The organism is Rhizobium sp. 007, assembly GCF_015353075.1.
Lineage (GTDB): Bacteria > Pseudomonadota > Alphaproteobacteria > Rhizobiales > Rhizobiaceae > Rhizobium.
Window position 1 is genome coordinate 4146577 of sequence record NZ_CP064187.1, and the last position, 55337, is coordinate 4201913.

The 55337-nt window shown below is 60.1% G+C and carries 58 protein-coding genes, 2 tRNA genes and 2 pseudogenes (2 of these 62 only partly in view); 37 read left to right on the forward strand and 25 right to left on the reverse strand.

The features are described from left to right. Positions 1–1163, forward strand: partial view of a DUF763 domain-containing protein gene (locus ISN39_RS20170; protein ID WP_194728648.1) — the 3' portion only. Its footprint begins 82 nt before the window's first position; the window shows 1163 of its 1245 coding nt (coding positions 83–1245); the start codon falls outside the window, past its left edge; the stop codon is at positions 1161–1163. A gap of 41 nt (positions 1164–1204) precedes the next feature. Here the strand turns inward: ISN39_RS20170 and ISN39_RS20175 are convergent. Then, a tRNA-Ser gene (locus ISN39_RS20175) sits at positions 1205–1294 on the reverse strand. A 223-nt stretch (positions 1295–1517) separates the two neighbouring features. Between ISN39_RS20175 and ISN39_RS20180 the strand changes: the two genes are divergently transcribed. The 10 genes and pseudogenes from ISN39_RS20180 to deoA all read left to right on the forward strand — a co-directional run bounded on the left by ISN39_RS20180 (position 1518) and on the right by deoA (position 10253). Then, positions 1518–1835 carry a hypothetical protein gene (locus ISN39_RS20180; protein ID WP_194730265.1) on the forward strand — a complete coding sequence of 106 codons (318 nt, stop codon included), beginning with the start codon at positions 1518–1520 and terminating at the stop codon, positions 1833–1835. Positions 1836–1932: 97 nt separating this feature from the next. Next, positions 1933–2079, forward strand: a pseudogene (locus ISN39_RS36495) (peptide-methionine (S)-S-oxide reductase); the annotation flags it as partial. Between the two features lie 227 nt (positions 2080–2306). After that, a complete protein-coding gene (locus ISN39_RS20185) occupies positions 2307–3299 on the forward strand; it encodes a BMP family ABC transporter substrate-binding protein (protein ID WP_022713296.1) in 993 nt (330 codons plus the stop codon). Positions 3300–3370: 71 nt separating this feature from the next. Next, positions 3371–4882 carry an ABC transporter ATP-binding protein gene (locus ISN39_RS20190; RefSeq protein WP_074070113.1) on the forward strand — a complete coding sequence of 504 codons (1512 nt, stop codon included), beginning with the start codon at positions 3371–3373 and terminating at the stop codon, positions 4880–4882. A 7-nt stretch (positions 4883–4889) separates the two neighbouring features. Then, positions 4890–5993: an ABC transporter permease gene (locus ISN39_RS20195; RefSeq protein WP_074066263.1), complete on the forward strand. Its 1104-nt coding sequence runs from the start codon at positions 4890–4892 to the stop codon at positions 5991–5993. A 10-nt stretch (positions 5994–6003) separates the two neighbouring features. Beyond that, a complete protein-coding gene (locus ISN39_RS20200; RefSeq protein ID WP_074066264.1) occupies positions 6004–6975 on the forward strand; it encodes an ABC transporter permease in 972 nt (323 codons plus the stop codon). 3 nt (positions 6976–6978) lie between these two features. Further along, the gene (locus ISN39_RS20205; protein ID WP_074066265.1) at positions 6979–7368 is read left to right on the forward strand and encodes a cytidine deaminase; all 390 of its coding nucleotides are present in this window, start codon (positions 6979–6981) and stop codon (positions 7366–7368) included. Then, positions 7365–8174, forward strand: coding sequence for a purine-nucleoside phosphorylase (locus tag ISN39_RS20210; protein WP_194728649.1), 810 nt, complete (start codon positions 7365–7367; stop codon positions 8172–8174). The genes ISN39_RS20205 and ISN39_RS20210 overlap by 4 nt, the downstream gene beginning before the upstream one ends. Then, the gene (gene deoC, locus ISN39_RS20215) at positions 8167–8943 is read left to right on the forward strand and encodes a deoxyribose-phosphate aldolase (RefSeq protein ID WP_074066267.1); all 777 of its coding nucleotides are present in this window, start codon (positions 8167–8169) and stop codon (positions 8941–8943) included. The genes ISN39_RS20210 and deoC overlap by 8 nt, the downstream gene beginning before the upstream one ends. A 2-nt stretch (positions 8944–8945) precedes the next feature. Further along, entirely contained in the window at positions 8946–10253 is a 1308-nt protein-coding gene (gene deoA, locus ISN39_RS20220; RefSeq protein WP_194728650.1) for a thymidine phosphorylase, read from the forward strand. Here the strand turns inward: deoA and ISN39_RS20225 are convergent, their stop codons facing one another. The 7 genes from ISN39_RS20225 to ISN39_RS20255 all read right to left on the reverse strand — a co-directional run bounded on the left by ISN39_RS20225 (position 10254) and on the right by ISN39_RS20255 (position 15679). Beyond that, positions 10254–10790 carry a TIGR02281 family clan AA aspartic protease gene (locus ISN39_RS20225; RefSeq protein WP_194728651.1) on the reverse strand — a complete coding sequence of 179 codons (537 nt, stop codon included), beginning with the start codon at positions 10788–10790 and terminating at the stop codon, positions 10254–10256. A gap of 162 nt (positions 10791–10952) precedes the next feature. Further along, positions 10953–11582: a uracil phosphoribosyltransferase gene (gene upp / locus ISN39_RS20230; protein WP_022713305.1), complete on the reverse strand. Its 630-nt coding sequence runs from the start codon at positions 11580–11582 to the stop codon at positions 10953–10955. A 109-nt stretch (positions 11583–11691) separates the two neighbouring features. Further along, positions 11692–12660: an adenosine deaminase gene (locus ISN39_RS20235; RefSeq protein WP_194728652.1), complete on the reverse strand. Its 969-nt coding sequence runs from the start codon at positions 12658–12660 to the stop codon at positions 11692–11694. Beyond that, entirely contained in the window at positions 12657–13877 is a 1221-nt protein-coding gene (locus ISN39_RS20240; RefSeq protein WP_194728653.1) for a phosphopentomutase, read from the reverse strand. The genes ISN39_RS20235 and ISN39_RS20240 overlap by 4 nt, the downstream gene beginning before the upstream one ends. A gap of 91 nt (positions 13878–13968) precedes the next feature. Continuing rightward, positions 13969–14553, reverse strand: coding sequence for a TadE/TadG family type IV pilus assembly protein (locus ISN39_RS20245; protein WP_194728654.1), 585 nt, complete (start codon positions 14551–14553; stop codon positions 13969–13971). Beyond that, the gene (locus tag ISN39_RS20250; protein WP_194730266.1) at positions 14553–15134 is read right to left on the reverse strand and encodes a TadE/TadG family type IV pilus assembly protein; all 582 of its coding nucleotides are present in this window, start codon (positions 15132–15134) and stop codon (positions 14553–14555) included. The genes ISN39_RS20245 and ISN39_RS20250 overlap by 1 nt, the downstream gene beginning before the upstream one ends. 131 nt (positions 15135–15265) lie before the next feature. Further along, on the reverse strand, positions 15266–15679 hold the full coding sequence (locus ISN39_RS20255) for a pilus assembly protein N-terminal domain-containing protein (protein WP_194728655.1): 414 nt from the start codon (positions 15677–15679) through the stop codon (positions 15266–15268). Positions 15680–16092: 413 nt separating this feature from the next. On the opposite strand from ISN39_RS20255, the gene ISN39_RS20260 reads away from it, so the two are divergent. The 10 genes from ISN39_RS20260 to ISN39_RS20305 all read left to right on the forward strand — a co-directional run bounded on the left by ISN39_RS20260 (position 16093) and on the right by ISN39_RS20305 (position 25640). Then, positions 16093–16290, forward strand: a complete 198-nt coding sequence (locus ISN39_RS20260) for a Flp family type IVb pilin (protein ID WP_194728656.1) — start codon at positions 16093–16095, stop codon at positions 16288–16290. 83 nt (positions 16291–16373) lie between these two features. Then, entirely contained in the window at positions 16374–16883 is a 510-nt protein-coding gene (locus ISN39_RS20265; RefSeq protein ID WP_194728657.1) for a prepilin peptidase, read from the forward strand. A gap of 113 nt (positions 16884–16996) precedes the next feature. Continuing rightward, entirely contained in the window at positions 16997–17809 is an 813-nt protein-coding gene (cpaB, locus tag ISN39_RS20270; protein WP_039843569.1) for a Flp pilus assembly protein CpaB, read from the forward strand. Positions 17810–17819: 10 nt separating this feature from the next. Beyond that, a complete protein-coding gene (locus ISN39_RS20275; protein WP_194728658.1) occupies positions 17820–19325 on the forward strand; it encodes a type II and III secretion system protein family protein in 1506 nt (501 codons plus the stop codon). Then, complete coding sequence (locus ISN39_RS20280) at positions 19322–20059, forward strand: CpaD family pilus assembly protein (RefSeq protein ID WP_194728659.1); 738 nt, start codon at positions 19322–19324, stop codon at positions 20057–20059. Before ISN39_RS20275 ends, ISN39_RS20280 begins: the two co-directional genes overlap by 4 nt. A gap of 19 nt (positions 20060–20078) precedes the next feature. Then, positions 20079–21359 (forward strand): CpaE family protein, encoded by a 1281-nt coding sequence (locus ISN39_RS20285; protein WP_194728660.1) that lies wholly within the window; start codon positions 20079–20081, stop codon positions 21357–21359. 32 nt (positions 21360–21391) lie between these two features. Further along, positions 21392–22867, forward strand: coding sequence for a CpaF family protein (locus tag ISN39_RS20290; protein ID WP_183925853.1), 1476 nt, complete (start codon positions 21392–21394; stop codon positions 22865–22867). Further along, positions 22867–23874 carry a type II secretion system F family protein gene (locus ISN39_RS20295; protein WP_194730267.1) on the forward strand — a complete coding sequence of 336 codons (1008 nt, stop codon included), beginning with the start codon at positions 22867–22869 and terminating at the stop codon, positions 23872–23874. The genes ISN39_RS20290 and ISN39_RS20295 overlap by 1 nt, the downstream gene beginning before the upstream one ends. Before the next feature lie 15 nt (positions 23875–23889). Further along, positions 23890–24873: a type II secretion system F family protein gene (locus ISN39_RS20300; RefSeq protein ID WP_194728661.1), complete on the forward strand. Its 984-nt coding sequence runs from the start codon at positions 23890–23892 to the stop codon at positions 24871–24873. 134 nt (positions 24874–25007) lie between these two features. Further along, positions 25008–25640 (forward strand): LysE family transporter, encoded by a 633-nt coding sequence (locus ISN39_RS20305; protein ID WP_074066282.1) that lies wholly within the window; start codon positions 25008–25010, stop codon positions 25638–25640. A 6-nt stretch (positions 25641–25646) separates the two neighbouring features. Here the strand turns inward: ISN39_RS20305 and ISN39_RS20310 are convergent, their stop codons facing one another. Then, a complete protein-coding gene (locus ISN39_RS20310) occupies positions 25647–26471 on the reverse strand; it encodes a tetratricopeptide repeat protein (protein WP_194728662.1) in 825 nt (274 codons plus the stop codon). Between the two features lie 143 nt (positions 26472–26614). On the opposite strand from ISN39_RS20310, the gene ISN39_RS20315 reads away from it, so the two are divergent. From ISN39_RS20315 to ISN39_RS20325, 3 genes are all read left to right on the forward strand, one after another. Then, entirely contained in the window at positions 26615–28000 is a 1386-nt protein-coding gene (locus tag ISN39_RS20315) for a M17 family metallopeptidase (protein WP_194728663.1), read from the forward strand. 115 nt (positions 28001–28115) lie between these two features. Continuing rightward, the gene (locus ISN39_RS20320) at positions 28116–28466 is read left to right on the forward strand and encodes a MarR family winged helix-turn-helix transcriptional regulator (RefSeq protein WP_028739383.1); all 351 of its coding nucleotides are present in this window, start codon (positions 28116–28118) and stop codon (positions 28464–28466) included. Positions 28467–28477: 11 nt separating this feature from the next. Continuing rightward, the gene (locus ISN39_RS20325; RefSeq protein WP_194728664.1) at positions 28478–29332 is read left to right on the forward strand and encodes an NlpC/P60 family protein; all 855 of its coding nucleotides are present in this window, start codon (positions 28478–28480) and stop codon (positions 29330–29332) included. Here ISN39_RS20325 and ISN39_RS20330 read toward each other — a convergent pair whose 3' ends face one another. From ISN39_RS20330 to ISN39_RS20375, 10 genes are all read right to left on the reverse strand, one after another. Beyond that, a complete protein-coding gene (locus tag ISN39_RS20330; protein WP_194728665.1) occupies positions 29333–30184 on the reverse strand; it encodes an ABC transporter permease in 852 nt (283 codons plus the stop codon). 2 nt (positions 30185–30186) lie between these two features. Next, positions 30187–31134 (reverse strand): ABC transporter permease, encoded by a 948-nt coding sequence (locus tag ISN39_RS20335; protein ID WP_194728666.1) that lies wholly within the window; start codon positions 31132–31134, stop codon positions 30187–30189. A 203-nt stretch (positions 31135–31337) separates the two neighbouring features. After that, entirely contained in the window at positions 31338–32870 is a 1533-nt protein-coding gene (locus ISN39_RS20340) for an ABC transporter substrate-binding protein (RefSeq protein ID WP_194728667.1), read from the reverse strand. Between the two features lie 123 nt (positions 32871–32993). Continuing rightward, a complete protein-coding gene (locus ISN39_RS20345; RefSeq protein ID WP_194728668.1) occupies positions 32994–33899 on the reverse strand; it encodes a LysR family transcriptional regulator in 906 nt (301 codons plus the stop codon). 42 nt (positions 33900–33941) lie between these two features. Continuing rightward, positions 33942–34928 carry a P1 family peptidase gene (locus tag ISN39_RS20350; protein WP_194728669.1) on the reverse strand — a complete coding sequence of 329 codons (987 nt, stop codon included), beginning with the start codon at positions 34926–34928 and terminating at the stop codon, positions 33942–33944. 121 nt (positions 34929–35049) lie between these two features. Continuing rightward, positions 35050–35244 (reverse strand): hypothetical protein, encoded by a 195-nt coding sequence (locus ISN39_RS20355; RefSeq protein WP_027510551.1) that lies wholly within the window; start codon positions 35242–35244, stop codon positions 35050–35052. 519 nt (positions 35245–35763) lie between these two features. After that, positions 35764–38691: an aminotransferase gene (locus ISN39_RS20360; RefSeq protein WP_194728670.1), complete on the reverse strand. Its 2928-nt coding sequence runs from the start codon at positions 38689–38691 to the stop codon at positions 35764–35766. 92 nt (positions 38692–38783) lie between these two features. Beyond that, positions 38784–39668 carry a formyltetrahydrofolate deformylase gene (purU, locus tag ISN39_RS20365; protein WP_194728671.1) on the reverse strand — a complete coding sequence of 295 codons (885 nt, stop codon included), beginning with the start codon at positions 39666–39668 and terminating at the stop codon, positions 38784–38786. A gap of 213 nt (positions 39669–39881) precedes the next feature. Beyond that, complete coding sequence (locus ISN39_RS20370; RefSeq protein ID WP_194728672.1) at positions 39882–41126, reverse strand: hypothetical protein; 1245 nt, start codon at positions 41124–41126, stop codon at positions 39882–39884. Between the two features lie 5 nt (positions 41127–41131). Beyond that, positions 41132–42142, reverse strand: a complete 1011-nt coding sequence (locus tag ISN39_RS20375) for a glycoside hydrolase family 5 protein (protein WP_246763352.1) — start codon at positions 42140–42142, stop codon at positions 41132–41134. A gap of 187 nt (positions 42143–42329) precedes the next feature. Between ISN39_RS20375 and ISN39_RS20380 the strand changes: the two genes are divergently transcribed. Both ISN39_RS20380 and ISN39_RS20385 read left to right on the forward strand, forming a co-directional pair. Continuing rightward, complete coding sequence (locus ISN39_RS20380) at positions 42330–43925, forward strand: GumC family protein (protein ID WP_194728673.1); 1596 nt, start codon at positions 42330–42332, stop codon at positions 43923–43925. 115 nt (positions 43926–44040) lie between these two features. Then, on the forward strand, positions 44041–44373 hold the full coding sequence (locus tag ISN39_RS20385; protein ID WP_074066294.1) for a hypothetical protein: 333 nt from the start codon (positions 44041–44043) through the stop codon (positions 44371–44373). 4 nt (positions 44374–44377) lie between these two features. Here ISN39_RS20385 and ISN39_RS37920 read toward each other — a convergent pair whose 3' ends face one another. Next, complete coding sequence (locus ISN39_RS37920) at positions 44378–44605, reverse strand: DUF2282 domain-containing protein (RefSeq protein WP_083635718.1); 228 nt, start codon at positions 44603–44605, stop codon at positions 44378–44380. A gap of 225 nt (positions 44606–44830) precedes the next feature. Between ISN39_RS37920 and ISN39_RS20395 the strand changes: the two genes are divergently transcribed. Continuing rightward, positions 44831–45397, forward strand: a complete 567-nt coding sequence (locus tag ISN39_RS20395; protein WP_194728674.1) for a sigma-70 family RNA polymerase sigma factor — start codon at positions 44831–44833, stop codon at positions 45395–45397. After that, the gene (locus ISN39_RS20400; RefSeq protein WP_194728675.1) at positions 45384–46019 is read left to right on the forward strand and encodes a DUF1109 domain-containing protein; all 636 of its coding nucleotides are present in this window, start codon (positions 45384–45386) and stop codon (positions 46017–46019) included. The genes ISN39_RS20395 and ISN39_RS20400 overlap by 14 nt, the downstream gene beginning before the upstream one ends. Before the next feature lie 62 nt (positions 46020–46081). Here the strand turns inward: ISN39_RS20400 and ISN39_RS20405 are convergent. Beyond that, positions 46082–46168: transfer RNA gene (locus tag ISN39_RS20405), tRNA-Leu, on the reverse strand. 203 nt (positions 46169–46371) lie between these two features. On the opposite strand from ISN39_RS20405, the gene ISN39_RS20410 reads away from it, so the two are divergent. Further along, positions 46372–46791, forward strand: a complete 420-nt coding sequence (locus tag ISN39_RS20410) for a BA14K family protein (protein ID WP_194728676.1) — start codon at positions 46372–46374, stop codon at positions 46789–46791. Positions 46792–46794: 3 nt separating this feature from the next. On the opposite strand, the gene ISN39_RS20415 is transcribed toward ISN39_RS20410, so the two are convergent. After that, positions 46795–47088 carry a SelT/SelW/SelH family protein gene (locus ISN39_RS20415; RefSeq protein WP_039843593.1) on the reverse strand — a complete coding sequence of 98 codons (294 nt, stop codon included), beginning with the start codon at positions 47086–47088 and terminating at the stop codon, positions 46795–46797. 157 nt (positions 47089–47245) lie between these two features. Here ISN39_RS20415 and ISN39_RS20420 point away from each other — a divergent pair, with 157 nt between their 5' ends. After that, positions 47246–47791 (forward strand): sugar O-acetyltransferase, encoded by a 546-nt coding sequence (locus ISN39_RS20420; protein WP_194728677.1) that lies wholly within the window; start codon positions 47246–47248, stop codon positions 47789–47791. A gap of 76 nt (positions 47792–47867) precedes the next feature. Beyond that, positions 47868–48320: a GFA family protein gene (locus ISN39_RS20425; RefSeq protein ID WP_074066296.1), complete on the forward strand. Its 453-nt coding sequence runs from the start codon at positions 47868–47870 to the stop codon at positions 48318–48320. A gap of 20 nt (positions 48321–48340) precedes the next feature. Here the strand turns inward: ISN39_RS20425 and ISN39_RS20430 are convergent. After that, positions 48341–48537 (reverse strand): annotated as a pseudogene (locus tag ISN39_RS20430) (type II toxin-antitoxin system CcdA family antitoxin); the annotation flags it as partial. An 85-nt stretch (positions 48538–48622) separates the two neighbouring features. Beyond that, positions 48623–50455, reverse strand: a complete 1833-nt coding sequence (lepA, locus tag ISN39_RS20435) for a translation elongation factor 4 (RefSeq protein WP_022713345.1) — start codon at positions 50453–50455, stop codon at positions 48623–48625. A 144-nt stretch (positions 50456–50599) separates the two neighbouring features. On the opposite strand from lepA, the gene ISN39_RS20440 reads away from it, so the two are divergent. From ISN39_RS20440 to ISN39_RS20460, 5 genes are all read left to right on the forward strand, one after another. Next, positions 50600–51166: an XRE family transcriptional regulator gene (locus ISN39_RS20440; protein WP_194728678.1), complete on the forward strand. Its 567-nt coding sequence runs from the start codon at positions 50600–50602 to the stop codon at positions 51164–51166. A gap of 19 nt (positions 51167–51185) precedes the next feature. Then, positions 51186–51707, forward strand: coding sequence for a GNAT family N-acetyltransferase (locus ISN39_RS20445; protein ID WP_194728679.1), 522 nt, complete (start codon positions 51186–51188; stop codon positions 51705–51707). 61 nt (positions 51708–51768) lie between these two features. Next, positions 51769–52794: a histone deacetylase family protein gene (locus ISN39_RS20450; RefSeq protein ID WP_194728680.1), complete on the forward strand. Its 1026-nt coding sequence runs from the start codon at positions 51769–51771 to the stop codon at positions 52792–52794. A gap of 9 nt (positions 52795–52803) precedes the next feature. Continuing rightward, positions 52804–53358 carry a recombination regulator RecX gene (gene recX, locus ISN39_RS20455; RefSeq protein ID WP_194728681.1) on the forward strand — a complete coding sequence of 185 codons (555 nt, stop codon included), beginning with the start codon at positions 52804–52806 and terminating at the stop codon, positions 53356–53358. Positions 53359–53457: 99 nt separating this feature from the next. Beyond that, complete coding sequence (locus ISN39_RS20460) at positions 53458–54369, forward strand: EamA family transporter (protein ID WP_194728682.1); 912 nt, start codon at positions 53458–53460, stop codon at positions 54367–54369. On the opposite strand, the gene ISN39_RS20465 is transcribed toward ISN39_RS20460, so the two are convergent. After that, a complete protein-coding gene (locus ISN39_RS20465; RefSeq protein ID WP_194728683.1) occupies positions 54366–54833 on the reverse strand; it encodes a truncated hemoglobin in 468 nt (155 codons plus the stop codon). The genes ISN39_RS20460 and ISN39_RS20465 overlap by 4 nt on opposite strands. A 169-nt stretch (positions 54834–55002) precedes the next feature. On the opposite strand from ISN39_RS20465, the gene mbfA reads away from it, so the two are divergent. Then, positions 55003–55337: the 5' end (the start) of an iron exporter MbfA gene (gene mbfA, locus ISN39_RS20470; RefSeq protein ID WP_194728684.1), read on the forward strand. 649 nt of this gene lie beyond the right edge of the window; only the first 335 of its 984 coding nucleotides appear in the window; the start codon lies at positions 55003–55005; its stop codon lies off the right edge, out of view.

The following is a 55337-nucleotide window of genomic DNA, read 5'->3' on the forward strand; positions in this document are numbered from 1 at the left end:
TCGGCGCCGTGATCACCGAAGCAGTCGTGCACCATTATGGCCGGGATGAACTGCTCCGGCGCCTCGCGCATCCCTTTTGGTTCCAGTCTTTCGGTGCCGTGATGGGCATGGATTGGCATTCGTCGGGCATAACCACCAGCGTGCTTGGCGCCCTCAAGCGCGGGCTTACTCCACTTTCAAGCGAGCTTGGCCTGCATGTCTGCGGTGGCCGCGGATCGCATTCGCGCAAGACGCCGGGCGAACTACTTGCGATCGGTGACCGCGTTGGTTTCGACGGCGGGGCGCTCGCGACTGCGAGCAGGCTGGTGGCGAAAGTCGATAGCGCCGCCGTTCAGGATGGCTTTGATCTCTATCTCCATGGCTTCATCGTCACGGATGACGGCAAATGGGTCGTGGTGCAGCAAGGCATGAATGGTGACAAGCGTCAGGCCCGGCGCTATCACTGGCTCTCGGAAGGTCTCGAGAGCTTCGTCAATTCGCCGCACACGGCAATAGAGGGCCGCAGCCAGGGCAATATCATCAATCTGGCCGACAGGCGTGCCGAGCGTTCGCGCACCGGGCAGCTTGATCTTCTAGCAACGCTCGGTCCGGATCGTATTTTGCGCGAAGCGGCAGCCTTGGCATTCGATATCGCAAAGCCCGCGCCGCAGCCCGACCAGCCGCTTCTGCCGCATCTCATCATGCCCGCCCATCACGACGTCCGCGAAAAGGACGTCAACATGAAGCGCCTGCATGGCAATCTTGCAGCCGCCGCCGACCGCGGGCCGGAAGATTTTGAGCAGCTTCTGCTCGTGCCCGGCGTCGGAGCCCGAACGGTACAGGCGCTGGCGATGGTTGCCGAAGTGGTTCATGGTGCGCCCTGCCGCTTTGCCGATCCCGCGCGTTTCTCGCTTGCCCACGGCGGCAAGGACCGGCATCCCTTTCCCGTCCCGCTGAAGGTCTATGATGAGACGATCAAGGTGATGAAGTCGGCCGTGCAGAAGGGCAGGCTCGGCCGCGAGGAGGAACTGCAGGCGCTGAAACGCCTCGACGACCAGTCCCGCCAGCTCGAGCGATATGTCACTGGCCCAGACCTCAAGGAGATCGTCGCCGGCGAATTCCGAAACTCACCCGACTGGGGCGGCAGAAGCGTCTTCGGCTGGGAGGAAGAGGATTCGCCTTAAGGCGCTTCATACGGTAGGAAGTCTTTGATTTTATTAAGAAATGGCGGACAGAGAGGGATTCGAACCCTCGGTACGCTTTCACGTACACACGCGTTCCAGGCGTGCGCCTTAAACCACTCGGCCACCTGTCCATTTGCGTTTCGCACCCGGAGAGGAGCAAATCGTCGGAACGGCGCGATATATACCGATGAATTTTCGCTGATCAACCTAAATCTAACAGTTTTTTGACTTCTTCCGATAAAACTCCGCGCGCGCTGTCCATTGCGCTTTGGCCGTGAGATAATTATTTATTGGCTAGGGTGGAGAATGGCGCGGCTGACCGGAAAATCCGGCGGTAGGGCGTCGGAGGTATTGATGCGTTTCTTGTTGCGTTTGGCTAGCCTTGTCGCGCTTGCTGTAGCCGTGATGGCAGGAACGATCGATTCAATTCAATCCGTTGCGGCGTCGGCAGTCGTGGTAACACCCATGGGCGATGCCTGGCAGGATTTGAGCCCTTCGTCGCTATTGGCACTGCAGTCGTCCGTTTCCTACTATGTGCATCCGCGCTTCTATGCCTTCCTATTCCAATGGCTGATGCTGCAGCCCGCTTTTGCCGTCTTTCTGGTGATCGCGCTGCTGCTTTGGATGATCGGCTATAAGAAGCCGCCGGTGGCGGGCCGCTTTACCGCGTAACAAAACGCGCGGCCCTGGCCTATCAGCTTTGAGGCCCCACATCCACGGCAACGCCGCAACAGCTAGCCACGGCAGAGCGCGTGCGCGACACGTTCCAGAGGCGCTGACGTCGACGATCACCACGGAGATCGCTCCGGTAGGTGAATTCTACTATGCCGAGAACTATTACCAGCAGGATCTGGCGGAAAAGCCGGATGGTTGTTACGGTCTTGACGGAACCGGCGTGAGCTGCCCGATTGGTTCGAAAAATCGCATTCCAGCAGCGCATTTTGCGCAAAAATCAGCCATCTGGACTGATTTTCAGCATCTACGCGGAATTTTTACCAGCCGAAAAATTTCTCGTGAATTTTTCCTTGAGCCATGCAAGGATGCGCGCAGCCAGGCCTCCGGGGGGAGGCCGGTGGTTCCGCAGACATGCCTGCCGAAGGCTTGCGGGAGGACCCAGACAAATAGCAACAATAGGGCTGCACTATGAAAAAAACCCTTCTTTCTTTCCTGGCCGTGGCCGCGATGTCCACGACGGCGCTCGCTGCCGACGTCAAGCCGGCTCTGGTTTACGGCACTGGCGGAAAGTTCGACAAGTCCTTCAACGAAGCAGCCTATAATGGCGCTGAGAAGTTCAAGGCTGAAACCGGCATAGCCTATCGCGACTTCGAGCCGACCGGCGACACACAGGGTGAGCAGGCGATCCGCAACTTCGCAAGCCGCGGTTTCAACCCGGTGGTAGCCGTGTCCTTCGCATGGACCTCGGCAATCGAAAAGGTCGCTGCAGAATTCCCGGACACCAAGTTCATCATCGTTGATTCAGTCGTCGACAAGCCGAATGTCCGCTCGGTCGTCTATAAGGAAGAAGAAGGTTCGTTCCTCGTCGGCGTTCTCGCCGGCATGGCTTCCAAGACCGGTAAGGTCGGGTTCGTCGGCGGCATGGATATTCCTTTGATCCGCAAGTTCGAATGCGGCTATGAGCAGGGCGCCCGTTCCGTCAAGGCGGACATCGAAGTCTTTCAGAACATGACCGGCACAACCGGTGCTGCCTGGAACGACCCGGTTCGTGGCGGCGAGCTCACCAAAAACCAGATCGACCAGGGCGCCGACGTCATTTACGCCGCTGCAGGCGCGACTGGCCTCGGCGTTCTGCAGACGGCTGCCGACAACAAGAAGTTTTCGATCGGCGTCGATTCCAACCAAAACCATCTGCATCCGGGCTCCGTGCTGACCTCGATGGTCAAGCGCGTCGATCTCGCCGTCTACAACGCCTACACCGATACGAAGAACGACAAGTTCACCGGTGGCGTGCAGGCTCTCGGCGTCAAGGAAGACGGCGTCGGCGCTGCGATCGACGATAACAACAAGCCGCTGATCACGCCGGAAATGCAGGCCGCCGTCGACAAGGCAAAGGCTGACATCATCGCAGGAACCATCAAGGTTCACGATTACACGACGGACAACTCTTGCCCGAAGTAATCCGCGACTGAGATGGGCGTATGGCGGCCAGATTTTTCCGCCATACGCCCTTTTCGTATTTGGAGCCTGCAGTGACAGACACGCCCGCTATTGAACTTGTGGGCATCGATAAGAAATTCGGTGCCGTTCACGCAAACAAGGACATCAACCTTACCGTCGCCAAGGGCACGATCCACGGCATCATCGGGGAAAACGGTGCCGGTAAATCGACGTTGATGTCGATCATCTACGGTTTTTATCACGCCGATGCCGGGGAGATCCGCGTCAACGGCACGCCGGTGACCATCCGCGACAGCCAGGCGGCGATCGCAACCGGTATCGGCATGGTTCACCAGCACTTCATGCTGGTCGATAATTTTACGGTCTTGGAAAACGTCATGCTCGGCGCCGAAGGCGGCGCACTGCTGGCAAAGGGCGTTGCGTCTGCTCGCGCCGAATTGAAACGGCTGGAGAAGGAATACGGGCTCGAGGTCAATCCGGATGCGCTGATCGAGCAGCTCCCGGTCGGCCTGCAGCAGCGCGTCGAAATCCTCAAAGCCATGTATCGCGGCGCCGAAATCCTGATCCTCGACGAGCCGACCGGCGTCCTGACACCGGCTGAAGCCGACCACCTGTTCCGCATCCTCAAGGTGTTGCGTGACCAGGGCAAGACCGTCATCCTCATCACGCATAAGCTGCGCGAAATCATGGCCATCACCGACACCGTCTCGGTGATGCGCCGCGGCGAAATGGTCGCGACCCGTAAGACCGCGGAAACAACTGTCGAAGAGCTTGCCGAACTCATGGTTGGCCGCCGTGTTCTTTTGCGTGTCCAGAAGGGCGAGGCGACGCCCGGCGATGTACTGCTGTCGGTCCGCAACCTGACAGTCAAGGACAATCGCGGCGTGACGATGGTCGACAACGTCTCCTTCGATGTCCGGGCTGGCGAAATCGTCGGTATTGCAGGCGTGGCGGGCAACGGCCAGTCGGAGCTGCTGGAGGCGATCGCGGGCATCCGCAAGCCGCATTCCGGCGAGATTTTCCTTGACGGCCAGCCGATCGACAAGGCCGACGCGGCGCGACTGCGCGAGCTGGGCCTAGCCCATATTCCCGAAGACCGCCACCATATGGGACTCGTGCTGAAGTTCGAGGAATACGAGAACTCGGTTCTCGGCTATCACCGCAAGCCTGCCTACAGCAGAGGCCCGCTGCTCGATCTCGATGCGATCCGCAAGGATGCCATGGAGAAGATCGAGAAATACGACATCCGCCCGCCGAACCCGCGGCTGAAGACCGCCAATTTCTCGGGCGGCAACCAGCAGAAGATCGTGGTTTCCCGCGAAATCGAGCGCGACCCTGCCGTGCTCATTATTGGCCAGCCGACACGCGGCGTCGATATCGGCGCCATCGAATTCATCCACCGCCGCATCATCGAGATGCGCGACGCGGGCAAGGCGATCCTGCTCGTCTCCGTCGAACTCGATGAAATCCGCGCCCTTTCAGACCGTATCCTTGTCATGTTTGCCGGCCATGTCGTCGGCGAGAAGACGCCCGATGCCGGTGAACAGACCCTCGGCCTGATGATGGCCGGCATTGCCGCGTGAGGCCTTAATGAGCACTGCTTCTGTTTCTCTTCCAAATTGGATCACCTACGGTCTCATCCCGGTTTTGAATCTGATCGTTGCCTTCCTGATCTCCGGCGTTGTCGTCTGGCTGATCGGCGAAAGTCCGCTTGGTGCTCTTTCTTTGCTGATCGAGGGGGCGCTCGGCAGCGGCGAAGGCATTGGGTTCACGCTGTATTATGCCACAAGCTTCATTTTCACTGGCCTTTCGGTCGCGGTTGCGATCCATGCCGGTCTCTTCAACATCGGCTCGGAAGGTCAGGCCTATCTCGGCGGACTTGGTTGTGCACTGGTTGCGCTGGCGCTCGACCGCTTCGTGCCCTGGTATGTCACCATGCCGGTTGCCGTCGTCGGTGCCGGCCTTTTCGGCGCCGCCTGGGCATCCATTCCAGCCTTCCTCCAGGCAAAACGCGGCAGCCACATCGTCATCACGACCATCATGTTCAATTACATCGGCGCGGCGCTGATGGTTTACCTGCTGGTCCACGTCCTGATCGTCCCCGGCAAGATGGCGCCGGAAACGCGCACTTTCCTCGAAGGCGGCCAGTTGCCGAAGCTCGGATGGGTGATGAACCTCTTTGGTGCAAAGCTCGGGGCCGCGCCGTTCAATGTCTCCTTCATCATCGCTCTTGTCGCCGCCTACTTCGTCTGGCTGCTCATCTGGCGAACGAAGCTTGGATTTGAGATGCGCACGCTCGGCGCCAGCCCCACTGCCGCCTCCTATGCAGGCATTCCCTATGCCCGCACGGTCATGATCGCTATGCTGCTCTCTGGCGCGCTGGCCGGCATGATGGCGCTGAACCCGGTCATGGGCTCTTCCGCCCGCCTGCAGGTCGAGTTCGTCGGCGGCGCCGGTTTCGTCGGTATTGCCGTCTCGCTGATGGGACGCAATCATCCCGTCGGGATCATCTTCGCGGCGATCCTTTTCGGCATCCTCTATCAGGGCGGCGACTGGGTCTCCTTCGAGATGCCGAACATTACCCGCGAAATGATCCTCGTGATTCAGGGCCTGGTCATTCTCTTTGCAGGCGCGCTCGAATATATGTTCCGCCCGGCGCTCGTCCGCGTCTACCAACAGTTCAAGGCCAAGTGAGGGGCGGACGATGGATTACTACGACATCCTTATCAACGTTCTGAGTTCGACGATCCGACTCTCGATCCCGCTGATCTTTACCGCCCTTGCTGGCCTCTTTTCCGAACGCGCCGGCGTCTTCGACATCGGTCTCGAAGGCAAGATGCTGGGCGCGGCCTTTGCCGCCGCCTGCGTTGCATACATCACCGACTCGGCTTGGCTCGGCCTTGTCGCGGGCATCCTCTGCTCTGTCGCGCTGAGTTTGGTGCATGGCTTTGCATCGATCACCAATCGGGGCAATCAGATTATCTCGGGCGTTGCCATCAACTTCTTCATCGCCGGGATCACCATTGTGCTTGGCCAGGCCTGGTTCGGTCAGGGCGGCCGCACGCCGCAGCTCTCCCCGGCAAGCCGGTTCTCGCCAATTACGCTTCCGGGCGCAGACGCGATGCGGGAGGTTCCGGTCATCGGTCCGCTCTATTCGAACGTGATCTCCGGCAACAACATCCTGACCTACCTCGCATTCCTGGCAGTTCCGCTTTCCTGGTGGATCCTCTACAGGACGCGCTTCGGGCTGCGCCTTCGCGCCGTCGGCGAAAATCCCGGAGCAGTCGATACAGCCGGTATCTCGGTCAGTTGGCTGCGCTATCGTGCCGTCATGTGCGCCGGCATTCTGTGCGGCTTCTCGGGCACCTATCTGGCGATCGCGCAGTCGGCGGCCTTCATCAAGGATATGTCGGCGGGCAAGGGTTATATCGCCCTTGCCGCCCTGGTCTTCGCGAAATGGAAACCGGTGCCGGTGATGTTCGCCTGCCTGCTCTTCGGCTTCCTCGATGCGCTGGCGAACTTCATGCAGGGTAAGCAGGTGCCGCTGATCGGCGCAGTACCGGTTCAGATATTCCAGGCTTTGCCGTATATTCTCACCTGCATCTTGCTTGCTGGATTCATCGGCGTTGCAACTCCGCCGAAGGCTGGTGGCGTCCCCTATACGAAGGAGCGTTGAAACTTGTCACACGACCTTTTCGAAGCCGCCCGCGGAGCCATGGCCTTTGCCCACGCGCCCTATTCCAAATTCCCGGTCGGTGCGGCGATCCGCGCCGAGGACGGCAAGGTTTATACTGGCGCCAATATCGAAAACCTCTCCTTCCCGCAGGGTTGGTGTGCCGAGCCGACGGCCATCAGCGCCATGATCATGGGCGGAGCGAAGAAAATCGTCGAAATGGCGGTCATTGCCGAGAAGCTGCCGCTTTGCCCGCCTTGCGGCGGCTGCCGGCAGAAGATTTCTGAATTTGCGTCGAAGGATACGAAGATTTATCTTTGCGATGAGATGGGCGTGAAGAAGACCATGACGATGGAAGAGCTTCTTCCCTTCAGCTTTGTGGCCGAACTCGGATGAGCGCCGCCATCGATCTGCTCGTCGGCAAACTCGGTGGGCTCGTGCCGCGTTACGGCATCGTGCTCGGCTCAGGCCTTGGCTCGCTGGTAAGCGAACTGACGGATGCGGTGCGAATTCCCTATCGGGATCTGCCGGGCTTTCCTGTCAGCGCCGTCTCCGGGCATGCGGGCGAGGTCGTTGCCGGTCGTCTCGGCGGCGTGCCTGTCATCATGCTGTCGGGCCGCGTCCATTATTACGAACAAGGCGATGCCAACGCCATGCGGCTGCCAATCGAGGTGCTGAAAGGCCTTGGAGTGCAATCGCTGTTCTTAACCAATTCCGCAGGCTCGCTGCTTGAGGAGATGGCGCCGGGCTCGGTGATGCAGATCACCGACCACATCAATTATTCCGGCATGAATCCGCTGATCGGCGAGGAAAGCGACCGCCGCTTCGTCGGCATGACGAGCGCCTATGATGGCGACCTTTCCGTGTCCATGCGCAAGGCGGCCGAGAAGCTTGGCATCAAGCTCTTTCACGGCGTCTATATGTGGTTTTCGGGACCAAGCTTCGAAACGCCTGCGGAAATCCGCATGGCGCGGTTCCTCGGTGCGGATGCCGTCGGCATGTCGACCGTACCGGAGGTCATCATCGCTCGAATGCTTGGTTTGAGGGTTGCCGCAGCTTCGGTAATCACCAATTATGGAGCTGGCATGACGGGTTCCGAACTCAGTCACGAAGAAACAAAAGACATGGCGCCCGTCGGCGGCGCGCGTCTCGCCGCGATCTTGAAGGAAATGATTGCGGGTGGAGGAAGCGATAATGAATAATCACTCGCAGAAGGAGACGGCAGCTGTCGCGCTGTCGCTGCTTGATCTCACCAATCTCAAGGACGATTGCACGCAAGAGCAGATCGATACGCTTTGCGCCCGCGCGCAGACGCCCTACGGGAATAGTGCCGCGATCTGCATCTGGCCACGCTTCGTGGCACATGCCCGCACGGTTCTCGGCAAAGGTCATCCGGTCCGCATCGCAACGGTCGTCAACTTCCCGTCCGGCGAAATGGAAGTGGCCGATGTCGCCGCTGAAACTCGGGAGGCAATTGCGGACGGTGCGGATGAGATAGATCTGGTCATTCCCTACCGCAAATTCCGCGACGGTAACGAAAAGGCCGTAATCGACATGGTGACGGCGGTGCGCGCGGAATGTACCGGTGGCGTATTGTTGAAAGTCATCCTGGAGACGGGCGAGATCAAGGACCCCGGCCTCATTGGCCGTGCGTCCGAACTTGCAATCGATGCGGGCGCGGACTTCATCAAGACATCCACCGGCAAGGTCGCCGTGAACGCGACGCTCGAAGCTGCGGATATCATGATCCGCGCGATCCGCCACAGCGGCCGCAAGGTAGGCTTCAAGCCGGCCGGTGGCATTGGCTCGGTCGCCGATGCCGCCCTTTATCTCAGCCTTGCCGAAACGATCATGACGCCGGATTGGCCGATGCCGTCGACCTTCCGTTTCGGGGCCTCCGGCCTGCTCGATGACATTCTCGCTGTCCTCAGCGGCGTCCAGTCAGCGCCCGCCAAGGCCTCGAGCTATTGAGCATGATCCCGCAGGAGATCATCCGGCAAAAGCGGGATGGCGGTGTCCTTTCCACGGATGAGATTCAGTCGTTCGTTGCGGCCCTTTCCGCCGGTGAGTTATCAGAGGGGCAGATCGGTGCCTTTGCGATGGCCGTCTGGTTCAAGGGCATGTCGCGCGGGGAGACCGTCGCGCTGACGCTCGCCATGGCGGGCTCCGGCGACATGCTGACGTGGCCCGGGATCGATCATCCGATCGCCGACAAGCATTCGACCGGCGGTGTCGGCGATAACGTTTCGCTGATGCTGGCGCCGATTGCGGCTGCTTGCGGGCTTGCGGTACCGATGATCTCGGGCCGCGGCCTCGGCCACACCGGCGGAACGCTTGACAAGTTGGAATCCATTCCCGGCTATCAAATCAAGCCGGATGCTGCTCTTTTCCGCAACGTCGTCAACGAAGCCGGCTGCGCCATCATTGGACAGACGGGCTCGTTTGCGCCTGCCGACGGCAAACTATACGCCGTGCGTGATGTCACGGCGACGGTCGATTCCATTCCGCTAATCACGGCTTCCATTCTCTCCAAGAAACTCGCCGCCGGGCTTCAGACCTTGGTGCTCGACGTGAAAACCGGCAACGGCGCCTTTATGGCAGATCACGATCAGTCAAAGCTTTTGGCGCAATCTCTGGTGGATGTGGCAAATGGGGCAGGGATCAAGACCTCCGCGTTGATCACCGATATGAACCAGCCGCTGGCGGACGCAGCGGGCAACGCCGTGGAGATATGGAACTGCCTGGATTTCCTGGCCGGCAGAAAAGCTGGAACCCGGCTCGAGGCCGTCGTTGTGGCCTTCGCAGCCGAGATGCTGGTGAGCTCCGGTATTTGCCAGTCTCTGAAAAATGGCGAAGTGAAAGCCCGCGAGGCGCTGACGTCTGGCAAGGCGGCGGAGGTTTTTGCCCGCATGGTGCATATGCTGGGCGGCCCGGTGGATTTTGTCGAAAAGCCCGCAAAATATCTGGTGAAAGCGCCGATCGAAAGGCCGGTTCTCGTAAGCGAGAGCGGATGGCTTTCAGCTTGCAATGCGCGCGAGATCGGCATGGCCGTTATCGATCTCGGCGGCGGGCGCCGCCATCCGGCAGACACGATCGACCATCGGGTCGGCTTTGCCGCTCTGCTGCCGCTCGGCACGCGCGTCGAGAAGGGCGATACGCTCGCGATCGTGCATGCTGCAAGCGAGGCGGCGGCGCAAAAGGCAGCAGCCTCGATCGCGTCGAGCTACCGCATCTCCGGCGACGCGCCTTCGCTGCCGCCGGTCATTTCCGGCCGCATTTGATTATTGCTTCAGATTCAGTGAGCCGTCGGCAACGGAATAAGACTCGAGTTTCTTCAGGAAACTCATGCCGACCAGAGTCGTCGAAAGCGCATCATCCTTGAGCACGAAGGCTTCCACGCCTTGCACGCGGATGCCGCCGATCTCCATGCGATCGAGCGTGACATGTGCGGCCTTGGTCTGGCCGTTGGCTGTGTTCACGGTGTGCCGGAAATCGAGCTGATTGGCACTGTAGCCGAGACGGCGGGCAAGGCTTTCGTTGAGCGCCACATAGGTCGCGCCCGTATCGATCAGGCCCTTCACGGGTCTGCCGTTGATCTTGAAGTCGCCTGTATAGTGCCCCTGCGCATTGGCCTGAAGGCGCATGCGGCCGTTACCGGGAACCGGCGCGGGTGTCGTAGGCTGGTCGGTCGCGGTTGAGACGATGTTGGCCGAAGCGGTCTCGGTAGCCGGCTGGCCGCCGTTGTCTTCGAAGAAGGAGGGGACTTGCGTGGCGAGTGCGGCGATAATGCTCGCGAAAATGACGATACGCATGAGCATGAACGGAAATCCTGCCTGTATAAACCACGCCTCATGCGGGGCTTGAGTCTTCAAGATCGCTACGCCGCAATTGCTGATAAGTCGCTAATGGCGAAGTTAAAAAGGCCCGGATTATTGCTCCGGGCCTTCGATATCTTTGGATTTGGTAAAGGAAAGTTGAAGTTACTTTGTACCGTACATGCGGTCGCCTGCATCCCCAAGTCCGGGCATGATATAGCCCTTTTCGTTCAGATGGCTGTCGATCGCTGCCGTAAAGACCGGCACATCCGGATGCGCCGAACGGAAATTCTTGATGCCTTCGGGAGCCGCGAGCAGGCAGAGGAAGCGGATATTGTGTGCGCCACGTTCCTTCAGCTTGTCGATCGCGGCAATCGAGGAATTGCCGGTCGCTAGCATCGGGTCGACGACGATGATGAGACGCTCTGCCACGTCCTCCGGCGCCTTGAAGTAATATTCCACAGGCTGCAGCGTTTCGTGATCGCGATAGACACCGATATGGGAAACGCGGGCAGAAGGCACGAGATCGAGCATGCCTTCAAGCAGCCCATTGCCAGCGCGCAGGATCGAGGCGAAGACGAGTTTCTTGCCCTCCAGGATCGGCGATTCCATCGTCTGCAGCGGCGTTTCGATGGTTTCCATCGTCAGTTCGAGATCGCGCGTCACCTCGTAGCAGAGCAGCGTCGAGATCTCGCGGAGCAGCCGGCGGAAACTGCCCGTCGATGTCTCCTTGCGCCGCATGATGGTGAGTTTGTGCTGCACAAGCGGGTGATCGATGACGATGACGCCTTCCATGGCCTGGCCTTCCTTTAGTTGTTCTTATCGGACGTTTCTTTCATGGAAAGCGCCTCAACTGCAAGAGTGGAGGCGATTTTCACGGCATGATCTTCAAGTCCCGGGCGGTTCAAAGGCGGGCGAGCAGCGCCATGCGGGTTGCTTCATCGACGAAAGCCGCTTCGATGCCGGTCCGCGTCAGCTCGTTGATTTCGCTGTCGCTGAAACCGAACGCATCGGCGGCGAGCTCATACTCGCGCTGCAATGAAGTATGAAAAAAGGGCGGATCGTCTGAACTGATCGTCACGCGAACGCCGGTTTCCTTGAACTTGCGCAGTGGATGCGAAGCGAAATCGGGAAAGACGTTCAGCGCAATATTGGAGCCAGGGCAAACCTCGAGAACGGTGCCGAGATCGGCAAGCCGCCTGACGAGGTCTGCGTCCTCGATCGCACGAACGCCATGCCCGATGCGCGATGGACGCACGACGTCGAGCGCATCGGAAACGCTGAAGGCGCCACAGACTTCGCCGGCATGAATGGTGAGGCCAAGACCGGCGTCGCGGGCGATATCGAAGGCGCGGGCATAATCGGCAACGCGCCCCATGCGCTCCTCGCCGGCCAAGTTGAAGCCGGTGATCAGCGGGTTGTTGGCCTTGGCCGCGTATTTCGCAGCCGCGATCACGCGCTCAGGCCCGAAATGCCGCTCGCCGGTGACGATCAGCCGCGCTTCGATGCCACTCTTTGCCCTGGCCTGGCGAATGCCTTGGCAGATGCCGGCGATGTAGGCATCTGCACCAAGCCCGATACGCTCGCCGTGGTCGGGTGAAACGATGAGTTCGCTATAGATCGTACCGATCCCCGCAAGCTCCTGCAGATAGGTCTCGGTAAGAAGCGCATAGTCCTCGTCGGTCTTGTAGACCTCGGAAACCTTGTCGTAGCATTCGAGGAAGCTCGCAAAATCATGCCAGACATATGTTCCGTCGCGGAGATAAGCGCTGATGTCGGTATTGTATTTTCGCGCCTGGGCTTCGGTCAGCGCCGGAGGTGCCGCACCCTCCAGATGGCAGTGCAGCTCGACCTTCTTCAAATGCGATGTCACAGAAAGCTTCTCCCATGCTGCCCGGCGGCTATGCCGAGATGCCGGGCAACCGTCTCGCCGATATCGGCATATGTGCTGCGAATGCCGATATTGCGCGACTTCAGCCCCGGACCGTAAGCGATGATCGGCACGCGCTCGCGTGTATGATCCGTGCCGCGCCAGGTTGGATCGCAGCCGTGGTCGGCCGTAAGGATGACGAGATCGCCGGGGGCAAGCTTGCGGTGCACGTCCGGCAGCCGCGCATCGAAGGCTTCGAGCGCGGCGGCATAGCCAGGCACATCGCGCCGGTGGCCATAGACCATGTCGAAATCGACAAAATTGGTGAAGACGAGGTCGCCGTCGTTCGCCTCTTCCATTGCAGCGAGCGACGCGTCCATCAGTGCGTCGTTGCCGTTCGCCTTGATGACCCTTGAAACACCCTGATGCGCGAAGATATCGCCGATCTTGCCGATGGCATGAACCTTGCGCTCCGCCTTGACGAGACGATCGAGCAGCGTCGGCTCCGGCGGCGGCACCGAGAAATCGCGGCGATTGCCGGTGCGCTCGAATGTTGAGGAAGTTTCGCCGATGAAGGGCCGGGCGATCACCCGGCCTATGTTGTGGCTGTCGAGGAGTGCGCGGGCGATGCGGCAAAAGCCGAGCAGCCGGTCGAGACCGAAATGCGTCTCATGTGCCGCGACCTGAAAGACGGAGTCGGACGAGGTATAGCAGATTGGCTTGCCGGTGCGGATATGCTCCTCGCCGAGCCGGGCGATGATTTCCGTGCCTGAGGCGTGGCAATTGCCGAGAATGCCCGGAACCTCCGCCGCGTTGCAGAGCGCCTCGATAAATTGTGACGGAAAAGCCTCGCCTTCCGTGGGGAAATAACCCCAATCGAATGTCACGGGCGTTCCCGCGATTTCCCAATGGCCCGACGGCGTATCCTTGCCACGGGAGATCTCATTGGCGCAGCCATGAATGCCGTAGACTTTATCTGGAACCGGCATGCCGGCTGGAGCGCGCCCGGTCGCAGTCTTGGCAATCTGCATCAGGCCGAGGGCCGACAAATTGGGAAGCGAAAGCGGGCCGGACCGCAAGCCTTGCCTGTCGGCAGCGCCGGCCGCGCAAAATTCCGCGATATGGCCAAGCGTATCCGAACCCTCGTCGCCATAGTGCGCCGCGTCCGGCCCGCCGCCGACGCCGAAGGAATCAAGAACGAAGAGAAATGCACGTGCCATCGCAAACCATCAAGCTGGGCGGCTAAAAAGCCGCAATTCTGCTCAGGCATATAATGCTGCCGCAGGCTTGGCAAATTTCAACGGATCGCGATCAGCAATCGCCGCAGGCAACATTGTCGCCCTGCCGCTGGCGGAAATAGTAGGTGCGGCGGATGGTGAGTTCCTGCATGTCGCCTGGAAGAAAATCGGGGCCGAATGCGAACAGCTTATAGGGGATGCTGAGATCGGCCCGCACGAGAAAGCTATCTGCCTTCTGCATGTCGGTCGGAACGCCCGTAACGGTGGAATTTGCCGCGTAGGGCGCCGTCGTCGCGTCGTTTGCCCAAGACCATAGAACCTTGGCATTGGCACCGGCATCGATGGTGATGCCGGTCACTTTGATCTGCATGCCGGTCGTATCGAAGGGCGCGAAAATCGCGCCGGCAAGAGAACTGATATCGCTCAGCGAACTCCTGGTCACATTCTGCTGTTGCGTGATCAGGTCGGCGATCGAGCCGGCAGCGCGGCTGGTGCGTTTGCTGACGTTCAGTCCGATCGTGATCTCGAAGGCGCCGATATAGAGCATCACCAGGACAGGAAAGAGGATGGCGAATTCGATTGCGCCCACGCCGCTGCGATCCCGCCCGAGCCGGACGAGCTTCTCTTTCAACCGTATCAGGGTTCTTCTCGCCGCCATCAGTATTGCTCGTTCTGGAAGGCGGCTGTGGCGACGATAAGGTAATCGTTCAGCCTCGATCCGTCGGCGGTGCGGTATGGGGTGATATAGGGCCGGACAAGATCGGTGACGACCTGCCAGTGGTAGTAGGCGCGAACCATGTTGATCGAGCTTGAGCCGCCGGGTGAATATTGCATCCCTGTCGTATCGAGGCCCGTCGCATTCATCGGAATGGTGGCGGGGATATCGGAGAATTTGCTGAAAGTGCGGACATCGAGCCAAAGTTTGTTCGGCGTGGCGATCTCGGTGGCGGAGCACTGGATCAGGATCGAGACTTCGTCGCAAAAGTTCTGCCGGAATGCCGTCCGGTCCTTATAAGTCGTCTGCCCGACGACATTGGTGATCTGTCCGGTCCGCAGCTTGCGGCTCATCGTGTCGACGGCGTTGGAGACCAGTTCTTCCGCGGCGAAGGCGATGAAGGTCTCCAGGATTGCGAAGATCACCATGAAATAGGGAATGGCAAGCAGCGCAAATTCTATCGCTGCCGATCCGTCGCGCGAGCGCGCAAAAGCCCGCCATCCGCCCCGCCTGCCGGGCGGCATGCTATCTGCCTGGTGATCATTGGCCGCGACGGCGCCATCCGGTGGAACGTTCATGCAGCGATCGTAAAGTGCGTTCGTTGATTTTCCGTTTCAGGGCGGGTCAACAATTTAAGGATGACGACGATCCTGCGTCAGCCGCCGGCATCTGCCGCATTGTTCTGCTGCGTGTGTTGTTCGCAGTTCGGCGTGCAGGAAAGGACGGAGCGATCGGTCTGCCGGTAGACGCGAACCGTATTGCCTTCGTCGATGGAAACGAGGACGGTCTCGTCGAGTATCGCATTGCCATCGACATCGAGCAGCACCAGATTGGTCGTCCCGAAACTGCGGCCTGTCAGCACGATGGTCTTTGGATCGGCAACGGTCGCGTCGGCAACCTTGGAATTGCCGATGATCACTTTGCTGGCTGGCCGGTCGAGCTTCAAAACACGCGCGTGATCCATATAGACGCGCAGCACGTCTTCCTCGGCGCGCACGGGAGCCTGAAGCCCGCAAAGCACGAGGATGGCTGCCGCGGTAAAGGAGATAGTCTTGCCGCTCGATGGCATAGCGTTCTCTTTATTGGATCCGGATCAGAGTCCGGCAGAAATCTCAAGATAGAATGGAAAAAAATGGTGAATGAAGCTTTAAGAATTGCCGGCCCTGCCTGATGATGGGACGTGTTTATCCAAATTGGGTCAGGCAAGGAGGATTTCCCGGGGCATAGTGATCTTTAATGACGCAGCCTATGTAATGTTTTGGTGCATCTCGAAGATCGGTGTTTTATAGGATTCGCAATATAGATAAATTTGAATATATCCGAGTAACGTAATACTTACCATGGAAGTTTCTACTTTAGCATTTACGATCTGGTAACCCTCTTCCTTAAGCCGATTGAAACAGCCCCTCGCTAGGTTGTGGCATCCGATCAACGGCAACAGTTGGCGGACGTGCTGAACCTCAACTGGAGTTAGGAGTAACCATGACCAAGCTTTTTAGCCGTTTTCTGAAGGACGAATCCGGCGCGACCGCAATTGAATACGGCCTGATCGCAGCGCTGATTTCCGTAGCGCTCATCGCCGGCGCCACCAGCCTCGGCACCAAGATCAATGCCACGTTCAACAACCTTGCGACGACCATGAACGGTGCTGCCGCAAAGGGCAACGTTGCCATCCCGTGATGGTTGCCGGTGGCAATGAGTGATGAAATCAGGCTCACAGCTCGAAGCGGTGAGCCTTTTCATATTTCGCACAGGAGGCGCGGATGACCGCAGCAGCAATTTTTGTGGTTTTCCCTCTCTGTCTCGCGATCGCGGCATTCTCTGACCTGTTCACCATGACAATCCCGAACCGTGTACCGCTTATTCTCGTCATTTCATTTCTGATCGTGGCGCCGCTTTCCGGGATGTCAGTTCCGGTGATCGGCATGCATCTTTCTGCAGGTCTCGTCGTGTTATGTGCCTGTTTCGCGCTCTTTGCCTTAAATACAATGGGCGGAGGGGACGCGAAGCTTCTCAGCGCTGCTACGCTCTGGTTCGGCTTCGATCAAAGCTTGATCTTCTTTATTGGCTGCGTCGGCGTGATCGGCGGTTTTCTTACGCTGTTCATTTTGATGATACGTTCGCAATCCAATACGATCCTTGCTATCGGTCTGCCTATTCCGAATTCACTCCTGCTCGCTAAGAAGATTCCTTATGGCATCGCAATCGCGATTGGCGGCTTCATGGCGTTCCCGTACTCGCCGATGCTGATTAATGCGCTGGAAACGTTGTAGTAACGGCGGTTTAAACGTCCGTTAACTTAAAATGTAAGTGTTCCGTTAACTATAATTACACCAATTCCTGAGCATTCTTCGGGGTGAACATGCCGTCTCCCGAGGACTGAATAATGAAGCCCGCCCGTTTGATGATACTTTCAGTGGCCGTCGTTGCCGCTGGGCTCGCCGGTTTTCTGGCGATGAAGCTTGCCGGGCGGGGCGGTGTCGTCACGCAGGTGCAATCGGTCGTCGAAAAGGAACCCACGGTCAATGTGCTGGTCTCGAGCGCCAATCTACCGGTCGGCGCCCGCATTGACGACAAGGCGGTTCATTGGATGCCCTGGCCCCGCGGCGCTGTCGTTCAGGGCTTTATCACCGAAGCCGACAAGCCGGATGCGGTCAAGGATATGCTGGGCGCGGTGGTCCGCCTGCCGATCTTCGAAGGCGAGCCGATCCGGCCGGAAAAAATCGCCGATTCCAACAGCCGTATCCTCTCGGCGCTTCTGCCCGCCGGCAAGCGCGCCGTCGCAACGGAAATCTCGGTCGCAACCGGCGCCGGAGGCTTCATTCTTCCGAACGACCGCGTCGACGTCATCATGGTCCGCAGGGCGCAGGGAAGCGACAAGTTCCTGACCGAAGCCGTGCTGAGCAATGTCCGCGTGCTCGCCATCGATCAGCAGATCCAAGAAAAAGACGATGGTTCCAAGGCTGTCGTAGGCACCACGGCGACCCTCGAACTGACGCCCGATCAAACCAAGGTTCTGACTGTCGCGCAACAGATGGCCGACAAACTGTCGCTTGCCTTGCGTTCCGTAGCCGACGCGCAGGAGCAGGATACGAGTGCCGCCGACTATCTCCTGAACGGAGACAATGGAAGCGCGCTGGTTCAGGTCATCAAGTCCGGTTCGATCGTCACAGACAGCAGTGCGCCAAAGGCCGAGTGAGGGGAAATTAATGGTCAACACAATGCGGCGCACCAAATCTTTCCTCGCAGGCTTCCTCACACTGGCGATCGTCGTTTCGGGGCTGACGCCTCCTGCCTTCGCGCCACTCGTCGGCGCAGGGATAGCGCATGCGGAATCGGAAGGCGTCATCCAGATCTCGCGGACCGGTCCCGGCGCCCACCGCCGCCTGAAACTCGGTCTCAACAAGGCACTCGTCGTCGACCTGCCCGAAGAAGCACATGATATCCTCGTCTCCGATCCGTCGATGGCGGATGCCGTAACGCGCACCTCGCGCCGCATCTATCTCTTCGGCAAGAAGGTCGGCCAAACGAACATCTTCATTTTCGGGAGCGATGGCCAGGAGGTCGTGAGCCTCGACATCGAAATCGAACGCGATGTCTCCGGTCTCGAAACGAACCTGAGGCGCTTCATCGTCGACTCCAATATCAAGGTCGAGATCGTGTCCGACAACATCGTGCTGACCGGCACCGTCCGCACGCCACAGGATGCCAAGCAGGCGGCCGACCTCGCCCAGGCATTTCTGAACGGTGGCGAAGCGACGACGCGAACCGAGACGGCCGCCAGCAGCGCACAGCAGGGCGATGTCGCGATTTTCGCCGAGGCGCGCCAGGAATCGCAGGTCGTCAATCTGCTGCAGATTGAGGGCGAGGACCAGGTCACGCTCAAGGTGACGATCGCCGAAGTTCGCCGCGAGATCCTGAAACAGCTAGGCTTCGACAATCTCGTATCGAATTCCTCGGGTATGACCGTAGCGCAACTCGGAACACCCGCGACGGATAGCGCCACTGCGACGGTCGGCGGCGGACTTGCCGCTCTCTTCAAGAGCTCGATCGGCAAATACGACATATCGACATATCTGAGCGCCCTGGAACAGGCGAAGGTGGTGAGAACCTTGGCGGAACCGACCCTGACCGCCATTTCCGGTCAGGCCGCAACCTTCAATTCCGGCGGCCAGATTCTGTTTTCGACGACAGACAACGACGGCAACGTGACAATCGTTCCTTACAGCTACGGCATCAACCTGGCCTTCAAGCCCGTGGTTCTGTCTTCGGGACGCATCAGTCTCGAAGTCACAACGAATGTATCGGAGCCGACGGCGTCCGCTTCGGGATCGCGGCCCACTTTTCAGCGCCGTTCTGCCGAGACATCCGTCGAGCTTCCGTCCGGCGGCTCGATCGCACTTGCCGGCCTGATCAGGGACAACGTTTCGCAGACAACGAACGGCACCCCGGGTGCAAACAAGATACCGCTTCTCGGCACCTTGTTCCGGCAGAAAACCGTGCAGCGCGACGAGACCGAGCTGGTGATCATCGCGACGCCCTATCTTGTCCGTCCCGTCGCCCGCAACCAGCTCAACCGGCCGGATGACAATTTCAGTCCGGAACATGATGGTCAGGCGTTCCTCATGAACCGTGTCAACAAGGTTTATGGCCGCCGCGAAGCGCCGGTGGCAGACGCGCAATTCCACGGTTCCATTGGGTTTATCTACAAATGAGCGGCGCAGGATCGAAAACGATGAAACGATATGGTGACCGGGCGATGGCTCAAAGGGCGAAATCCACGATGCCGTGGGCCATGCTTGGCGCGGCGGTACTTGCGGGCGCGATGCTTTCCGGCTGCGCGGCTCCACACGACAATCTCACAACTGGCGGTATCCCCGACGACTACCGCCAGCGCCATCCGATCGTGGTGGCCGAGGCCGAGCAGACGGTCGACATCCCGGTCGCCTCGACGGATCGGCGCTTGACGATTGCACAGCGCGATATGATCCGCGGTTTTGCAGCCAATTATACATCCCGGGCTTCCGGCCCGGTTTATGTCATGACCCCGCAAGGCTCGCCAAATTCGGCTGCCGCAAGCCAGTTGCGGAACCAGGTGCGGGCCGAGCTCTCGAAGAGAGGGATACCGAGCTCGAAGATTGTCAATGCGAGTTATTCGGCAGCTCCTGGCGATGCAGCGCCGATCCGCCTCAGTTTCGTCGGCATGACAGCCATGACCACGCAGTGCGGCCAATGGCCGAAGGATATCGGCGGCGGCTTCGACAACCAGAATTATTACAATTTCGGCTGCGCTACCCAGAACAACTTAGCAGCACAGATCGCCAATCCGGAAGACCTGATTGCGCCGCGCGGCATGACGCCGATCGATGCTGCGCGCCGCAATGACGCCATCACTGAATATCGCGAATACAGGACCGTCCTTGAACACAACAACTCAGGCACCTTCTAATGAGGAGCGGATCCAGACGATGAGCCCGATCGAATACGAGATCAAGAACACGACGGAGCTCCAGCATGCGGAAGACGCCGTTCGCATGGGCGAGCTGGAAAATATGCGGCCGCTGCCGCGTATTTCCGTGCATGCTTTCTGCGAAAGTGAGGCGCTTCAGCGGGTGATGGAGCGCTGCGGCAACGACCGGCGGATGGCGAAGGTGAGCCTGCGGATCACTAGCGGCGGCATTGCGGCTGCTGCGAACATGTTCGCCGGCGCTCCGACCCCCAACCTGATCATCCTCGAAACTAAGGCCAATGCGGCAAGCCTGCTCTTAGAGCTTGCGCCGCTTGCGGCCGTCTGCGATCCGAGCACCAAGGTCGTTATCATCGGCTACTACAACGACATCGCGCTTTACCGCGAGCTGATCCGCAACGGCATTTCCGAATACATGGTTCAGCCGATCGCGATGCCGGACGTCATGATGGCCATGGCGTCGATTTTCGTCGACCCGGATGCCGAGCCGCTTGGCCGCAGCATTGCCTTCATCGGATCTAAGGGAGGCACCGGTGCCTCTACGATCGCCCACAATTGCGCATTCGGCATCTCCAATCTCTTCTCGACCGAGACGATCCTCGCCGATCTCGATCTGCCTTACGGCACGGCAAATATCGATTTCGACCAGGACCCGACGCAGGGGATCGCCGAGGCGGTCTTTGCTCCCGATCGGCTGGACGAGGTTTTTCTCGACCGATTGCTGACGAAATGTTCGGAACACCTGTCGCTGCTTGCAGCACCGTCGCTACTCGATCGCGCCTATGATTTCGATGGCCAGGCATTTCAGCCGGTTCTTGAAGTCCTGCAGCGCAGCGCGCCGGTGACGGTGCTCGATGTTCCGCACGCCTGGTCGGAATGGACGCGCTCGGTCCTGGCTGCCGCGGATGAGGTCGTTATCTGCGCCGTTCCCGATCTTGCGAACCTGCGCAACGCAAAGAACATGCTCGATGCCCTGCGCAAGCTGCGCCCGAACGATAAGATGCCGCATCTGATCCTCAATCAGGTCGGCATGCCGAAGCGGCCGGAAATCGCTCTGTCCGATTTCTGCGAACCGCTCGAGATCGAGCCGATCGCGATCATTCCTTTCGATATCGGTCTGTTCGGCAATGCCGCCAATAGCGGTCGCATGATCTCGGAGATGGATCCGAAATCGCCAACCGCCGAAACCTTCTCGCAGCTGGCACACATCGTCACCGGCCGTGTGGCCATCAAGAAGGCGAAACGCGGCGGGCTGATGGGGCTGCTGAAGCGCGCCAAGTAAGAGACGAAAACGAGTAGATTGGATTTTGTGGTATGTTCGGAAAACGCGGAAATGAAGGCTTCGGAAAGGGCGGCGCCGTAAGCGCACCGCCACCGCCGCCTGCCGCGGCGGCTCCTTCTTCCGCGCCCGCCGTGCTGGTCGAGCCGGCAAGAGAGCCTGGCCGGCCCCAGGTGACACCGCCGCCGATGCAGACCCCACAGCGCCGGCGGCCGGCCCGCACCGACGAATATTACGACACCAAGGCGCAGGTCTTTTCGGCGCTAATCGATACGATCGACCTGTCCCAGCTTGCCAAGCTCGACGCCGAAAGCGCTCGCGAGGAAATTCGCGACATCGTCAACGACATCATCACCATCAAGAACTTCGCGATGTCGATATCCGAGCAGGAAGAGCTGCTCGAAGACATCTGCAACGATGTTCTCGGCTACGGCCCGCTGGAACCGCTACTCGCGCGCGACGATATCGCCGACATCATGGTCAACGGCGCCGGCAAGACCTTCATCGAAGTCGGCGGCAAGACGGTCGAATCGGAAATTCGCTTCCGCGACAACGGCCAGCTTCTCTCGATCTGCCAGCGCATCGTCAGCCAGGTCGGCCGACGCGTCGATGAATCGAGCCCGATCTGCGACGCCCGCCTTCCGGATGGCTCGCGTGTCAACGTCATCGCCCCGCCGCTCGCCATCGACGGACCGGCGCTCACGATCCGTAAATTCAAGAAGGACAAGCTGACGCTCGATCAGCTCGTCCGCTTCGGCGCGATCACGCCTGAAGGCGCAACGCTCTTGCAGATCATTGGCCGGGTGCGCTGCAACGTCGTGATCTCCGGCGGTACCGGTTCCGGCAAGACGACGCTTCTGAACTGCCTGACGAACTATATCGACAGAGACGAGCGGGTCATCACCTGCGAGGATACGGCGGAACTGCAGCTGCAGCAGCCGCATGTGGTTAGGCTGGAAACCCGCCCGCCGAACATCGAAGGCGAAGGCGAGATCACCATGCGTGATCTCGTCAAGAACTGCCTTCGCATGCGTCCGGAACGCATCATCGTCGGCGAAGTGCGCGGACCGGAGGTTTTCGATCTTCTGCAGGCGATGAATACCGGTCATGACGGCTCGATGGGAACGATCCACTCGAACTCGCCGCGCGAATGCCTGAGCCGTATCGAATCCATGATCGCCATGGGCGGCTACAGTCTCCCGGCAAAGACCGTTCGCGAAATCATCGCCGGCTCGATCGACGTCATCATTCAGGCAGCGCGTCTTCGCGACGGCTCACGGCGCATCACGGCGATCACCGAGGTGATCGGCATGGAAGGCGACGTGATCATTACCCAGGATCTGATGCGCTACGAGATCGAAGGCGAGGACGCTGGCGGCCGACTGATCGGCCGTCATATGTCGACCGGTATCGGCAAGCCGAATTTCTGGGATCGCGCGCGCTACTACAACGAGGAAAAGCGCCTGGCCGCCGCCTTGGATGAGATGGAAGCAAAGTCGAAGGAAGTATGATGTTCGGTCTCGATCCGATAGTGCTCGCCATCATCGTGCTGGTTGCGGTCGCTGCGGGCGCGGTTTGCTATGGCCTGCTCTTCAGCCGTATGGAGACCGAGAAGAAAGCTGCCAATCGCGTCAGCCGCGTCGCTTCAACCGAGACCGACCGGGTGAAGGTCAAGGCCGCACGGGACCGTGTCCAGGAAATGTCGAAACGCCGCAAGTCGGTGCAGGACAATCTCAAGGACCTCGAAAAGCGCCAGCAGGAAAACACAAAACGGAAACTGTCCCTGAAGTCGCGGCTGACCCAGGCGGGCTTTGCGATCACGCCCGCCAAATTCTACATGTTCAGCGCCGCCTTCGGCCTGTTCCTGATGCTCATCGCGCTGCTTGCCGGCGCGCCGATGCTGGTCGTACTTGCACTTCCGGTCGTTGCCGGCCTCGGCCTGCCGCGGTGGATCCTGGGCTTCCTGATAAAGCGCCGCCAGAACAAATTCCTCGACGAATTTCCGAACGCGCTCGACGTCATCGTGCGTTCGATCAAGTCCGGCCTGCCGCTGAACGACGCGATCCGCCTCATCGCAAACGAGGGCCGCGATCCGGTGAAAACCGAATTTCGCCGTGTCGTGGAATCGCAGCAGGTCGGCCTCAGCGTTCCCGACGCCTGTGCGCGCATGACCAATTACATGCCGCTGCAGGAAGTAAGCTTCTTTGCGATCGTCATCGCCATTCAGTCGCAGGCCGGCGGCAATCTTTCCGAAGCGATCGGCAATCTCTCGAAGGTTCTCCGCGACCGCAAGAAGATGAAGGCCAAGGTGAAGGCGCTGTCGATGGAGGCCAAGGCTTCCGCCGTCATCATCGGCGCTTTGCCCTTTATCGTCGCCACGCTCGTCTACCTCACGTCACCGCAATACATGATGGTTCTGTTCACCGATTCACGCGGGCACCTCATCATGGGTCTATCGGCGGTCTGGATGTCGATCGGCATCTTCGTCATGCGCAACATGGTCAATTTCGACATCTAGCCGGAGGCAAGCGTCATGTCAGCAGATCTTGCAGCGCGATTGACCGATCCGGCCATGCTGGTCGCACTTCTTGTTGCGATCGCTGTCTTTGCGACCTTCTACACGATCGCCGTTCCCTTCTTCGAGCGCGGCGACCTGAACAAGCGCATGCGCGCCGTTTCGACGGAGCGTGATCAGATTCGTGCGCGCGAGCGTGCCCGTATGAACACGGAGGCGGGAAACAAGGCATCGCTTCGCAACCAAAACAATCGCTCTGTTCGCCAGATCGTCGAGCGCTTCAATCTGCGCAAAGCGCTGGTCGACGAAAACACGATGAACAAGCTGCGCGCAGCCGGCTACCGCTCGGAAAACGCTCTGAACACCTTCCTCGTCGCCCGGTTCTTTCTGCCCTTCGTTTTCCTCGCCCTCGCCGCCTTTTGGATTTTCGGTCTCGGCAACCTCGCAGCCAAGCCGCTTCCTATCCGCCTGCTTGCTATGATCGGCACGGGCTATCTCGGTTTTTATGCGCCGAACATCTTCATCTCGAACCGCATGTCGAAGCGTCAGCATTCGATCAAGCGTGCCTGGCCGGATGCGCTCGACCTGATGCTGATTTGCGTCGAGTCCGGCATCTCGATCGAAGCAGCGATGCGCCGCGTATCGGAAGAGCTCGGCGAACAGTCGCCGCCGCTTGCCGAAGAGATGGTGCTGACGACGGCCGAGCTTTCCTTCCTGCCGGACCGCCGTCAGGCGCTCGAAAACCTCGGCACGCGCACGCAGATCGATCTCGTGCGTTCAGTCACCCAGGCCCTCATTCAGGCCGACCGTTACGGTACGCCGATTTCGCAGGCGCTGCGCGTTCTCGCACAGGAAGGCCGAGACGAGCGCATGAACGAGGCTGAAAAGAAGGCGGCTGCCCTGCCGCCGAAGCTGACCGTTCCGATGATTTTGTTCTTCCTTCCCGTTCTCGTTGCCGTCATCCTCGGCCCGGCCGGCATCCAGGTCGCCGACAGGTTCTGATGTCGCTTGCAGGCGGGGCGGAAACCAGCTAGCCGTAGTTTTCGCGTGACTGGCGAATGAGATCGAAGACCATCGGGAAGTGCTGATGTGACCGCCGCTCGCCTGGCGTCTTTCTAAATCAGGAGCGAGCCTTGATGTCTTCCGCAGCCATCCTCACCAGCATTTTTGCAGCACTGATGGTCGGAGCGGTGAGCCCCGGCCCGAGTTTCGTCGTCGTTTCCCGCATCGCCATTTCCCGCTCGCGCCTTGATGGCCTGGCAGCGGCGCTCGGGATGGGTGTCGGTGGCGTGATGTTCGGCATTCTTGCGCTCGCAGGCCTGACGGCTTTGCTGACGCAATTCGCGTGGCTTTACCTGGTGCTGAAGTTTGCAGGCGGTGCCTATCTTGTCTATATCGCGTTTCGCATCTGGCAGGGCGCGAAGGCGCCCATCGAGGTGTCCGGTGCGGTTGAGGGCAGGGCGTCGCTCGGCCGCAGTTTCTCGATGGCGCTGCTGACGCAGCTCAGCAATCCGAAGACCATCATCGTCTATGCGAGCATATTCGCAGCGTTTCTGCCGAAAACCGTACCCGCAGGTGTCATGATCGGTCTGCCGATCGGAATCTTCGCGATTGAGGCCGGATGGTATTCGATCGTGGCGCTGGCTTTCTCCGCCCGCCGTCCGCGCCAGGTCTATTTGGCCGCCAAGCACTGGATCGACCGCGCTGCCGGGCTTGTCATGGGCGGGCTGGGTTTGCGCTTGATCTTCTCCGGCGCGATGCTTCGGTAGTCGAGATCAGTTGGTGTTGCTTGCCGGCGCGCTGTCCTTCGCCGCGAGTTTCTGCCATGAATTCTGCTGGGAAAGCATGGAACGCAAATAGGCGACGTTGGCGTCTGCCTGCTGCGGCGCGAGTTCGCGGCGGGCGATCTCTTCGGCCTCCGGAAAACGTCCCTGCAGGCCGACAGCAAGGGCGAGGTTCTGTCTGACACGGCTATCGGCGCCCGGCTGGCTCGCCGCCTGCTTGAGATAGGTTTCGGCAGTCCTGAGATCGCCTGTCAGCACGTAGGACATGCCGAGATTTGAAAGCACGGAAGGCTCGTTCGGCATGATGTCCAGCGCATCGCGATAACGCGCTCGCGCATCGCTGGGCTTGCCCATCTGGTCGAGAATCGCGCCCTGGGCAGAAATGAGCTTCCAGTCAGGCCGGTCCGGGGTTTGCGCCCGGCCGATCGTGTCGAGCGCTTGCTGGAACTGTCCTGCGGCTGCCTGGGCCTTGCCGTAGGCAGCAAGGACATTGCGGTCTTTGGGATTGGAAATCGCAACCTGCTGCATGACGGCAAGCGCCTGCGCGTCGCGCCCGGCCATGCGCAGCAGGTTGGCGTAGTTGACGCCGTTTACCGGATCGCGGGGGTTTTTCTCGTAGGCCTGCCCGACCCGGTCCGTCATTGCGTGAAGCTCATTTGCATCCATGGTTTCGACCGGCTTTGTCAGCTTCGGCACCGAACCCGTCGTCATCTTGTCCTTGGTCGTCGAGCAACCAGCGAGCGCGGTGACAACCAGCGCTGTGGTGACGTACTGGAAAATACGGTTCTTGAATGGATGGATGGCCGGGAGAGGCATTGCGCTTTCCTGAATTCAGAAACTGGCGTTTGACCTCTAAGCGGAACAGGGAAAGGTTTGACGCAATCTTCACTCCAGCAATAGTCTGTTAACCCTAACGGACCGTTAAGAAAACGATTCCCGGACATCGCCGAAGGATAAATATGGCCCCCTATCAGTTCATCGAGAGACCGACGCCTTTCAACACGAAAGGCGGTTCCACATTGCCGATCTTCGCGGTCACGCCGGCGCATATCGAGACCGGCACGATCGATCCGATCGCGCTCGATTGGGCGAAGAAGGCAGGCTACAAGGCGGAAAGCGGTTCGCTGCTGCTGATCCCGACCGCCGCCGGCCATCTGGGCGGCGCGCTTTTCGGCCTCGGCGCCAATCCATCGGAGCAGCCCTATATCACCGGCAAGCTTGCCCGTTCACTGCCCGCCGGCGACTGGCATATCGAAACCGCACCGCTGACGGCAAACCGCCTGTCGCTCGGTTTCGGTCTCGGCAGCTACCGTTTCGACCGCTATCGTTCCGACAAGCAGGCAGCCGCGACGCTGATGATCCCGCGCGATGCCGATGGCGCGGATATCAAGCGTCAGCTCGCAGGCGTGTTCCTCGCTCGCGATCTCATCAACACACCGACCAATGACATGGGCCCCGAACAGCTCGAAGCTGCCTTCCGCGGCCTTGCCGAGCACTACAAGGCGGAAATGTCGGTCACCATCGGCGATGATCTGCTGAAGGAGAACTTCCCACTGGTCCACACCGTCGGCCGCGCCAGCGCCGACGCGCCACGGCTTCTGGAACTGCGCTGGGGGAAGAAGGGCCACCGCAAGGTTACGCTTGTCGGCAAGGGCGTCTGCTTCGATACCGGCGGCCTCGACATCAAGCCGGCCTCCTCCATGCTCTTGATGAAGAAGGACATGGGCGGTGCGGCGAACGTGATGGGTCTTGCGCTGATGATCATGGACGCGAAGCTGAAGGTCGATCTCCGCGTCATCATTCCCGTCGTTGAAAATTCGATTTCGGCAAACGCGTTCCGCCCGGGAGACATCTACAAGAGCCGCAAGGGCCTGACAGTCCAGATCGACAATACCGACGCGGAAGGCCGCCTGATCCTCGCCGATGCGCTGGCTTATGCCGACGAGGAATCACCGGATCTTTTGATCGACATGGCGACGCTGACGGGCGCTGCCCGCGTTGCGCTCGGCCCCGATCTTCCGCCCTTCTTCACGGATGACGAAAACCTTGCTCACGATCTGACTGAAGCAAGCCTCGAGACGGACGACCCGCTGTGGCGGCTCCCGCTCTATATGGGCTATGACAAGGATATCCGCGCCAAGATCGCCGACATCACCAACGCTCCGGCGGGCGGCATGGCGGGTGCGATCACGGCGGCGCTGTTCCTGAAACGCTTTGTCAGCAACGCGAAGAGCTGGGCGCATTTCGACATCTACGGCTGGGCGCCGACCGAGCGCGCTCATTCGCCAGGCGGCGGCGAGGCGCAGGCGATCCGCGCGCTTTACCACCATATCCGCCGCGGCTGACCGCGATCGTTAAAATTTTATTCACCTTGGGGGGCGGCAGATTCTGCCGCCTCTTGCCTGCCAGCATCCTCTCGCGGAAAGTAGAACGGTAGCGTAATGATTTTCCGGAGGAGCCTTGCCGATCGAATTGACTGCCTCGCAGGCCCTGCGGCTTTGGCACGGCGTTACGCTTAACCAGGTTCACCATGACGAACGTGATTTGACGTTGCGCCAGATGGCGATCCTGCTGCATATCTATCTGGTGCCGCCGCCCCATACCGTGCGGGGGCTTGCCGCGACGCTGAACGTGACAAAACCGGTTATCACCCGGGCGCTGGATACCATGGGCGAAATGGGCCTTGTCGATCGGGCACGCGACGAAAGCGACCGGCGGAACGTGATCATCAAGCGCACCGTTGGCGGCGCGCTCTATCTCGAGAAGCTCGGCGACCTGGTGCGTGACCAGGGGCGCCGCCTGCCGATCTAAGTGGAATGGAGATGACGATGCTCGACCGCCGCCTGCATGCCTATCGGCCGGATCTTGCCGAAGCGAGTCTTGAAGGCAAGGTCGAAGCCTTGCGCTTCGTTTTCGGTACCCCGGCGCGGATCGCGGTTGCCGTTGCACCGCTTCGCCCGCAACCGGATATGTCAGTCGGCATCGATACGGAACTGCTCCTCGGGGAGGATGTAACGGTCTTTGACCGCGCCGGCGGCTGGTGCTGGGTAAAGGCCCGTTCGGACGGTTATGTCGGCTATATGCCGGAGGAAATGCTGTCCGACGCCCAGACGGAGCCGACACATATCGTCACCGTGCAGCGCACCTTCCTCTATCCGCAACCGGAATTGCGAAAGCCCTATAAATCCGTGCTTTCCATGGGCAGCCGCGTCAGGGTCGCGGGTGAGGCAGAGGTGCGCGGAAATCAGTACGTCGTTCTGGAGGATGGCACCGCAATTTTTGCAAGGCATGTCCAGCCCGTCGCCGCCGGCAAGGATGACGATTATGTCGAGATCGCGTCGCGCTTCATGAATGCACCCTACTTGTGGGGCGGCCGTTCGGGCCTTGGCATCGATTGTTCTGCTCTCGTTCAACTGGCCATGCTGATGACCGGCAAAAGCGCACCGCGCGACACGGACATGCAGGCAGCAAGCCTCGGCGAAAGGATCGATCGCTCCGGACTTCGCCGCGGCGACCTCGTCTTCTGGAAGGGACATGTCGCAATCATGGAGGACCCCGAAACGATCATTCACGCCAATGGCTACACGATGACTGTCGCCCGCGAGAATTTCGAGGCGGCTGTCAAACGAATAGGCCAGCTCTACCAACAGCCGACCGGCTACCGCCGTCCGGTCTGATCAAAATCGCCGCGGGTCGAAGAAATCGCGCAGTCCATCGCCCAGCAGGTTGAAGCCGAGAACGGCAAGCCCGATCGTAAGCCCTGGCAGGATGGCAAGCCATGGCGCCAGCCCAAGATAGGTTTGGGAATCGGCGAGCATCCGGCCCCAGGTCGGCGCCGGCGGCGCCACGCCGAGGCCAAGGAAACTTAAACCGGCCTCGGTGAGGATCGCCAGCCCAAGCTGGATCGCGGCATGGACGATGATCTGGTTCATGATGTTCGGCAACACATGGCGCACCGAGATCGTCAAGCGGCTGTTGCCGATCGCGCGCGCCGCCAGCACATAGTCGCGGCTCCAGGCCTGAAGGGCAGCAGCAAGTGTGACCCGCGCGAAGACCGGGATCATGAAGACGGCAATCGCTGTAATCGCCGTGAACCTGCCGGATCCGAGAAAAGCGCCCAGGATCATCGCCGAGAGGATCGGCGGCAGCGCGAAGATGACGTCGCAGACGCGCATCAGCAGCGTTTCGAAAATGCCGCGGGTGGCTGCCGCCGAAATGCCGGCAACCGAACCGATCGTGCCGCCGATGGCGACCGCGGTGATGGCGATCGACAGCGAATTCCAGCATCCGGCCATCAGCATCGAAAGAACGTCGCGGCCGAATTGATCGGTCCCGAGCACGCCGAAAGCGAAGGGCGGCTGCAGTTTGTAAATGATCTGCATCTTTGCAGGGGGCAGCGGCGTCCAGACGAGTGACAGAAGTGCAACCGCAACAAGCAATCCGACGATGGATGATCCGGCGAGAAGCTTTATTTGCCGGCTAAGTATAAATGGCCGCCGTTTGATGGAACTGTTGGAAGCGATCGCCATTGTCACACATCCCTTCGCAGTCGCGGGTCGATCGCGAGATAGGACATATCGACGAGGAAATTCATGATGACGACGAGCGCGGCAAAGAACAGCACGACGTCCTGCATGGCGATGATGTCGCGTTGCGACAATGCCTGAAAGGCAAGCCGTCCAAGACCTGGAAGGTTGAAGACGTTTTCGACCAGAATCGCGCCCGCCACCAGGAACGTAAACTGCAGTCCAAGGGTCGTCAGGATCGGCACCAGCGCATTCGGCACGGCGTGCCGCCATAAGACTGCGCGGGCCGACAGTCCCTTCGCGAGCGCCGTCCGCGTGAAATCCTCGTGCAGTGTTTCGAGTACCGCTGTGCGGGTGACGCGCGTCAGCACGCCTGCTTGCGGAAGCGCTAAGGCTGTGGTGGGCATAACCAGCGCCTGCAGTGCAGGCCAGAGCCCGGCACCCCAGCCCGGAAAGCCACCTGCCGGCATGAGCCCAAGTGTCGTCGAAAACAGGATGATGAGCAGCAGTGCCACCCAGAAAGCCGGAACGGCAATGCTTACCTGTGAAAAGAGCGTCGCTATGATATCGGCGATGCCGTCCCGCCGTGCTGCCGCGAAGGTACCGAGCGGCACGGCGATGGCGACCGAAAGGAGGATCGCGAGCAGCGCCAGCGGCAACGTTACTGCCAGCCGCTCGAGGATCAGCCCCGCAACCGGCACGCCATAGGTATAAGACTGCCCGAGATCACCGGAAAGCACCCCGGCTACCCATTGGCCGTAGCGAAAGAGCAGAGGCTGGTCGAGCCCGAGTTCATGGCGAAGTGCTGCCAGCGTCTCCGGCGTCGCCGAGGTTCCGAGCATGATCGAAGCGGCATCGCCCGGCAGAAGGTCCATGACAGCAAAAATCAGGAAAGAGACGGCGGCAAGCGTCAGGATCAGTCCGGCAAAGCGGCGGCCAAGAAGCGCGATCATAGGCGCGGCTTACTTGCGGCCGACGCATTCGTCACAGGAATCCAGCCACGGCGCGTCGGCGTCGCGAATGACTCGATCGAAGGAGTCTTTTGCGCCCAAGGAATTCGGCGTTCTGGAGCCCTGTGACAAGCACAGGGATGAGGGAGAAGAGAATTGCGCGTCACCTATTCACGCCTTCTGCATATCCAGCACAAAACCCAGCCTCACTCCTTCCACGCCACATTCGTCAGAACATTCGAAGGAATCGGCTCGTTTTCCCACAAGCCCTTCAGATTCTTGTCCCACACGCCGAGCTTGGGCATGACGAATAGATATAGCGCCGGCACATCCTCGGCGAGGATTTTCTGCGCCTCTTCGTTGATCTTGACCTGCAAGGCGGGGTCGGTCGTCTCCTGCACCTTCTTCACCAGATCGTTGAAGACCGGGTTCTTGTAGTTGAAGTAGTAGGGATCGCGGGAATAGATGTCGATATCCATCGGCTCGGCATGCGCCACGATGGTCATTTCGTAGGCGCGGTCCTTCATCACATCCTGAACCCATTTTGCCGGAAATTCGGTCGGTTCAATGTTCATGGTCACGCCGATCTCGGCAAACATTGCCTGCATGACCTGGGCGCTGCGTGGCGCATAGGCCATCTGCGGCGATTTGATCGTGAAGGTGAAGCCATTCGGATAACCGGCTTCCGCAAGGAGTGCCTTCGCCTTTTCGGGATTGTAGGGCAACACACCGGTCATGTCCTGATAACCCGGATCGTTCGGCGTATAATGGCTACCGATCGCCGTGCCGAGGCCCGACCAGGCGCCGTCGATCACCGTCTGGCGGTCGATCGCCATCATCAGGGCCTGGCGCACTCGCTTGTCGTCGAAAGGCTTCCTGGAATTGTTCATGCCCGCAACGACCTTGAGCTCGGTATTGCCGATCTTCGTCACGAGCCGCGGATCACCTTCGAACGAGCTCATCAGCTCGGGTGCCGCGAATTCCGGAATGGCGTCCACGTCGCCTGCCTTCAGTGCGGCAGCCTGTGCTTGCGGGTCGGATATGAAGCGAAAGGTCACCTTGTCGAGCTTCACAGATACTTGGCTGTTCCAATAGGCTTCGTTTTTCGCGAGCTCGACCTTGTCGCCCTTCGCCCAGTTGACGAATTTGAACGGACCGGTTCCGACCGGGTGCGTCTTGTCGCTCGCAGTGGAGTTCGGACCAACCATGACCGATGCCGGCCAACCAAGCCAGTAAAGCAGGCTTCCCGTCGGCTGCGAGAGGTGCAGCACCAGCGTTTCGGGATCGGGCGTATCGATGGAGGCAATCGAGGCGAAGAAGCGCTTCTGCGGATTGACCGAATCTTTGCCGCGGGCACGCTCCAACGCGAACTTGGCCGTAGCGGAATCGAAGGTTTCGCCGTCGTGGAACTTGACGCCGGTCTGCAGCTTGAACGTATAGGTCAGCCCGTCCGGCGAAAGTTCCCAGCTCTTGGCAAGCTGCGGTCGGACCTTGCCGCTCTCATCGATAGACACCAGCCCTTCAAAGATATTCTGCCAGGTCACCTGACCGATCGCGACCGGCGCGGCGATTGTCGGGTCGAGCCCCGTCGGCTCGACGCTCATGCCGAGATTGAGCACCGCCTTGCCCGCTTGAGCCGGCATGACGACGCTTGCCATCATCACGACGGAAAGGGCAGCGCTGAGGGAGAGGCGTTGGGCATGGCGTGTGAAAGGTGCCGGCAAAAGCCTGGTGATCATAATCCTGCGGATCCCGAAAAAGCGGTGTGAAATTGATGCGAACATTTTGTGTTCACAGTGTATCGAAAAAAGCTACACACTAAAAGCAGAGAAAATGCAAGCTGTCTCCTTGCGCGACCGGCCTCAGCGGCTCTTCAGTTTCGTCCGCATGAAATTCTCGATGAACCCGATGAGCTTGGCGGCCGCGAAGGAGAGCTGCCGGTCCGGTGCGATCGAGAGCGCGACATGGGTGCGGATGGAGGTTTCGCTGGAAAGAGGGATTGCAGCAAGCTGACCCGCCTCGATCTCGCGGCGAACAGCAAGTGCCGGCAGGAGCGTCACTGCGCTGTCGCTGAGCACGAGTTCCTTAAGCATTTCCAGCGAACTTGCCGTGAAAACCGGGTCGATCGTCAGCCCCTGCCGCTCGATAAGTGCATCGAAGCTCTGGCGGAAACCAAATGACTTCTCGGGCAGGGCGAGCGTATCGCGCGCAAGTTCGCGAAGGGTGATTTCCTTGCGGCCTGCCGCTGCATGACGCGCCGAAACGATCACGTCGTAAGCGATTTCAAAGCGCGTCACCACTTTTGCCTCCGACATCGGTGGCGCAAAAAGCGTCAGCGCCATGTCGGCCTGTGCTGCGTTCACCGCTTCGATGGCCTGCCGCGCGCTGGTGATCATCACTTCGAAGCGGATATTGGGGTAACTGCGGCTGAATTCCGAAAGCGCGGGTGCGAGCAGGCTGGTGACGATCGCTCCATTGGCGTAGATGGTTACCCTACCGCGCGCGATCCCCTTGAGATCTTCGATCAGCTGTTGCACGTGCTCGAGTTCGCGAAGTGTCCGCCCGGCGCGCGCGGCAAGCAGCTCACCTGCGGCCGTCAGCGTCACGCCGCGCGCGCTGCGTTCGACGAGCGCAGCGCCGAAATGCTCTTCGAGATTTTCGATCTGGCGGCTGACGGCAGTCGGCGCAACGCCCAGGTTCTCGGCAGCCTGGCGCATGGACTTGGTCCTAACCAGCTCGTCGAAATACATCAGGGCCCGGATCTGCATTTTCTCTCTCCGCCGCTTGGCCTTGTTACTCTGTCCGGGCAATCAACGCCCGTCCGGGTAGAGCTCCCGCCAGGCCGGCTGCGCACCCTCGTAAGGCAGCGTTGTCGCTTCGTAAACACCGCGCGCGATGGCGCGGGCCATGACCATCCCCGCAAGATGGCAAAGCTCCATCAGTTCGCCCATGTCGGCCATCGCTCGTGCACCGGTCGAGGCAGCAAAGACCGTATCGCCGTCGAGCGGCAGATGCGCCGGAAGCAATGCCCTTGCCAGCCCGTCATGTGCGCCCAGCGAAAGCCGGTGAGCCTCGGCTTTCGACAGTGCCGCATCGGTCACCACCGCACCGATCGTGGTTGCAGGCGCCATCACGCCCTTCAGCCGCAAGCGATGATCTATCACCGCCGGCATTCCGAGCCCGCCGAATTCGTTGTCTCGTTCGAAGGGTGCCGCCCAGAAATGCGGCCCGTCGCCGATCGTTGCCGAACCGAGCGCATTGACTGCGACGATTGCCGCCACCCGATGCCCAGCGCTGCTGACCGTGCTTGCCGAGCCGAGCCCGCCCTTGAATGTCGCTGTCGTCGCACCCGTTCCAGCCCCGACCGTTCCAAGCGGAAATTCGCCTTTCGTCGCCGCCTTGAAGGCCGCATAGCCCATCTCCCGGTAAGGCGAATGCAGGCCCCAATCCTTGTCGCCACCGTTTAGGAGATCGAAGAGGATCGCCTCGGGTACGATTGGCACGCGCGAAGTGCCCACCTGGAATCCGCGGCCGGCTCCCCTCAGGCCGGCCTGGACGCCGCCCGCCGCATCCAGCCCAAAGGCCGAGCCGCCGGAAAGAACGAAGGCATCAACCTTCTCGACCGTCATCGACGGATCGAGCAAGGCGGTGTCCCGGCCTGCGGGCGCGCCGCCGAGAACGGCGGCCGAAGCCGTCGCCGGTTCGTCGAAGATAATCGCGGTGACGCCGGAACCGAGCTTCAGGTCCGTTGCGTGGCCGATCGAAACGCCTTCGATATCGGTAATGAGATTGAGCAAGTGCGCCGTCCTTGTTGACGTCGGATAGGATCGCAACCAGCACGAAAAAACAAGACCGGCCCCTTTTGGGACCGGTCATAAATCTTGGAAAGCGATGAAGTGCGGAAACCTAAGCCTGTTTTCAGGCATGGATTGGCTTTGGATGGCGCCGGGTCATCAGGTCGTGGATCGCGAGCTTCACCTCGTCCGGCGAACTGAAACGCTGCTCGTCAAGGTCGTGCACGTGAAACTTCACGGCGATGAATTTCAGCCGGTCTTCATCTGGAATGACGATCCCCACGGGGACGCCTGCATATTCGATAACTTGCTTTTTCATGCGTAGAACTCCTGCCGCGCGGATTGCGAGGCGATGACGAATTGACTTGTCTGATACCGTTGAAAGGGGACGAAGGTCACATTCGACAGTTCGGGCGGGAGAGGGCGCCCGGACGGTCATTGCCGAGCACAATTCGCCCAAGAAGGGTGGCGAGAATACCGATATCAATCATGTCTCGTTCCTTGTGTTGGCGTTGCACTCTTGAGGTCTCGAAAGGCTCAAGACCCGGCGACGACTATCTTTTATAATCTACCTTGCTTGTAGAGAATAGCGGACAGTCTGTCAGAAACATATTCCGAAACGTGTCAAAATCTCGACGATCCGAAAAAAATAATTCCACCACAGTCATACTTGCTGAAAGAACGTTATCAGACCTTTGTGCAAATTCCGTGACGGGCGGAAGCCTCGTTTCGATCACCGGGACAGACATAGGAAGTCGGCTTGATTCCGGCAATGGGGCTTTTGATTAAAAAACCGAAAGCCTCGAAATGACCGCATTGGTTAATGGCGGCGGGGAGGTCACCAGCCCTCGGATAGGACCTTTTCCAGCATGTCCGCGAAGAAGTCGGCGCTCTCGGTGGTCAAGCAAAGCGGCGGTTTGATCTTCAACACATTCAGGTGATCGCCGGTTGGCTGCATGATCACGCCGAGTTCGAGAAGACGGTTGCAGATGGCCGCCGTCTCTTGCGTCGCCGGCTCCAGCGTCGTTCTGTCGCGTACGAATTCAAGGCCGAGATAGAGTCCCATGCCGTGGACGGCGCCCGCAATCGGGTGCTTGTCGATCAGCGCGGCCAGTCGGCTTTTAAGATGATCCCCGACGTCGCGTGCATTGTCCTGGAGCTTTTCGTCCACCATGACGTCGAGCACCGTCATGCCGGCAACGCAACTGACCGGGCTGCCGCCAGACGAGGAAAAGAAATAGCCTTCCTTCTCCAGCGACCCGGCGATTGCCTGCGTCGTGATCACCGCGCCGAGCGGGTGGCCGTTGCCCATGCCCTTGGCGATGGTGATGATATCCGGCACCACGCCCTGCTGTTCGAAGCCCCAGAAGTGATGGCCAAGCCTGCCATAGCCGACCTGCACCTCATCGGCTATGCAGACTCCTCCGCGGGCACGCACTTGAGCATAGACTTCTGATAAATATCCGTCCGGCAGGGCAATGCCGCCGGCATTCCCATAGACCGATTCGGCAATGAAGCCCGCAAGCCCTTGCCCGCCGGCATCGATCGACTGCAGCACGGGCGCCATCGCGGTGAGATAGTCTCCGGCCGAATCCGGCCCACGAAATTCGCCGCGATAGGTGTTGGGTGAAGTGATGGCATGCACCCAATCCGGCCGGGTCGCCAGGGCCTGAGGGTTGTCGGCAATTGAGGTGGAAACGGCGTCGCTTGCCACCGACCAGCCATGATAGGCTTCCAGCAGGCAAAGCATGTTGCGCGCACCCGTATGCGCCCCGGCGAGCCGGATCGCCAGGTCATTTGCCTCCGATCCGCTGTTGACGAGGAAGACGCGGTCCAGTCCGTCGGGCGCCAGAGCTGCCAATCGCTCGCAGAACTCACCGAGCGCCGCATAGTGAAAGCGCGAATTGGTGTTGAGCTTCAGCCATTGTTCGCCGATCGCTTCTGCCAGGCGCGGATGCCCGTGGCCGAGAATCGTGACATTGTTGACCATGTCGAGATAGGCGCGCCCCTCGACATCGAACATGTGTTCCTTCCAGCCGCGCTCGATCTGCGGCGGCACCTCGTAGTAATTCTTCTGCGGTTTTGCGAGATGCGCCTGGCGCCTGGAGAAAAGTTCTTCCGTCTCCGGCTCGGGCGCACTGGCGCCTGGTCCAAGCAGGCCTGCAGGCGAGGGGCAAAGCACGGACCAGGCGGCTGCCTCCTGCGGCGCGGCAAAGAGGGGCGGTTCGAGCGCCGGAACCGTGCAGAACTGGATACGCAAGCCGCCGAGCGAAGAGGCTTCGCCCGAGACCGTCCCGATGATCTGCCCCTGTTCCACCTCGGCGCCATCCTCAACAGACAGGTCCAGGCCATCAAGATGCAGATTGATACCGTCGCCGATCAGGACGAGATGGTGGTTCTTGCAATCGATGCGTCCGGTAAATGGTGCAGCGACGCTGTTGCCTCCGGGGAGGCAGATGTCGGTATGCAGCGCGTAGGTCGATGGCTGCCTGGCGCTTCGAAGAACGGCGCGCGAAAGCCGGTATTCGCCGTAGCGGGTCGCGGCGATGCCCGCCTCATTCGCCGCGCGTGCCAAAAGCCGCCAGTCCATTTCCGCATTCAGCCAGTTTCCGGCCGCAAAATGCGGGCTCTGAACGCCGAGGTCGAGATAGGCGATGTTTGCAAGATCGATCTCCGGCAGAAGCGCGTGCCAGCCGGACATATCGACCGGCGTCATGTCGGCGCCGACCGCGTCAAAAATTGCCGCCTCCATCAATTCGAAGGGAACGGACATGGCCGTGTCGAAGATTTGCCGTTCAAGTTCCAGATTGTCGCGGACGTAGTCGTTTTCCGGGTCGATCGAAATCTGCTGTTCGCTGCTCGCGACGAGAATGACGGCGCGCGCGACAATCAGCGGCCAGAGCGCCTTCAGTTCCTCGTCCGTCAGCGGATAGATCTCGTGATAGGCCTTGACCGCCGGCAGGATGTAGAAGGGATCGCCATCAGCCTGATGCAGCAGCGAGGCGCAGGTAACGGCAAGGTCGCCGACGAGCCAGCCGCGAATGACATCGCCGAAATCGATGACGCCATCGGGCATCGGCCGCCCTTGCGCATCAATCCGGCAGACGACGTTGTCGCCTGTTACATCATGATGCACGGGCTGGACGCGAAGCGATGGCGCGAGCGGCTGGATGCGGCGTACGGCAAGCACCATGCTCTTGGCGATCCGGTCGCGCGCAGCGCTGTCGGTGATGGCCGAAAGCAGCTGAACGGCAACAGGCCCCGCCCGGCGCAGGTCCCATTGCAAGCTGCGGTCGAGGCCCGAATGATTGAAGTCGGCGAGCGCCTGTGCCAGCCGGGCGCAGAGTGCGCCAAGGGCCGCGACGGAAGCCTTCGGCAGGTATTTGCGATGCGTCAGTCCTTCGCCTTCGAGATATCCGAGCAGACGCACCTTGAAGGTCTGTTCGCGAACTGTGACGGCGATGATATCCTGGCCGTCCGTCGAGCTCATGACCCTCGGGACACGCGGCGTACCCTCCTTGCTGGTCAGATACCGGATTGCCGCATTCTGCGCCTCGAGCTCCAGCGTATCGTAAGCCATGTGGCAGATCTTCAGCACATAGCTGCCATCACCAGTATTGATCCGGTAATTGCGGTCCTGCTGGCTGCCGAGTTCGGTGATCGTGCCGTGGAGGCCATAGCGGGATTGCAGGATGCTTTCCGCTTCGGCCGGCGTTACGTCCGGGCGCGGCAATTCCATACGATCGGCACGCGCATCATCGGTCATGGCATCCCCCAGCATGATTCGATTTTCCACATTAAGCAGATAATCGAATGCATGTCATGGGCAAGCGCTTACTACTACCCTTTCGAGTTGTTTCAACCCATACGTTCGGAGGCGTAGCTTCCTGGGCTTGCCGGGAAGACGATGGTGCGGTTGCCGTTCAGGAAGACGCGGCGATGGATATGGGCATGGATGGCGCGCGCCAGCACCTGGCTTTCGACGTCGCGGCCGATCGAGACATAGTCCTCGGCACTCTGGGCATGGGTGATGCGCGCCGTATCCTGCTCGATGATCGGACCTTCGTCGAGATCGGCGGTCACGTAGTGCGCCGTGGCGCCGATTAGCTTTACGCCGCGCTCGTAGGCCTGCTTGTAGGGGTTGGCGCCCTTGAAGGACGGCAGGAAGGAATGGTGGATGTTGATGATCCGGCCGGACATCTTGCGGCACATTGCATCGGAAAGCACCTGCATATAGCGGGCGAGCACGATCAGTTCCGTGCCGGTCTGGTCGACGAGCTCAAGCAGCTGGGCTTCGGCCTGCGGCTTGTTCTCCTTGGTGACCCTGATGTGATGGAAGGGAATGTCGTGGTTGACCACGACCTTCTGATAGTCGAAGTGGTTGGAGACGACGCCGACGATATCGATCGGCAGGGCGCCGATTTTCCAGCGATAGAGCAGGTCGTTCAAACAGTGGCCGAAGCGGGAGACCATCAAGAGCACCTTCATGCGGCTGTCCCCATCGTGGATTTCAGCCTCCATGCCAAATTTCTCGGCGATCGGCTTGAAGCCTTCCTTCAGCGCCGGCAGTGCAGCGCCTTCCTCGGAAATGAAGCTGACGCGGGTGAAGAACTTGCCGGTGTCGAGGTCGTCGAACTGCGAGCTGTCGACGATGTTGCAGCCCTGATCGGCGAGATAATTCGCAATCGCCGCTACGATGCCGCGCGTCGATTGGCACGATACGGTCAGTACATAATGCGTCATGGCCCTCTTCCCTCTCACGGCAATAGCCGACAGGTCTGCTTAGATCAAAGCAGCTACGCCGCATAGGCGAAGCTCTCGTTCGTGCAACAATTTGCAAGAGAAGCTGTCAAGGACTTGCAGGCTCTTGCATCCGTTCGTTACGCTCCAACTTACGGAAGTCATAGCGAGAGTCCGTTCCGCCTGCGCCGTCGCGTATCCCCGCCGCGCAGCCGTTCAGGCAGAAACCGACATGCCTACTTTACCGGCAGCGCGTTTCCCGCGCACGCCCTCGTTGACCTTCAGGAAGCCGACGAGCAGCCAGACGAGGCCGGCCGTCTTCATGGAGAAGATCGCCGTGGAGCCGATCATCAGGTTAAGGAACATGAAGAGCGATAGCGAATGCGCAAGACGCTTCTGGTTCGGCGTCTCGCCTGCCGGGAAAAAGGAGACGAACAGCCAGAAGAGGATGAGGCCGAAGATCGTCGCGCCATAGGTTATGTAGACGTAGCCGCTATCGACGAAAGTCGTGGCTTTCTCGAGTTCAAGGCCGAGCGCCGCCGGGATATCCATTGCGATGATGTTCCGGATTGTGCCGCTGATGCGGCCGACGAAGTCGTCTTCATGGGCATCGGGACGGAATGCATAAATGACGAAGCCCATGACGATAATCATCGGCATCATCAAGAGATCGCAGATCTTCGGAATCCACGGAAAGATAAAATAGCCGCCGAGGCAGGCCATGCTGAAAATCAGCATCGTACGCGTGTCGTTGGTAATGAGGATCAGCATGACGGTGAAGACGAAGAGCAGCCGGTCGAACAATCTCAGGCGATTGGAAAAACTGACGAGATAGATGACCAGCACGCCGCAGAAATTGGCAAGTGACACCTGCTCCAGGAAGATCGATGAGGACCGGTGATCGATAATCCCGAAGGAAAAGCGGGATGGGAACCCGAGCGCGCCGCGAAAGAGCCCGATGTCACTATATGTGGCGCGGGGCACGCCGCGGGTGTTTTCGAAATATTCAGCCGGATGGAACAGGGCCACATAGGCTTGCACCGAGACGATCTCGCAGATCAGCACCGCCAGCACCACAACGCTGCATATCTTGAAAATCAGCTTCAGCGTTCGTTCGTTCGTCCATCGCCCCATGATGACGAAAGCGAAGATGATCAGCACGTTGCGCAGGTGGTCGATATAGCCTGCGCGGTTGAGCGCGATCACATAGACGGTGAGGAAGATCGTCGCCAGCAAATAGCCAAGCGGAGCGAGGTCTTCTTCGTAAAGGCCCCTCTTTAAAAGGAAGCCAAAACTATAGATCAGCAGCAGGATCTCGCTGAGGGCGACGTGCGACGACGCAAGCGGCGTGATGTTGTGGTTGATGAAGGCGAGAAGGCAATTATAGGTGACCGACAGCACGCCGACGGCCAGGATGCCGTAGTCGATCGGTTCCTTCGTTGTTGCATCTCGCTGTTCCATCGCCGCTACCTGCCCATTGTCCGGCACGCGTCTTCGGCAGGAGAAGGCGCCTTGGCGGCGGCTTCCAGCACCGCGATCTGCTTTCGCTCATGGCCGTCGTGGGGCTGCACGTTCAAGGGCTCGCTCGCCGGCCACCAGTCACCGGCCACCCAATAGGTCCAGCCAAGCCAGACGTCGCCGTTCTCCTGCATCGTATCCAGAACCGTCTTCAAGCCGGCGACGCATTCCGGTGCTTGCGAAACGCCGAATTCGCCTAGCAGCACCCTGGTGCCGTGCTCGCGTGCCCAATCGGACATGCGGATGATGGCATTCCTGGCGTTCTGATTGCCGGAGCATTCGTCATGCGTACCGGAAGAATCGCTGTCGAAATACTGGTGAACCTCGTAGGCAAAGTTCTTGCGCGGATCCTTGACGCCGAGCATCACAGTGCCATTTGGCCCGCCTGGGCCATCGGACTGCCAGGAATGGGCGCCCGTCCACTTCGTGCCCGGCACGAGGACGAGATTGTTGGCGCCGACCGCCCGGATGCCGCGGAACGCCGCATTGGCGGCGCTCAGCCATTTGTCGCTGGCAATGTCGTGGGGTTCGTTCATGAGCCCGAAAATCACGTCGTCCTGATTGGCGAATTCGGAAGCAAGCCGAGTCCAGAAATCTGCGAATGCCAGGGTCGTCGCCGGCGGTGTCCCGACCTGCGTTTTCTTGTACTGGGCATAATTGTGCGGATCGAGAATGGCAGTCATCTCATGTTTGCGCAAAAGGGCCACCGTATCCTTGATGCGCTGGAGCTCGGCGTCGTTCAGTGCCTGCCCGAGTTCGGGCTGCAGCCGCTCCCACAAGAACGGCAAGCGAACGATATTCATCCCCTTCTCTTTGAAGTAGCCGATCGTCTCTTCGGAGGGGTAGGCATAATCCTTGAAAATCTCTCCACCCGGATTGCCGAATTCCGCACCGGAAAGATTGATGCCACGAAAGCAGGGACCCGCGGCTTCGGCAAGGCCGGCGTGCCACGGCAGCATTGCTGCCGTGGCGATCGTCAGCATGCGGTGCCAGGGCGATAACGCGGCTTTCATCGATCTCGCTTTCAGGAGTTCTGCCATGTTCCGGCAATATCGGGTAGGGTATCTTAACGCTCCGTTAGCTAAGGATTTCTAAAGTCGGTCTACCTCCGCCAAAGATCTGCGTCGGCGGGTCACGAGTGTGTTTATGAGCCAATTTGACAGGAACAGAGTTAGTCGGCTGCCTAGCTGGCGAAGCTACGAGCCTGCGCCAACCGCGCCGGAAAGCTCTCCCGCGCGCGCGCCTGTCCTGAGGCCTGGTGATTTCGCAAAACCCTTTCCCGAGCCGGAGGCGCCGCCGTCGCCCACCCCTCCCGAAAAGGATTTACGCCAGACACAGCCTTTGCCGTCGCAGTCGGAGCGTGCCGTTGTCCGCGCAGCGCCGGTTTCCGTCGATCCTGACGCGCCGCTTGTTGATATGCGATCGGTCATCTTTGCGATCTGGAACAGAAGGCTGATTGTCCTCGGACTGGCCGCGCTCGGCGCTTTGGCGGGCGGAGCACTGCTGCCGTTGCTGCCGCAGAAATTCACCGCAAGCACCAGCCTTTATTTCGATCCGCGCCAGATCGGCCTTGCTGATCCGGCGACACAATCATCGACGATCTCGCCGGAGATGATTTCGTCGATGATCGACAGCCAGGTGCAGATCCTGATGTCCGGCAATGTGCTGCGCCGGGTTGCCGATACCATGAAGCTTGCGCAGGATCCGGAATTCAACGGCGGCCGGAGTGACGACGCGGCTGTAGTCAGTGCCCTGCAGAAGTCGCTTACGATCACCCGCCAGAGCAGCACCTATGTCGTATCGTTGACGGCCGTGACGAACAATCCGGAGAAATCCGCCAAGCTTGCAAACCAGGTCGTGACCTCGTTCATGCAGGAGGAAAGCAGTGCCTCGACAGGTCTATACGAAAATACCACGGCGACGCTCGATGTTCGTTTGACCGATCTGCGCCAGAAAGTGCAGGAGGCCGAGCAGGCCGTCGAAACCTTCCGCGCCGACAACGATATGGCAGCGACGGAGGGCAATCTGATTTCCGACCAGCGCCTTGCCTCGCTGAATACGTTGCTGCTGACTGCGCAGGAAAAGACAATTCAGGCCAAGGCCCGCGCGGATGCGGCCGCGAACATGAGCTTCGAGGATGTCGTCGCCAATATCCGAACGGACGGCAATTCTGTGAACTCGTCGCTCGCGAGCCTTCGACAGCAATATGCCACTCAGGCCGCAGCCGTCGGCAGCCTCGAGAGCCAGATGGGCGCTCGTCATCCGCGACTGCAGGCCGCGCGCTCGTCACTGCAGAGCATTTCGGGCGAGATCAAGGGCGAATTGCAGCGCATGGTGACTTCGGCGCGCGCCGATTATGAGCAGGCGACAAAGGCCGAGGAGGCGATTGCCAAGGAACTGAACATTCAAAAGGCGCTGCAGGCGACCACATCCGACAAGCAGGTCGAACTCAACGAACTGCAGCGCAAGGCGACGGCCGCCAGGGAAATTTACGAGACCGTCCTGAAGCGCTCCAGCCAGACGACCGAGGAGCAGAACCTTCCGCAGAGCAACATCCGCGTCATTTCAGAAGCCGAACCGCCAACGAAACCGGACGGTCCCGGCAAGAAGATTCTTTTGATCGCCGGCGTTATCGGCGGGTTCTTCACCGGCTTTGCCGCCGGCGCGGCATTTGCGATCCTCGCAAGCCTCTTTGGGCATCCGGTCATTCGGGGCTATTTCCGCCGGGAGGCCCAGCGGTAAAGGGCTTCGAAATCAATTTGTCGTGCCCGGTCTACCGCTTGATGGCTGCTTGGCTGCTTCCTAAATTTGAAGACGAATGTCGCTGGAGCCCGTCCTGCAATGAAAGGTCACCGATATGCGATCCCTGCCGATGTTGCTCGCTGCCCTTTCTGCTGTCAGCGGCCTGATCGCCGAGCCGGCTCTTGCGACGGATTGGAGCCGGGCGGGCAAAGCAGCCGCTCAGCCGCTCTATCCCTATCCCGATCTCCCCGGCGTCAAGTCTCAGCCCGACAAGAAGGATGAGGAACAATATGTCTGCCGCACCGAAACGCGCGGCATCAGGCGCAGTGGGGACTGGATCTTCCGCTCCGGCGGCATGCCGACCACCGTCTATGTATGCGACCGCGACGGTTACGTGAGCCAAGGAACGCAAGTGCCTGCAAGAGGCCACTATCAGCCCGTGCGCTGACGCTTCATGCCGTGCGGGAAAAATTCCGCGCGATGAAGTCGTCGATGGAGGCGCGGCCAGGCGTGCCGGCGCACGTGGTCCCCGGTCCGGCTGCGCAGCCGTTCGGGCCATTCATGGAAACGCCGTAGCACTTTCCTTGCTGTCCGCGCCCGAAGCGGCAGGAGCGGCAACAGTGGCAAGCGCCGCAGCGAGCGAGCCCTGTGCGAGCCAGCGTAACGATGGCGTTTTTCATTGTTCATCTCCACAAGAATGACGGGCCGTGATTGGCTTGCATTGCGGGCTACGGAGGGAGCCGACGGAATGTTACAGCGCTTCTCGCGATTTTCTGGCCGGCCCGGCTTGCCGTCTTCGCGATTGCAGGGGAAAACGCCTGAGAACAAAGGCTCGCCCGCTACCGTGAAATAATTTCGAACGCGCGGTAACAAAGTTGTGTGCCCTCTCGTAGAGGATGATGCGGGTGAAATACTCAGCGCGGGAAGAGGAATGGGCAGGCTGGATGCGTAGCGCCATGGGTGGCGATGCGCAGGCCTATCACCGCTTTCTTTGCGCTGTGACCCCTCATCTGCGCGCCATGGCCCGCAGGCGCTGCGATCAGTTTGGCGCGCCGGCAGGCGAGGCGGAGGATGTCGTGCAGGAGGTGCTGCTTGCTGTTCACCTGAAGCGCGGAACCTGGGATCCGGCTCGCCCGATCGGCCCTTGGCTGTCGACGATCGTGCGCAATAAGCTGATAGACATCCTGCGCCGGCGCGGCCGTCACATCGATGTGCCGATCGACGACGTGATGACAACGCTCGAAGCGGAAGAACAGGCGGGCAATTTGGATCGGCTCGACGCCGAACATATGTTTAATCGCCTGAAGGATCCGCAGCGTGACATCGTGCGCTCGATTTCGATCGAGGGAGCAGCTGTTCGCGAAACGGCCGAAAGGCTGAAAATGAGCGAAGGTGCGGTGCGCGTCGCGCTGCACCGGGCGTTGAAGTCGCTGGCCGCCTTGTACCGGAGTGAGACGAGTGAAGACCGATGACCTGATCAGCCTCCTGGCACAAGACGCACCCATCCGCGCACGGCTCGGCCCGTTGCTCCTGGGTGCGCTGCTGATCGGCGTCGCAGTCTCTGCAACGTTGCTTCTGTCGGCAGTCGGTATCCGTCACGACATGGCAAGCGCGATCGAAACGGCACGCGTGCTCTTCAAGATGGTCCTGACCCTGACGCTCGCCGTCGCCGCTTGCGGGCTTGTCTTACGCATAGGCCGTCCAGGCGTGCCGCTGGGGCTTTCAAGCCTGGCGCTGTTCGTGCCGCTGATCCTTCTCGCAGCGGGCACCGCGGCCGAATTGTCGGCCATTCCGCAGGATGCATGGGAAATGGCGATGCTCGGCCGCAACGCACGCTTCTGCCTGTTCTTCATACCGGTCCTGTCGCTCGCGCCGCTTGCGGGTTTCCTCTGGGCGCTGAAAAACGGCGCTGCGGAACGCCCAAGCCTTGCCGGAGCCGCAGCAGGCCTTGCCGCCGGCGGTATAGCGGCAGCGCTTTACGCCTTGCACTGCACGGACGACAGCCCGCTGTTTCTTGCAGTCTGGTACACCACGGCAATCGCGGCAGTGACAGCCATCGGCGCGCTGATTGGATCGCGATATCTGAAGTGGTAAGACAGCGAGGTCACGAGACCACGGCCGTTGGCATCGGCTCTTCTGCTATCTTTGTAAGGGAATGGTGCCCAGAAGAGGACTCGAACCTCCACACCCTTTCGGGTACCAGCACCTGAAGCTGGCGCGTCTACCAATTCCGCCATCTGGGCGACGGAGAGCCATGTAAGGGGGTGGCTCTTGGCTGTCAACTGGCTTTTTGAAGTTTTCCTGACAGGCTGGAAAAAAGAGCGAATATGCCTCCTGAAGACGCCGGAACGGGGCGATCACGCCGAACTGAACGGCTTTCGATCCTGTGATGGATGCCATGCGGCGGCGGGTGTTCTATATCTGCAGCAGCAGAAAGGAATCAGTGATGTCTGCTCTTCGAACGATCATCTTCGGCTCCGTCATCGGCTTCGTGCCGCTTGCGGCCAGTGCCGCGCCTCCGCTTGCGCCGCTGCAACAGCGCAATCCGGCAATCATCAATGTCCAATCGACCTACTGCGATTATCGCGGTTGCTTCGGCTTCGGGCCGCAGCAGTGGCACCGCCCTGCCTATATCCAGCCGAACTATCGTCCGCCGGAAGCGAGAGGGCCGACCTATTACCAGCCGCGCGCCCAGCCCAGGCGACAGCTTTCCTATGATCCGCCGCCAATCCGCCGGATACGTCCGCCAGCAAAGGGAATGCATGTCGAATGGTGCCGAAATCAGTACCGGACCTACAATCCGAGGACCGATCGTTTTGTGACCTACGAGGGCATCTACAAGACCTGCAATTCGCCCTTCGACTGAGGGTCAGCTCTCCAGCGAAACGCGGTCGGCATGGCCGAGATCGCGGCCGGGTTCGATGATGTCCCGCACCCGCTGCTTGAGTTCCTTCGGCCCCGGGAAACCGCCGTCGCGTTTGCGCTCCCAGATGAGGTCGTCGTTGACGCGAATCTCGAAATTGCCGCCCGTACCAGGAATGAGCGCCACTTCGGCGAGGCTGTCCGAAAAGGTGTGCAGCAATTCCTGCGCCATCCAGCCGGCGCGCAGCAGCCAGTTGCATTGGGTGCAGTAGAGGATCGTCACACGGGCTTTTTCAGTCATCGGCGGATTCCTTTCAATGCTTCGATTTAAGGCCTTCGTGGCCGCTTCGCAACGTCCGGCTTGCGCGGGGAGGCCATCGCATGTTCATGTCACGAAGTTAGCTGTGGTGCTGCGCGGCACGGTCCGCTTAATAGGCGTTGAGCACCGGGAGAGGCAGATGAGTGAGCGGGAAAAGATGGCGGCTTGCGAGTGGTATTGCTGCCTTGATGACGAGCTCGAGGGGCTGCGCCGGCTGGCGCGCAAGGCCGTTCACCAGCACAACACGATGCCGCCGGACGAACGCGGCAATATGGCGCCGGCGCTGGCGGTGCTGCTTGCGAAGGCGCCTGCCGACGCTGTCATCGAGGCGCCGTTTCATTGCTCCTATGGTGTGAACATAGCCCTCGGCAGTCGCGTCTACCTCAATGCCGGCTGTACCATCCTCGATTCGGGAACGGTGGTAATCGGCGAGCGGTCCATGCTGGGGCCGGGCGTGCATATATATTGTGCGGAACATCACAAGGATGCGGCTCTTCGCAAAGCCGGGATCGAGATGGCGCGGCCGGTTTCGATCGGGGAGGATGTCTGGATCGGCGGCGGCGCTACCATTCTGGGCGGCGTGTCGATCGGGGACGGGGCAATCGTCGGCGCAGGCGCGGTTGTGACGAAAGATGTGCCGAGCGGTGCGACGGTCGTCGGCAATCCGGCGCGAATCCATAAGTGATTGCGATGCATATCGGCCGTGGCCTTGATTGACGTCGGATGACGCTAGATTAGGGGCGAACACGGAGGATAGGCCGATGAGCAATAAGAACCTGCCATGGGAAGGTGGCTGCCGTTGTGGCCGAGTCAGGCTCAAGATCAGCGCAAAGCCGCTGCTCACCATGGCGTGCCATTGCACCGGCTGCCAGAAAATGTCGTCCAGCGCCTATTCGTTGAGCGCCGCGATTCCGGCGGAAAGCTTCGAAGTGACCCGGGGCGAACCCGTGATCGGCGGCCTGCATGGCGTAACAAGGCACTATTTCTGTCCGCATTGCATGAGTTGGATGTTTACGCGGCCCGAGGGCATGGACTGGTTCGTCAACCTGCGTGCCACCATGCTGGATGATACAACTTGGTTCACACCGTTCATCGAGACTTGGACGAGGGAGAAGCTGTCATTCGCCGAAACCGGCGCGGTATATAGCTATGAAACGCTGCCGGAAATGAATGCCTATGAGGGGCTGGTGAAAGAGTATGTGGCGCGGGGATGAGCCTTCGAAGACCGGCCATCAAATTTGCCGTGCTTCACAAACGGTGGCCCGTGCCTTTCAACGTAAGCGTCTGCTTCGGCTATCGCCTCCGCATTCTCCAGTCGCCGCAGGCGTTCGCGCTCGGCTTGCGGGCGATGCAGTCTTCGGCGGCGCGGGAGATGTTGACATTGAGTTGGCGTGCGGAGGAGACGATCTGAGCATCGAGAGACAGATTCAAGTCTTTTCAGACAGGCCGGCGCATGGCGATAGTCCTCCGAAGTTATGCGCAGAAAATTGCGCATAACTTCGGAAGGGAAAAGGATTTACTCGTCGCCCATCTTCAGCGCCGCGATGAACGCCTCCTGTGGGATTTCTACCTTGCCGAACTGGCGCATGCGCTTCTTGCCGGCCTTCTGCTTGTCGAGCAGCTTGCGCTTGCGGGTGGCGTCGCCGCCGTAGCACTTGGCGGTCACGTCTTTGCGCAGCGCTGAGATGGTTTCGCGGGCAATCACGTTGCCGCCGATCGCGGCCTGGATCGGGATCTTGAACATGTGCTTCGGGATCAGCTCCTTGAGCTTCTCGCACATGTCGCGGCCGCGCTTTTCAGCCGCCGTCCGGTGCACCATCATCGACAGCGCGTCGACCGGTTCGCCGTTGACGAGGATCGACATCTTCACGAGGTTTCCTTCGCGGTGGTCGGTCAACGCATAGTCGAAGGAGGCGTAGCCCTTCGAAATCGACTTCAGCCGGTCGTAGAAATCGAAGACAACTTCATTGAGCGGCAGATCGTAAGTCAGCATTGCGCGCGTGCCGACATAGGTAAGTTCGATCTGGATGCCACGCCGGTCCTGGCAGAGCTTCAGGATGCCGCCGAGATAATCGTCCGGCGTCAGGATCGTGGCTCTGATCCAGGGTTCGTGGATTTCGGCGATTTTCACGACATCGGGCATGTCGGCCGGATTGTGCAGCTCGCGCTCCGTACCGTCGGTCATGTACATCTTGTAGACGACGGAAGGCGCGGTTGCGATGAGGTCGAGGTCGAATTCGCGTTCCAGGCGTTCCTGGATGATTTCGAGATGAAGCAATCCGAGGAAGCCGCAGCGGAAGCCGAAGCCGAGGGCTGCGGAAGATTCCATCTCGAAGGAGAAGGAGGCGTCGTTGAGGCGCAGCTTGCCCATCGCGGCGCGCAGATCTTCGAAATCGGCAGCATCGACCGGGAAGAGGCCGCAGAAGACGACGGGCTGGGCCGGCTTGAAGCCCGGCAGCGCTTCCGCAGTCGGCCGCTTGTCCTCGGTGATCGTATCGCCGACGCGGGTGTCGGCCACTTCCTTGATGCTGCCGGTGATAAAACCGATCTCGCCAGGACCGAGAGAATCCACATTGACCATCTTCGGCGTCAGCACGCCGACGCGCTCCACCTGATACTTGGCATCGGTGCCCATCATGCGAATTGTCTGGCCCTTTGTCAGTACGCCATCAATGACGCGCACCAGAACCATGACGCCGAGATAGGCGTCGTACCAGCTATCGACGAGCAGTGCCTTCAGCGGCGCCTTTTCGCCGCCCGGGCTCTTCGGTGCCGGCAGCTTGTGGACGATCGCTTCCAGCACAGCCGGAATGCCGAGACCGGTCTTGGCAGATATCAGTACCGCGTCGGAAGCGTCGATGCCGATCACTTCCTCGATCTGCTCCTTGATGCGCTCAGGTTCTGCCGCCGGTAGGTCGATCTTGTTAAGGACGGTGACGAGCTCGTGGTTGTTGTCGATCGCCTGGTAGACATTGGCAAGCGTCTGCGCCTCCACGCCCTGGGACGCGTCAACGACTAGCAGCGAGCCTTCGCAGGCCGAGAGCGAGCGTGAGACTTCGTAGGCGAAGTCGACGTGTCCGGGGGTGTCGATCAGGTTCAGGATGTAGGTCTCGCCGTCATCCGCCTTGTAGTGCAGGCGCACGGTTTGCGCTTTGATGGTGATGCCGCGCTCGCGCTCGATGTCCATGTTGTCCAGCACCTGCTCGGACATTTCGCGCTCGGCGAGGCCGCCGGTCGTCTGGATCAGGCGGTCGGCAAGCGTCGATTTGCCGTGGTCGATATGGGCCACGATCGAGAAATTGCGGATGTGGGACAGCGGAGTCGTCGGATTGGTGCTCATGCGCGCCATATAGCAGTGCCGCCCCCCGCCGCAAAGCGGAAAAGCAGGACTCCGTTTAGGATAAAATGCGCGTCACAGGCGGTGATTAAAAACCACTTGATTCCATTATCAGACCATGCATTTCTCTTATAGTAGAATCAATGGATCGAACAGATGGAACAGGAACTCGAAACGGCGATCGGCATTCGCATCCGCAAGCTCAGGATCGAAAAGGGCCTGACGCTGGATGACCTTGCCAATGCCTCCGGCGTCAGCCGCGCGATGATCTCGCGCATCGAGCGGGCGGAGGCGAGCCCGACGGCCTCGCTGCTTGCAAGGGTCTGTGCCGCGCTCGGGCTTTCGCTTTCAGCCTTCTTTGCCGATGAAAGGCAGGCCTCGCCACTTGCAAGACGCCACGAGCAGCAGGTCTGGCGCGATCCGGAAACCGGTTATCTGCGCCGCTCCGTCTCGCCACCCGCAACGTCGTCCGAGGTCGATATCGTCGACGTCGAGTTCCCTGCGGGCGCCTGCGTCAGGTTTCCGCCGCATACGGCAAGCCACGGCATGACCCAGCACGTCTGGGTGTTCGAAGGCGAAATGGAGATGACCACTGGCGAAACGGTGCATCACCTTTTGCCCGGCGATTGCCTCTTCATGCCGGTCGGGGAGGGGCATGTCTTCCGCAATCCCACCAGCAAACCCGCCCGCTATTGCGTCGTGCTCAACCGTAGCACCCGCTGATTTGATTTCAGGAGAGACCGTGACCGTCATTCGTATTCTTGATGCACAACAGGCCAATGCGGCTATTCCGGAACTTTGCGAGATACTCGTCGACTGCGTGGAGGGCGGCGCCTCAGTCGGCTTCATGCAGCCTTATACGGCGGCCGACGCCGAGCCCTATTGGAGGAGCGTCGCAGAAACGGTCGAGGCGGGCGTCAACCTGCTCGCCGTGGCTGAGATCGACGGAAAGATCGTCGGGACGGTGCAGGTCGGATTTGCCTCGATGCCGAACCAGCCGCACCGTGGCGATTTGAAGAAGCTGCTCGTGCATCGTTCTGCACGTGGCAAGGGTATGGCACGGCTGCTGATGGAGGCGATCGAACACGAAGCCGCAAAACATGGCAAGCGCCTGCTGGTGCTCGACACAGCAACCGGCAGCGAAGCGGAGGCAATCTATCCGCGACTCGGCTGGGCGCGCGCCGGCGTCATCCCGGATTATGCGATGTGGCCGGAAGGCGGCTATTGCGCAACGACGCTGTTCTACAAGCGCATCGTTCCCTGAACCATTGACAAGGCGTGCATCCGCCGCGCCTTATCCAACAAAACAAATCAGGGAGAAGCCGGTGCGCGTCATTTATTCCGAAGACCACAAGCTGCGCGATGCGAAGACAGAGCTGCATGGCGGTCTGCTGGTGACGCCGTTCGAAGGACCGTTTCGCGCAGAGTGGATCCTAAAGGCAGTCAAAGAGGTGGGCTTTTCGGATGTTGTTGCGCCGGAACGGCATGGACTGGAAACCGCTCTGAAATTGCATGACGCCGGCTATCTCGATTTCCTGTCGAAGGCCTGGACTTTGTGGCAGGCGAGCGGGGCCGCGGGCGAGGCGATCCCGACCTCGCTGCCGGTGCGCCGCGCAACGCAGCGCGTGCCGAACGATATCGACGGAATGCTCGGCTATTACGCCAATGCCACGGAAACCTCGATCACCAGCGGCACCTACGAGGCGGCCGTCGCCTCGATGCAATGCGCGATCACCGGCGCCGATTGGCTAAATGCCGGAAACCGGTTCGCCTTCTCGCTTTGCCGGCCTCCCGGCCATCATGCGGGCATCGATCTCTTCGGCGGCTATTGCTTCATCAACAACGCCGCCGTCGCGGCACAACGCCTGCTGGATATCGGCGCAAAGAAGGTTGCGATCCTCGATGTCGATTTCCATCACGGCAACGGCACGCAGGACATCACCTACCGCCGCGGCGACATCTTCTTTGCGTCGCTGCACGGCGAACCCGCCAATGCCTTTCCCTATTTCTGGGGCTATGCCGATGAAACCGGTGAGGGCGACGGCGAAAACTGCAATGCGAACTACCCGCTGCCGCGCGGCACGGCCTGGGCTGCATGGTCGGCAGCGGTTGCGGATTCGCTTGCGCGCATCAAGGCTTTTGGCGCCGAAGCCATCGTCGTCTCGCTCGGCGTCGATACCTTCGAACGCGATCCGATCTCCTTCTTCAAGCTGACTTCCGATGATTTCACACGCATGGGCGCGTTGATCGCCAAGGCGGGCCTTCCAGTCCTGACCTGCATGGAGGGCGGCTATGGCGTGACGGAAATCGGCCTCAACGTCGCCAATATGCTGAAAGGGCTGGAGGCGTAGAAGCCTTCGATGAACGACCAAAATCAGCAATCCGATGTTCCGACGCCGCGCATGCTCTCCTGGGCACGCAACTCGACGATCTATCGCCTCGAGCGCCGGATGATGACGGAAAAACAGCTCTTCGATGCGATCACGCGAAAGGCGAAGCAGAAGTTCGAAGACATCAGTCCGGCGCAGCTGAAGGCGCTTGCCGACTCGGCCGTCAAATTCGCCTATGACCAGGAGGCTCTGGACGACGTCGCCTATGCTGCGGTGAGCACCCGCTCGGCGGTACGCGGCGGCAAGTCGAAACGGATCATCGCGCAGAAACTCTCCTCGAAAGGGGTGGCAAGCGATATCGTCGATACCGCGCTCGAGAATGCAGACGATCTGTTCGCCGCCGTCGTCTTCGCCCGCAAGCGCGCCTTTGGTCCGTTCCGGCGTGGCGATCTTGATGAGAAGCGAAAGGTGAAGGAGCTTTCAGCTTTCGCCCGGAATGGATTCAGCTTTGAGATCGGCAAGAAAGTTTTTGGCATGAGCCCCGGCGAGGCTGAAGAGGTGCTCGAAACCAGGCTGGCGCTTTAGCGTCTCGGTTCATAAAGCACCGCTTATGTTCGGATCAGAAGTTTGCATTTGCCGCTCTGCGATTGTGTTCGTATCAGGGGTGCAAATCAGGAGCGGGAAATGGATCAGGAGACGGGCGAACCAGCGGCAAACGGCAGTGCCGTTGCGTTAACGGCAGCAGCGCCCGCATTTTCCGGCGGGGTTGCGGCCGGTGCACTTATGTGCCTGCTGTCGATGTCGTCCATTCAGTTTGGTGCGGCATTCTCTTCCGGCGCGATCGCAGCCTATGGATCGGCCGGTGCCTCCTGGCTGCGGCTTGCCTTCGCGGCAGTCATCCTTGCAATCGCCGTTCGTCCGCCATTGCTGCGCTACAGCCGCGAGCAATGGATCGGCGCACTGGTTCTCGGCACGACGACAGCGCTAATGACCATGTCCTTCTTCGCGGCGATCGAGCGAATTCCTTTGGGGCTTGCGGTCGCGATCGATTTTCTTGGTCCGCTTTCCGTCGCGACGTTCGGTTATGGCCTGACGCGGCGCCTGATCTGGCCGGTGATCGCCGCAGCCGGTGTTCTCTTCCTCGCCTATGATGGCGAGCAATGGGTCGGCAATCTGCCCGGCGTACTCTTTGCCTTCGGCGCCGGCGCGGGCTGGGCATGCTATATCATGCTGACGAAAAAGGTCGGAGCGGCGTTCAAGGGGCTCGAGGGCCTCTCCATGTCGCTGATCGTGGCAGCGGTGGTGGCGACGCCCTTCGGCTTTGCCGGGGCCGCGCCGAACCTCGATGGCTACGGTCTCGTCGAGATGGCAGGTCTGGCGATCCTCGTTCCGCTCCTGCCCTATACCCTGGAAATGATTGCGTTACGGCGGATGTCGACGGCCGCGTTCGGCATCCTCATGAGCTTGGAACCAGCAATCGGTGCGCTCGCAGGCTTCCTCATCCTTGCGCAGCCCATGACGCTGTTGCAGATGCTCGGGACCGCGCTGGTCGTTGCGGCGAGTGCAAGTGCGACCTTTTCGACGGAAAAAGCTTAGCCGGGCTTGCGCGCCGGATCGTCGAGTGCGGGGTTGTAGAATAGCGATAGCGTCAAACTCTTCGCGATGCGTTCCGCTGTCGCCATGAACCAGGCCTTTACCGCGGCATTCGGGGCGATATCGTCGAGCGTTGCGGCAAAGAGCTCCAGCCATTGCGGAAAGAGAGCCGGCGTCATGTTTGCAACACCGACATGTGCTTGCACCGGCTTCCCGCCGTAGGCGCCGCTGCGGAATGCGACGGACGACCAGAAGCTCTTCATCTTCGCCATGTGCTCCGGCCAGCGGCCGGAAAGCCGGGCGTCAAAAACCGGGCCGAGTTCGGGATGCGCAAGGACGCGGCCGTAGAAAGTCTCGACCAGCCTGTCGATGAAGGCATTGTCGATGCCCATCGCATTCATTTCCGTTTCCGCTCGCTGGCGGATTGCGGCGGCATGCGCCGCCCGGCCTTGCAATTCACTATTCATCTCAGACCCATGGTCGATTTGTTGCGGCACGCCTCATATAGGCACCTGCCGCTTCCAACTGAAGTCCACAATCCGTCTTGCGGCAATCTGTCGGGATCAACCGCCCGATGCTTGACGCCTTGCGGTGCGCTGTTTAGATTTAGAATAGTTCTAAAATGGAGCTATTGTTATGCTGCCGCGGTTTTTCAGGTCGTCCAAACGTTCATTCAAATCATTGTCGGAACAGGAAATTCTGGCGCTAGCGATTGCCTCCGAAGAGGACGACGCCCGCATCTATCGTGCCTATGCCGACCAGCTGAAGGCCGCTTATCCCGCCTCGGCGCAGGTCCTCGAGGACATGGCGGAAGTCGAAAATACGCACCGCAAGTCGCTGATCGAGATACATCGGCAGCGTTTCGGCGAACGCATTCCGTTAATTCGCCGCGAGCATGTGCAGGGCTTTTATGAGCGCAAGCCGGATTGGCTGCGCATGAACCTGTCGTTGGAAGCAGTGCGGCAGGAAGC

Bases quoted from the DNA above. Each gene is read 5' to 3' on its own strand.
- ISN39_RS20180 (WP_194730265.1), top strand. From the start codon at position 1,518: ATGCGTTTCTTGTTGCGTTTGGCTAGCCTTGTCGCGCTTGCTGTAGCC.
- ISN39_RS20185 (WP_022713296.1), top strand. From the start codon at position 2,307: ATGAAAAAAACCCTTCTTTCTTTCCTGGCCGTGGCCGCGATGTCCACG.
- ISN39_RS20195 (WP_074066263.1), top strand. From the start codon at position 4,890: ATGAGCACTGCTTCTGTTTCTCTTCCAAATTGGATCACCTACGGTCTC.
- ISN39_RS20200 (WP_074066264.1), top strand. From the start codon at position 6,004: ATGGATTACTACGACATCCTTATCAACGTTCTGAGTTCGACGATCCGA.
- ISN39_RS20210 (WP_194728649.1), top strand. From the start codon at position 7,365: ATGAGCGCCGCCATCGATCTGCTCGTCGGCAAACTCGGTGGGCTCGTG.
- deoC (WP_074066267.1), top strand. From the start codon at position 8,167: ATGAATAATCACTCGCAGAAGGAGACGGCAGCTGTCGCGCTGTCGCTG.
- deoA (WP_194728650.1), top strand. From the start codon at position 8,946: ATGATCCCGCAGGAGATCATCCGGCAAAAGCGGGATGGCGGTGTCCTT.
- ISN39_RS20225 (WP_194728651.1), bottom strand. From the start codon at position 10,790: ATGCTCATGCGTATCGTCATTTTCGCGAGCATTATCGCCGCACTCGCC.
- upp (WP_022713305.1), bottom strand. From the start codon at position 11,582: ATGGAAGGCGTCATCGTCATCGATCACCCGCTTGTGCAGCACAAACTC.
- ISN39_RS20240 (WP_194728653.1), bottom strand. From the start codon at position 13,877: ATGGCACGTGCATTTCTCTTCGTTCTTGATTCCTTCGGCGTCGGCGGC.
- ISN39_RS20245 (WP_194728654.1), bottom strand. From the start codon at position 14,553: ATGGCGGCGAGAAGAACCCTGATACGGTTGAAAGAGAAGCTCGTCCGG.
- ISN39_RS20250 (WP_194730266.1), bottom strand. From the start codon at position 15,134: ATGCCGCCCGGCAGGCGGGGCGGATGGCGGGCTTTTGCGCGCTCGCGC.
- ISN39_RS20255 (WP_194728655.1), bottom strand. From the start codon at position 15,679: ATGCCATCGAGCGGCAAGACTATCTCCTTTACCGCGGCAGCCATCCTC.
- ISN39_RS20260 (WP_194728656.1), top strand. From the start codon at position 16,093: ATGACCAAGCTTTTTAGCCGTTTTCTGAAGGACGAATCCGGCGCGACC.
- ISN39_RS20265 (WP_194728657.1), top strand. From the start codon at position 16,374: ATGACCGCAGCAGCAATTTTTGTGGTTTTCCCTCTCTGTCTCGCGATC.
- cpaB (WP_039843569.1), top strand. From the start codon at position 16,997: ATGAAGCCCGCCCGTTTGATGATACTTTCAGTGGCCGTCGTTGCCGCT.
- ISN39_RS20275 (WP_194728658.1), top strand. From the start codon at position 17,820: ATGGTCAACACAATGCGGCGCACCAAATCTTTCCTCGCAGGCTTCCTC.
- ISN39_RS20280 (WP_194728659.1), top strand. From the start codon at position 19,322: ATGAGCGGCGCAGGATCGAAAACGATGAAACGATATGGTGACCGGGCG.
- ISN39_RS20285 (WP_194728660.1), top strand. From the start codon at position 20,079: ATGAGCCCGATCGAATACGAGATCAAGAACACGACGGAGCTCCAGCAT.
- ISN39_RS20290 (WP_183925853.1), top strand. From the start codon at position 21,392: ATGTTCGGAAAACGCGGAAATGAAGGCTTCGGAAAGGGCGGCGCCGTA.
- ISN39_RS20295 (WP_194730267.1), top strand. From the start codon at position 22,867: ATGTTCGGTCTCGATCCGATAGTGCTCGCCATCATCGTGCTGGTTGCG.
- ISN39_RS20300 (WP_194728661.1), top strand. From the start codon at position 23,890: ATGTCAGCAGATCTTGCAGCGCGATTGACCGATCCGGCCATGCTGGTC.
- ISN39_RS20305 (WP_074066282.1), top strand. From the start codon at position 25,008: ATGTCTTCCGCAGCCATCCTCACCAGCATTTTTGCAGCACTGATGGTC.
- ISN39_RS20310 (WP_194728662.1), bottom strand. From the start codon at position 26,471: ATGCCTCTCCCGGCCATCCATCCATTCAAGAACCGTATTTTCCAGTAC.
- ISN39_RS20315 (WP_194728663.1), top strand. From the start codon at position 26,615: ATGGCCCCCTATCAGTTCATCGAGAGACCGACGCCTTTCAACACGAAA.
- ISN39_RS20325 (WP_194728664.1), top strand. From the start codon at position 28,478: ATGACGATGCTCGACCGCCGCCTGCATGCCTATCGGCCGGATCTTGCC.
- ISN39_RS20330 (WP_194728665.1), bottom strand. From the start codon at position 30,184: ATGGCGATCGCTTCCAACAGTTCCATCAAACGGCGGCCATTTATACTT.
- ISN39_RS20335 (WP_194728666.1), bottom strand. From the start codon at position 31,134: ATGATCGCGCTTCTTGGCCGCCGCTTTGCCGGACTGATCCTGACGCTT.
- ISN39_RS20340 (WP_194728667.1), bottom strand. From the start codon at position 32,870: ATGATCACCAGGCTTTTGCCGGCACCTTTCACACGCCATGCCCAACGC.
- ISN39_RS20345 (WP_194728668.1), bottom strand. From the start codon at position 33,899: ATGCAGATCCGGGCCCTGATGTATTTCGACGAGCTGGTTAGGACCAAG.
- ISN39_RS20355 (WP_027510551.1), bottom strand. From the start codon at position 35,244: ATGAAAAAGCAAGTTATCGAATATGCAGGCGTCCCCGTGGGGATCGTC.
- ISN39_RS20360 (WP_194728670.1), bottom strand. From the start codon at position 38,691: ATGACCGATGATGCGCGTGCCGATCGTATGGAATTGCCGCGCCCGGAC.
- purU (WP_194728671.1), bottom strand. From the start codon at position 39,668: ATGACGCATTATGTACTGACCGTATCGTGCCAATCGACGCGCGGCATC.
- ISN39_RS20370 (WP_194728672.1), bottom strand. From the start codon at position 41,126: ATGGAACAGCGAGATGCAACAACGAAGGAACCGATCGACTACGGCATC.
- ISN39_RS20375 (WP_246763352.1), bottom strand. From the start codon at position 42,142: ATGCTGCCGTGGCACGCCGGCCTTGCCGAAGCCGCGGGTCCCTGCTTT.
- ISN39_RS20380 (WP_194728673.1), top strand. From the start codon at position 42,330: ATGAGCCAATTTGACAGGAACAGAGTTAGTCGGCTGCCTAGCTGGCGA.
- ISN39_RS20385 (WP_074066294.1), top strand. From the start codon at position 44,041: ATGCGATCCCTGCCGATGTTGCTCGCTGCCCTTTCTGCTGTCAGCGGC.
- ISN39_RS37920 (WP_083635718.1), bottom strand. From the start codon at position 44,605: ATGAAAAACGCCATCGTTACGCTGGCTCGCACAGGGCTCGCTCGCTGC.
- ISN39_RS20410 (WP_194728676.1), top strand. From the start codon at position 46,372: ATGTCTGCTCTTCGAACGATCATCTTCGGCTCCGTCATCGGCTTCGTG.
- ISN39_RS20415 (WP_039843593.1), bottom strand. From the start codon at position 47,088: ATGACTGAAAAAGCCCGTGTGACGATCCTCTACTGCACCCAATGCAAC.
- ISN39_RS20420 (WP_194728677.1), top strand. From the start codon at position 47,246: ATGAGTGAGCGGGAAAAGATGGCGGCTTGCGAGTGGTATTGCTGCCTT.
- ISN39_RS20425 (WP_074066296.1), top strand. From the start codon at position 47,868: ATGAGCAATAAGAACCTGCCATGGGAAGGTGGCTGCCGTTGTGGCCGA.
- lepA (WP_022713345.1), bottom strand. From the start codon at position 50,455: ATGGCGCGCATGAGCACCAATCCGACGACTCCGCTGTCCCACATCCGC.
- ISN39_RS20440 (WP_194728678.1), top strand. From the start codon at position 50,600: ATGGAACAGGAACTCGAAACGGCGATCGGCATTCGCATCCGCAAGCTC.
- recX (WP_194728681.1), top strand. From the start codon at position 52,804: ATGAACGACCAAAATCAGCAATCCGATGTTCCGACGCCGCGCATGCTC.
- ISN39_RS20460 (WP_194728682.1), top strand. From the start codon at position 53,458: ATGGATCAGGAGACGGGCGAACCAGCGGCAAACGGCAGTGCCGTTGCG.
- ISN39_RS20465 (WP_194728683.1), bottom strand. From the start codon at position 54,833: ATGAATAGTGAATTGCAAGGCCGGGCGGCGCATGCCGCCGCAATCCGC.